Origin of the sequence: Uliginosibacterium aquaticum, from assembly GCF_012972705.2 — a bacterium.
In the GTDB taxonomy this organism is placed as follows: Bacteria; Pseudomonadota; Gammaproteobacteria; order Burkholderiales; family Rhodocyclaceae; genus Uliginosibacterium; species Uliginosibacterium aquaticum.
Genome location: NZ_JABCSC020000004.1, coordinates 227575 through 284604, shown reverse-complemented (window position 1 = coordinate 284604; position 57030 = coordinate 227575). Strand labels below are relative to the sequence as shown.

The following is a 57030-nucleotide window of genomic DNA, read 5'->3' as shown; positions in this document are numbered from 1 at the left end:
TGCTGCTCACTCATCGCCCGCTCCATCCACAAGGAATACCTGTCCATTCTCTTCGCGCACCCGCAACGCCTGCAAGCTCCGGCCGACGCAGGGTCCGGCCACGCACAGACCGCTATCCGGCACATACAGGGCGCCATGGGTGGCGCAAATCAGGTATTCACCCGAATCATCCAGCATGCGGCCCGGATTCCAGTCCAGCTCTACCGGAATGTGGGCACAACTGTTTACATAAGCGAAGGCCTGGCCGCGCCAGCGCTGCACAAAAGCCGGGCGCCGCACACCCTCCAGATCCAGCTCGAAGCGCTGCGCGTCACCCCCGTCGGGCAAGTCCGCCGCCGCACAGATCAGCCGTGGCACACCAGCCACTCGCGCAATTCAGCCATCGAATCCAGCAAGGCCCGCGGCATTTCCGCCGCAAGCTGCTCCCGAGGATGGGCGCCGTAACTCATTGCCAACGCATGCGTACCGGCATTTTTCGCCATCAGCAGGTCATGCGTTGTGTCGCCGATCATCAGCACGCGATCCGCCTCCACCAGCAGCTCATCCATGAGCTCCAGCAACATACCCGGATGCGGTTTGGAAAAACTCTCGTCCGCGCAGCGTGTGGCATCAAAGAAGGCATCCAGACCGCTGCTTGCCAGCACCCGGCTCAAGCCGCGCCGCGCCTTGCCGGTCGCCACCGCCAGTTGATAACCCTCGCTGCGCAGCCACTCCAGCAGCTCACGCGCGCCCTCAAACAACACCAGATCATGGTCTCGCAACAGGAAGTGATGCCGATAGCGCTCGGCAAGCCGCTGGCACCCCTCTTCATCGAGCCCCGGCGCCACGGCCTGCACGGCCCCCAGCAGGGAAAGGCCGATGACATGCGAGGCCTGCTCACGCGAGGGGATGGGCAGGCCGAGGTCGGCACACGCTGCCTGGATGGAATCGACGATGGTCGCGGTGGAGTCCATCAGCGTGCCATCCCAGTCAAACACGATCAGATCGAAATTGCGTTGCTTCATGTTTCAGCCGAAATCCTTGTCCTGGGTAGCGTCAACATGACGCACGAACGCCGCCAGCTCGGCCGGCAGCGGGGCTTTCAACTCCAGCATCTCGCCAGACACCGGGTGACGAAAGCGCAGCAAGGCTGCGTGCAGGAACATGCGCGCCAGCCCCTCGCCTGCCAGCGCCTTGTTGAGCGGGAAGTCACCATATTTGTCATCGCCCAGCAGGGGAAAGCCTGCGTGCTGCAAATGCACCCGGATCTGATGGGTACGGCCCGTTTTGAGTTCCACTTCAAGCAGGCTGAATTTCTGCCAGCGCTGCACAAGGCGCACCACGCTGTGGGATGGTTTTCCATCCTCACGCACCATCACGCGCCGCTCGCCATCAGCTGTCAGGTATTTGTAGAGCGGCGACTTGAGATGCTGGAGCGGATTCTGCCAGCGCCCCGCCACCATCGTAAGGTAGCGCTTCTCAAGCTCACCATTGCGCATGCCGTCCTGCACCGCATTGAGCGCCGTACGCTTCTTGCCCACGATCAGCAGACCGGAGGTTTCACGATCCAGACGATGAGCCAATTCAAGAAACTTCGCCTGAGGCCGCTGCTGACGCAGAAGCTCGATCAGGCCGAAACTCAGGCCACTGCCGCCATGCACGGCTAGCCCGGCTGGCTTGTCGATCACCAGCAGGGCTTCATCCTCAAACACCACATTGAACTCATGCCGCGCCGCAGCGGCCAGCGGTGCCGGCGCCGCTCTTTCGGCTACCCGAATGGGCGGGATACGCACCTCATCACCCACCTGCAGGCGATAGGTCTGACTGATTCGGCCTGCATTCACACGCACCTCACCACTACGCAAAACCCGGTAAATATGGCTTCGGGGCACGCCCTTGCATTCGCGCAGAAGGAAATTGTCGATGCGCTGACCGGCATCCTCTTCGCCCACCGTCACCCTACGCACGGCCGGGTTACCGCTTGCTGCACCGCCGCTGTCTTTGCCTAAAGTCATGGGTTTCAGTTATATTGCTTTCGTTTTCGCGGGCTTTGCCCCGTGGGTCGTCCGTGTTGCACGGCTTGCCCGACCAGTCTGCTTCGCCCCTCCGGCTTGTTTGCAGCGCCCCAGGCTATCAATATGCCTCGCGCGCTCCGGCCGATAGTGGTTGGCGCCGTTGAGTATTCCGGCGCGCAGATGCGGTCAGGTCGAGCTGAGCCGGCCACCCGCCCATCTGCGCGACAGGCGCCGCGAGGACATGATCGACCGGATAAAACGGTCGATGGTATCCCAAACCATTTGATTGATCGACCCATTTTGCGCGCGAACGCGAACCAGACTGGAACACTTTGAGCTCCGCACCAGCGACTCAGGGTGTCGTAAGGCAGACCCGATTCACTCCTTGCACAAGAACACATGAAGAGCAGTTTGTTGTTCCCTACAAGTTGAGTTAGCTGCTTCTTCCGCAAGGAGGAGACGGTGGTTTGCCCTGCCCGCTTTAGCGCGCGGGAGAAGAAATAAATGAAGCGAATGCTTTTCAATGCAACGCAGGCCGAGGAACTCCGCGTTGCGATTGTTGATGGTCAGAAACTGATTGACCTCGACATCGAATCGGCTGCCAAGGAACAACGCAAGAGCAATATCTACAAGGGCGTGATCACCCGCATCGAGCCCAGTCTCGAAGCCGCCTTCGTCGATTATGGCGAAGAGCGCCACGGCTTTCTGCCGTTCAAGGAAGTGTCGCGCTCCTATTTCCGCGAAGGCGCGGACCGCAACGCCTCCATCAAGGAAGCTCTGCGCGAAGGCCAGGAAATCATCATCCAGGTCGAGAAGGAAGAGCGTGGCAACAAGGGCGCAGCGCTGACCACCTACGTCTCGCTAGCCGGCCGTTACCTCGTCCTGATGCCCAACAACCCGCGTGGCGGTGGTGTTTCGCGCCGTGTGGAGGGTGACGAGCGCGCCGAGCTGCGCGAAGTCATGGATGCACTCGAAGTGCCCGGTGGCATGAGCCTGATCGCCCGCACCGCCGCCATCGGTCGCAACGCCGAAGAGCTGCAGTGGGATCTGAACTACCTGCTGCAGCTGTGGAGTGCCATCGATGGCGCCGTGAAGGACATGGACGGTGCCGGCCTGATCTATCAGGAAGGCAGCCTGGTGATCCGCGCGATCCGCGACTACTTCCAGCCGGACATCGGCGAGATCCTGATCGATACCGACGAGATCTATGAGCAGGCCCGCGCCTTCATGGGCACGGTCATGCCGTCCAACGTGAATCGCGTCAAGCGTTATCACGACGACGTGCCGCTGTTCTCGCGCTTCCAGATCGAACACCAGATCGAATCGGCCTACGGCCGTCAGGTCAACCTGCCCTCGGGCGGCGCCATCGTGATCGACCACACCGAAGCCCTCGTGTCGGTCGACGTGAACTCGGGCCGCGCCACGCGCGGTTCGGACATCGAAGACACCGCGCTGCGCACCAACCTTGAAGCCGCCGATGAAGTGGCCCGCCAGCTGCGCTTGCGCGATCTGGGCGGCCTGATCGTGATCGACTTCATCGACATGGAAAACCCGCGCAACCAGCGCGAAGTCGAGAACCGCCTGCGCGATGCGCTGCGTTTCGACCGCGCCCGCGTACAGACCGGAAAGATCAGCCGTTTCGGCCTGCTTGAGCTGTCGCGCCAGCGCCTGCGCCCGGCCCTGGCCGAGACCAGCTACATCACCTGCCCGCGCTGCACCGGCACCGGCCACATCCGCTCGACCGAGTCGGCTGCACTGCACATCCTGCGTATCCTCGAAGAGGAGTCGATGAAGGAAAACACCGGTGCCCTGCACACCCAGGTTCCGGTGGATGTCGCCACCTTCCTGCTCAATGAAAAGCGCGTCGACATCGCCAAGATCGAACTGCGCCACAAGGTGAATCTGCTGATCATCCCGAATCGTCACCTGGAAACGCCAGCCCACGAAATCGTGCGCCTGCGCCACGACCAGTTGAATCAGGAAGACAGTCACCTGCCCAGCTACAAGATGGCTTCCATGCCCGCGGACGCCACCTACACGCCGCCCTCGGCCAATACCGAAGGCAGACCGCAACGCCAGGAAGCTGCCATCAAGGGCATCACCCCTGACCAGCCCGCACCAGTCAGCAGCGAACCGCGTCCGGCCGCCACCAAAGCCGCCGAAAAGACCGAGGGCAAGGGATTCTTCCGCCGCATTCTTGACTGGCTCAATGGCGATGCCGAAGTGCCGGCTGCACCGGCACCGACCCCAAAAGGTCGCAACGAGCGCCGCGGCGATGGCCGTCGTCGTGACGAAAACCGCGGCGAACGCAGCGGTGAGCGCAAACCGCGTGGAGAAGGAGCACAGGCGGCGCGCGGCAAGAGCCGTGACGAGCAGCAAGGCGAACGCAAGGAAGGCCAACGCAGCCGGAATGAGCCGCGTGGCGAGCGTCAGGACAAGGAACGCAATCGCAACGAACGTGGCGAACGTACCGAGCGTCAGGACAAGGAGCGCAGCGAAGCCGTGCCGAAGCAGCCCCGTGAAGCCGGCGAACAGCGCGGCGAGCGCAATGAGCCGCGTCGCGAGCGCAGCCAGGAACGCCGCGAGCGCCAGCAACAGCAGCGTGAGGCAGCCCAGAGCGTCAGCGCCGAAACTGTGGTTGCCGCAGCTGCCGTCAGTACGGAAGTGACTGCGATTGAATCGGCCGCTCCGGAAGCCCAGTCTGCCGAGCAACGCGAAGGCCGCAACCGTCGCAACCGCCGTGGCCGTGGCCGTGGTGAGCGCCGCAACGACAGCGAAGCAGCCGAAGTTCAGGTTGAAGGCAACGAGCAACAAGTTCAAGCCGAGGAAGTGCTCACCGCGCCGATCGCCAGCCAGGTGGTAGTCGCAGAAGTTGCTACCGAAGTGGTGGCTGCGCCTGCAGCCCCGGTCGTGATCGAAGCGCCTGCCCTGGCAGCCGAGCCGCAGCCTGCTAACGTCGCTATCGCCGAACCCGCTCCGACCGCAACGCCTGCTGCCGTCGCGGTGGAAAAGCCCCAAGCCGAGCCAGTCATCGAAGTGCCCGTCGCCCCGGTCGCCGCTCCCGTCCGGCCGGCAGCGCCGCAAATCGACTTGAAGGCCCTGCTAGCTGCAGAAGCCGCCGAGCTGCAGATGGTGGAGACCGCAGCCGACAGCCCCCGCCCTGCCCCAGTGCAGGAGGAGCTGCCGGTCGTGGCACCGCGCCGTCGCAAGCCGCGCCAGGTAGCCGCTGACGAACCCCTGCAACAGGTCGAAACCCGGGACTAAACCGCTCGCTCAATCTGCATCAGGAACTGAAAAGGCCCCCGGAAACGGGGGCCTTTTCACTTTCAGCTGCGCCCAGATCGCTGCCACCTAACCCAAGAGGCTCATATACCTGCAAGGCGCCCGAACGGCCCACGGTCCGTGGCATGAATTGCGCTAAGATTCGGAGCCAAGTCGACAACATGGGAAAACCTCGCGTGACACACCCTGCCCGCGCTACGGCCCTGCTACTGAGCGCCCTGCTGGGCGCCTGCACTTCCACGCCGAGCGTCAAGCTGGAAACAGCGCCACACCTCTCCAGCGAAGCACAAAAAAATCGCCCTGCAGGCGATGTTCCTCCGCCCGCAGTGCGCAGCTTTGCGCTACCGGCCCCTAAGCCGACAAAGAAGCAGGAGACCTACTCGGTGGTGGTCAACAACGTGCGCGCCCAAGATTTGCTGTTTGCACTGGCGCGCGATGCCCGGGTGAACATCGACATCCATCCCGGGATCGAAGGCACGGTCACACTCAACGCACTTGACCAGACCCTGCCGCAGATTCTCACCCGCATCTCGCGCCAGATAGATATGCGTTACGAACTGGACGGCCAGAATCTGGCGGTGCTGCCGGACTCGCCTTTCCTACGCAATTACAAGATCGACTATGTGAATCTCTCGCGCGAGACCAACAGTACGGTCTCGGTAGCCTCCCAGATCGGCTCGGCCACCAGCATCGGCGGCTCGGACGACAGCACCTCCGCACAAAACAGTGGAAGTGGCAGCGGCTCCTATGCGCGTATCCAGAACATTTCGAAGAATCGATTCTGGGAATCGCTGATCCAGAACGTGAAGGATCTGCTGCGCGAAACAGACAAGCTGCTACCGGAAGGCACCATGGAGCGCAGCATCCAGGTGGACACCCAGGGCAGCACGACGCGACGTGAGGTCACCAGCACCACCAAGCCAACCGGCAATCTCGCGCGGACCGCGGGCGATACCAATACGGTCACCGCCGCCACGGAGCGAGTGGTCACCTTCCGCGAAGCCGCATCCGTCATCGCCAACGTTGAGACAGGGGTTCTCACCGTGCGCGCGACATCACGCCAGCAGGAGAAGGTTCAGGAGTTCCTCGACAAGGTCATGAACAGCGCCAAGCGCCAAGTGCTGATCGAAGCCACCATCGCCGAAGTGCAACTGACCCAGAACTACCAGCAAGGCGTCGACTGGAGCGCCCTCAACGTCTTCGACACCGGGCTAAAAGTCGTGCAGCAAGCGGTCGGCGTCTTTACCGGCGTCAATACGACGCCCACCATGGAGCTGGGCTACACCTCGTCTGGCGGTAACTTCACCAGCGCGGTGAAACTGTTGGAGACCTTCGGTACGGTCAAGGTGCTCTCCAGCCCCAAGCTCTCTGTGCTCAACAATCAGACAGCGGTGATGAAGGTCGTGGATGACAGCATCTACTGGACCTACAAGAGCGAAACCACCGACACCACCGCCACCTCCACTGGCCGCACCACCATTACCTCCACCCTGCACTCGGTACCGGTGGGGCTAGTGCTGACCATCACCCCGCTGGTGGGCGATGACGACTCGGTGACCCTGAATATCCGCCCGAGCATGTCGCGCGTGATCGGTGAAAAGACCGACCCTACGCTTCAGCTGATCAACAGCTCGATCACGGTCACCAACACCATCCCGCTGATCCGCTCACGCGAATTCGATTCAGTGATGCGCATCAACAACGGCAATATCGCCGTCATGGGTGGCCTGATGGAAGACGCACTCAACAACGATGACTCCAGCGTACCGGGCCTGGCAAACATCCCAGCAGTGGGTAATATTTTCCAGAACCGCAACGACACCTTCAAGAAAACCGAGCTGGTCATTTTCGTACGCCCCACGATCATCCGCAGCGCCAGTCTCGAAGGAGATTATCGCAATCTGGCCGCAAGCCAGCCGAACGAGCGCTTCTTCAATCAGGAGGCAGGACCGCGATTGCTGACCCTGCCGGAGTCGGGCAAGTGAGTCTGCTGATCGACGCCCTCCGCCAGGCCGAAAACGCTCAGCGCAATGCTGGCGAGCGTCTGCCGGACTCTTCTGCCGAACTGCGTCTGGAAGAGCAGACCGCCGCGCCCCCTCTCAGCGTCAGCAGACCGGTTCCGCCACGCCCGACCGGAACGCCCTCCGCCAGCGCCGGCGCACCGCCACGCGAGGCCATCAAGGATCTGTTTGAACTCAAGCAGCCCAGACCCAATCATGTGCCGCTGATTCTGGCTGGTGGCGGCCTGCTGGCGCTTGCCATCGGTGCGCTCTACCTGTGGTGGGCCACCAGCCAGCCCGGTGGCATCCAAGCCGGTCCTGGTCTGAACGCCGCCCAGCCGCCAATGATTGCACCGGTTTCAAGCGCCGCTACGTCAGTCCCGCAGCCCCCACGTGAAACGCCGCCGCCGGCCCGGGACGAATCCAGCCCGCCAGCTCTGATGGCAGTGACCAACCCACCGCCCGGCTCGCCTGCGGCACAGATGCCGACGCTGGAGTCTGGCTCGATCCGCCGTACCACACCGCCAGCGCAAGCCTCCCGCAGCCCGCTGCAGGAGGCGCACGAGGCCTACGAGCAAGGCCGTCTCACCGAGGCCTACCAGCGTTTCGGCGAAATCCTGCGTCAGGAGCCGCGCAACCTTGGCGCCCTCAATGCCCAGGCCTTGATCGCCCTACGTGCCGGGCAGCGCAATGAGGCCGAACGCCTGCTGCGCCAGGCGCTGCAGGCCGACCCCAAGGATGCTGAGGCACGTAGCCAGCTGGCCCTGCTCTATGCCGAAGGTGATCCGGTTACGGCCGAAAGCCGCCTGCGCAGCCTGGTCGCCGAACAAGCAGAGTCCGCTCCTGCGCTGTTTGCACTGGGCAGCCTGTACGCACGTCAAGGACGCTGGGTGGAAGCTCAGCAAGCCTTTTTCCAGGCCCATACGCTGGACGAGCGCAATGCTGACACGCTCTACAACCTCGCGGTCGCTCTCGATCACCTCGAACAACCGCGCCTGGCCGCCCGCTACTACGAACAGGCCGCTAATGCCGGTCGCCCCGGCATGATCGCCTTCGACCCAGCCCTGGCCCGCCAGCGTGCCCGCAGCCTGAGCGACACGGCTCAGCCTGCCACCCCCTGAGCTCCCGCATGACGACTCCGCTTCACCATCAACCGCTGGGCCAGCTGCTGATCTCGCATGGCGTGATCACCGATGATCAGCTGCGCATCGCCCTGCACGAGCAGAATCGTTCGAACCTCGCACTCGGCAAGCTGCTGGTGCAACTAGGTTTCGTCTCCGAAGCCGCACTGCGCGATGCTTTGTCCGAATCTCTCGGCAAGCAAGGGGTAGATCTTGGTCGGGCAATTGCCGACCCTGATGCGCTGGCACTGGTCCCGGAAGATCTGGCCAAACGCCACCGCCTGCTGCCGCTGCGCTGGGATCCGGAAGCCCGTCAGCTGACTATCGCGATCGCAGACGTGGATGACATCGTCGCGCTCGACAAACTGCGCGCCCTGCTGCCCGAAGAAGCACGCATCGAAACCCTGCTGGCCGGCGAGAACGAGATCGCGCATGCCATCGATCAGTATTACGGCTTTGAGCTCTCGATCGACGGCATCCTCACCGAAATCGAGACCGGCGAGATTGACTACCGCTCGCTGGCCGCCAGCGACCAGTACGACCAGCCGATCGTGCGCCTGATCGACGCGTTGATGTCGGATGCAGTCAAACGGGACGCTTCCGACATTCACTTCGAGCCAGAAGCCAGCTTCCTGCGTGTGCGTTATCGCATCGACGGCATCCTGCGCCAGATACGCGTACTGCATAAGTCCTACTGGTCAGCGATGGCTGTGCGCATCAAGGTCATGTCCGGGCTGAACATTGCCGAGACACGCGCGCCGCAGGATGGCCGTATCTCACTCAACGTGCGCGGCCGGCCAGTGGATTTTCGCGTCTCGGCGCAGCCCACGATCCACGGTGAGAACATCGTGCTGCGCATCCTCGATCGCCAGAAGGGCATCGTACCGCTGGATCGCCTGGGCCTCGGAGATCCACAGCTGGACATGCTCAAACTGATGATCGCCCGCCCGGAAGGCATCATCCTGTTCACCGGCCCCACCGGCAGCGGCAAAACCACCACCCTGTACTCGATCCTGAATCACATCAACTCCGAGGGCATCAACATCATGACCCTCGAAGACCCGGTCGAATACCCGATGGCAATGATCCGTCAAACATCGGTATCGGAAACCAGCAAGCTGGATTTTGCCAATGGCATCCGCTCGATGATGCGTCAGGATCCGGATGTCATCCTAGTCGGCGAAATCCGCGACGAGGACACCGCCGAAATGGCTTTTCGCGCCGCCATGACCGGCCACCAGGTGTATTCCACTCTGCACACCAATTCGGCTATCGGAGCGATTCCACGCCTCTTCGACATCGGCATCCTGCCGGACATCATGGCCGGCAATATCATCGGCGTGGTGGCCCAGCGCCTGGTACGCAAGCTGTGCCTGCACTGCCGCCGCGCACGTACGCCGGAGCCTTACGAACTGAAGCTCCTCGGCGCGATGGAGCGCCCAGTGCACAGCCTGTTTGAAGCCGTTGGTTGCCCGCACTGCGACTACCAGGGCTATCGCGGGCGCATGGCGGTAATGGAGTTGATGCGCATGGACGCGGATATCGACGAGCTCATCGCCCGCCGCGCCACCTTCCGTGAAATCCGCAATGCCGCGCGAGCCAAGGGCTTCCGTACGCTGGCCGAGGATGGCATCCGCCGCGTGCTCGAAGGTCTCACCACGCTCGAAGAACTCGCCCGGGTGGTCGACCTCACCGAGCGCATGTTCAGCGCCGAGCACTGAGACAGGCAAACTGCATGGCCCTCTACGCCTACAAAGCCATGAACCCCGGTGGGCGTCTGGTGCAGGGTCAGATCGAAGCCCTGAATCTGGTCGACCTCGAGATGCGCCTCAAGCGCATGGAGCTGGATCTGATTAACGGCTCGCCAGCGCGCCACAGCCTGGCCAGCGGGCTCGGACGCATGCCGGTACGCGAGCGCAGTCTGTTCTGTTTTCACCTCGAACAGCTCACCCGCGCCGGGGTGCCGCTGATCGAAGCCCTGATTGATCTGCGCGACTCCACCGACCATCCGCGCATGCGCGCAGTGATCGCCAATCTCGTCGAAAGCATCGAAGGCGGCCGCAGCCTCTCGCAGGCGCTCTCCGAACAAGGCAATGTCTTCGATCCGGTGTTCTGCTCGCTGGTCCGCGCCGGTGAAACCAGCGGCAATCTGCCAGACGTACTGCGCGAACTCAACGAAGCGCTCAAACGCGAGGACGAGCTCTCCTCCTATGTGAAGAAGCTCACCATCTACCCCGGTTTCGTGCTCTCGGTCACTCTGCTGGCGGTGTTCGTATCCATGGTTTATGTCGTACCGGAGCTCGCCAAGCTGTTCCGTTCCACCGGCGTTGCCCTGCCCCTGCAGACCCGTTTGCTGATGGGCACCTCACGCATCGTCAGTAACTGGTGGCCACTGATCCTCGCCACCCTGGCGAGCCTGGTGGTGATCCTTGCTTCCCTGATCCGCACCCGCCCGGATGCAGCCCGCCGCTGGGATGCCTTCAAGCTAGGCCTGCCCATCGTCGGCAACGTCTACCGCAAGATCATCCTCTCGCGCTTTGCCAACCTGTTTGCCATGATGTATGCATCAGGCATTTCCATCATCGACACTATCCGGGTGGCGCAGGACGTGGTCGGCAATCGCGTCTTGCGCGACGCGCTGGAGCGGGTGGAACAACTCATCGCCGAAGGGCAGAATGTCACCATGGCTTTCGCCGCCACCGGCATCTTCCCACCCTTGGTCGTGAGGATGCTGCGGGTAGGCGAGCACACTGGCTCGCTTGATCAGGCCCTGCGGAACGTGAGCTACTTCTACGAGCGCGATGTGCGTGAATCGATTGCCAATCTGCAGGCCATGCTTGAACCCTTGCTGATCCTGTTGCTGGGCGGGCTGATGATGTGGGTAGCCCTCTCGGTGCTGGGTCCGATCTACGATGTCATCACCAAGATGAAGTTCTGAGCATGCTCACCCGCTACCTCCACTACCTCGATCAGGAAGGCCTCACCAGCTACCGTAGCGCTGGCGGACGTCTGGCCTTCGTCGCCCGCCATGCAACGGGCGCCGAGGGCGTGGCAACCTTCTCGCAGTGGCTGCAGACGGCAGACAAGACCACCCACACCCTGCTTGCCAATCTGGCCGACGAAGGCTTCCAGAACGACAGTATTCCCTATGTCGCCGGGAGCGATCGCAAGGCACTCATCACCCGCAAGCTGGCCCAGCAATTCCATGCTTCCCCCTATGTCACCAGCCTCTCGCTGGGACGCGAACGGGAGGGACGGCGCGACGAGCGCATCCTTTATACCGGCATCACCCGCCCGGGCGCGCTCGATCCGTGGCTGACCGAGCTCCAAGGCCGCGAAGCGGCGCTGAACGCCCTTTACACCCCGGCGCTGCTGACTCAGGCCCTGCTTGGCCTCCTGCGCCCAGAAGTACCGCAAGGCCTGATCGTCAGCTTCTGCCGGGCCGGTATCCGCCAAACCTATTTCGAGCAAGGCAGCCTGCGCTTCTCGCGCCTCTCGCCGGCACCGGAGGGGGACTTTTCCAGCTGGGGCGAAGCCTGTCTGCGCGAAACCCAGAAGACACTTCAGTACCTCAGCGGCCAGCGCTGGATCACCCGTAACACCCGGCTGCCGGTATGGCTGCTGCTTGCTCGCCAGGACTTCGCTCCGCTGCTGGCGGCCGTCGAGCAGGCGGCCCAGCTCGAATTCCATCTCGTCAATCTGAACACCCTGTGCCAAGCCATCGGCCATCGCGAACAGCTCACCAATTCCGACAGCCAGCCGCTGCTGATGCGCCTCGCCCTGCGCGAAAGCCGCGCCCCCCAGCTGGCGCCGGAGGCCAGCCGCCGCATCCATCGCTTCCGCCAAGCCCGTCAGCTGATCTTCGCACTCGGAGTGCTGGCCGGCCTCGCACTCGGGCTCAGCGCACTCAAGCACTACATGGACGGGCGCGAACTGCAGCAGCAGCGCAGCCAGCTCCTCGCCGAGATCCAGAGCGAAAACCTGCGCTACCAGCAACTGCTTGCCAGCCTGCCGGCGCAGCCCGCACCACTCGACAGCCTGCGTAGCGTGGTCGAAGCCGAAGCTCGTCTGCACACCCGAGCAATCCCGCCGCAAGCCGCACTGCTCCCACTCTCGAAAAGCCTTGAACGCTTTCCGGACATCGAGTTACTGCAACTCGAGTGGGACGCGGGAGATGCCGCCAGCACCACAAGCCCGGCCCGCCTGGTACTGAACATCAGCGCGGCTCTTCCTGTGGCGGCCGCATCCGACCCGCGCACCGCCCTGCAGCGTATCCAGGCCTTCTTTGCCGATCTGCGCCCGCGCGTCAACGAACTCGTACTGCAAGAGCAACCTTTTGACGCGGAATCAGACAAGACCCTGCGCAGCGACGCCGAAACCCTGCGCAAACGCCCCGAGTTCAAACTGCGTCTGGCCATCAGCAAGGAGCGGCCATGAACGCCGAACTGCAGCGCCTCGCCCTGCGCCATCTGGGCGGAAGCCTCCTTGTCGCCCTCATCTGCATCACCCTCGGCGCCACCTTGTTGTGGGCTGCCCGGCATAGCCAGGCCAATGCCCGTGCCAGCCACGCCAGCACCCGCGACGAAGCACGCCAGCTGCATGAGCGTTATCTCGCAACCAGCCGCGATGAAGCCTTGCTGCGCGAAACCATCACACGCTTTGAAACCCTGCGCCAACAAGGTCTGATCGGCCCGGAGAACCGTCTCGAGTGGGCCAATGGCGTACGCTCAGCAGCCCTCGCCCTGCGTCTGCCGCCACCGGAATTCACCCTAGCGCCCCGTCGCAGCTTGGGCAAAATTGACGCCGCCGGCCTCTTCAACCTGCAGGCCAGCCAGATGAAACTGAGCCTCGAATTGCTCCACGAAGGCGATCTGCTGGCCTTTCTCGAGCGCCTCGCCACCCGGCCGGACGTACTCCTCCACCCGCAGCGCTGCTTGCTTGTGCGCAACAATATCCGTACGGGAGGGGATGGAGGCGGTCTGCACGCCGAATGCGCGCTAGACTGGATAAGCATCACACCGCCAGCCACCGTAGAACCATGAACCGCGTTCGCCCCCTCCTGCTCTCCGCCCTGCTTGCCAGCCTTGCCCTGTTCGGAACCAGGCCCGCCGACGCTGAGCCAGTGGCCACAGCGGAAAGCAGTACGCAGGAGAACGGGATCGGCCGCCTCTTCCACAGCCGCCAGCAACGCGCCATCCTGGATGAATTGCGCCGTCGCAATGCCCGCATTGGCGAAGAGCAGGAGTCAGACAGCATCACCTTGCAAGGCATCGTACGCCGCAGCGGGGGCCAGAGCACGGTATGGATCAACGGCCGCGCCCATCACGATCGCGCTCCAGTCGCCGCGCTCGGCGAGCGCTCGGCCAGCGTCTTCGTGGGCGAAGGAAAGACGCGGGAACTGAAGGTTGGTGAGCGCATCCAGCTCGTTCCGGCACCGGAGCAGATCCGGCCATGAAACAGCAGCGTGGCTACATCCTGCTTGCCATGCTCGCCCTGCTGCTCGCACTTGGAGCAGCTTGGACGGTCAGTGCCGTCAATTCCCCCTTGCAGGACTTTGCCCAACGCAGCACTAGTGATCTGCGCAGCCGTCAGCTCGAAGCGCTTGAAGAAGCCCGCATGCGTCTGATTGACCGGGCTGTGTTCGGCGGAAAAAGTCAGGCAGCCAACCCTGGCGCCATGCCCTGCCCGGACACCGACAACAACGGCATCGGTGCAGATGGCACGCCGGCGCTAGGCGGCTGGGGTAACCTGCTCTGCAGCCCCAGTGAAGCCCTGACGGCAGGCCGCTTCCCTTATAGGGATCTCCCCGTACTGAACAGCAGCCGCAGTGAAACCGCAGCCAAAGACGCGAACGATGAGTGCGTCTGGTACGCCATCAGCCCTGTATTCCGCTCGATGAATGTGACCGAGCGACTTAAAGACACCGGTGACAAAGCGCCTATCAACCCCGACACCAAGTCCGTCATACAGGTCAATGGAAAACCGGTCATGGCTCTGCTGATAGCCCCAGGCGCTCCCCTCCTGGCACAGGCCGATTCCCGCACCCCCGTTACTCCGTGCGCTAGCGGCAAGGCCAAAGCCTTTCTGGAGGGTTTGGGCGACACCAGAAATGCAGCCGGCAAGGATAGCGGCAGTATTTCCTACTATGCCGACTCAGCCAGCGTCACCGCCCTCAATACCAGCACCGGCAAATGCATGCCGCGTAGTGCCATCACGGACAGCAGCAAGATCGGTGGAGAGTGCAGCAATGATGTGATCCTTCCCGTGACACGTGCAGACATCATGAAACCGTTGCTGCGCGAAGTTTTGGAGCGGCTAGCCAATGAGACCGGCACAGATACAAGTCCAGCCCCCACTCAGATCGGCAGTTGCAGTGCTAGCAGCACAAAATCCATCGACAAGATCATCCCGGCAAGCAGCTCTGGCACACTGGCCACGCTGCGCAGCAAGAACCCGGCATGTTTTGACTTCACTGCCTTCGGCGGCATGACGCTCACTGAAACAAAAATCAAGAATGGTGTCAGCACGACCACGCTTGCCGAGGTCGATAGCGGCAGTGGCTGTTACGACAGCGACTCAACTCAGACACCACTCTGGCTCTGCGCCAACGACTGGTACCGCTTCATCAACTACGACAGCACCGGCAGCACCCCGAAGCTCTCGATCAAGCTTGATGCAAGTGATCCTGCTAGCTACCGCTGCAGCATCTCCCTGAACAGTGACTCCCCCCGAAAGGCGCTCTGCCAATGACCTCAGCCCGTTCAGCTGCAGGTTTCTCGCTAGCGGAAATGGCCATCACGCTGCTGATCATCACCCTGCTTTCAGCCGGTGCACTGCTGACGCTGCGCATCCAAACCGAACACGGCCGCTTTGCCCAGACCCAGGCAGCCCTGCTCGAAGCCAAACAGGCTCTGCTGGCTTACGCGGCAGCCCAGGGGGCCCTGCCCTGCCCGGCAGATCCAGCCCAGATGGGCGGCGCGAGCTTCGGCGCGGCCCGTAGCACTTGCAGCGGCGACCTGCGCCGTGGCCTGCTGCCCTGGCGCACCCTGGGTGTTCAGGGGCTGGACGCGTGGGATCAGTACCTGAGCTACGAAGTCTCAAACAACTTCACCGTGACGCCGGGCAAGACCAGTGTGGGCAATATCACTGTTGTGCTCGACAGCAACGACCCCGCCACCGATGCGGTGGCCTTTGCCCTGTGGTCACACGGCGCCAACGGCAATGGCGCCATCAGCGTGCAAAACACCCTGCGCAGCACGCCCACCGATACCAACGAGATCAGCAACCGCTCGGCCGGCTTCAGCACCCCGCTGCGCGTGGTACTGCGAACCCAGTCAGATAGTTTTGACGATCAGGGGCTCTACGTGTCACGTTACGTCGTACTCAAGCAGCTGATGGACGCCGGTTTCAGCCTCAGCGACAGCACTTCGAGCAGCGCCAGCAGTGCGGCCAACTCCAGCGCGTCACCCTGAGCAAGACTGGTCACAGGCAAGTCTGCGAGAATAGCGCCCTGATGAGTTCTGCCAGCCTCCTCCACCGCCTTCGCACCGCCGGTATCGACCCGGGGGATAGCGACGAGCTGCGCCTGCAGAAGGGTTTGCTGGCGCTGGTGAGCGGTCTGGTCAGTCTGGCGTCCGGCCTGTGGCTCCTGATTTACTGGCTGCTCGGCCCGCAGCTGCCTTCGAGCCTGCCTTTCGGCCTGCAACTGGTGATCGCGGCCAACATGCTGATCTACGCGCGCTGGAGCAACTTCGAAGTTTTCCGCACCGTTCTGCTCAGCGTGCTGCTGTTTTTCCCCTTCATGGCCCAATGGGCCCTGGGTGACTCTGTCGCCGCCTCCGGCCTGATCCTGTGGGGCGTGCTGGCGCCGGTCTGCGCCCTGCTCTGCGTGGGTGCGCGTGAGTCGCTGCCCTGGTTTGCCGCTTACGTCATTTTCACCCTGCTCACCGGCGCTGCCGATTACGTGCTGGCAGATCTGGGGGGGCCCGCCAGCGGTGTTCCACGCAAGGTCTCTGTTCTGTTTTTTGCGCTCAACTTCGCCACGCTCTCCAGCATGGTTTATCTGTGCCTGCGCTTTGCCATCACCGAGCGCCGCAAGACTCAGGGCCAGCTCGAAGAGGCCCATGCCCGCCTGGCTGTGGAGCAGGCCCGCTCCGAGCGCCTGCTGCTGAATATCCTGCCGGCGCCAATCGCGCTGCGCCTGAAGAACTCCGAAGAGACGATTGCCGATGGCTGCGCCGAGGTGTCGGTAATGTTTGCCGACATCGTGAATTTCACCGAGCTCGCCGCCGGCCTGCCGCCGGACGAGGTGTTCAAGGTGCTCAACCACGTGTTCAGCAAGTTCGACGAACTGGCCGAGGCGCGCGGCCTCGAAAAGATCAAGACCATCGGGGATGCCTATATGGTGGCCGGCGGCCTCAACGCCAGCCTTGCCGATCCCTGCGGCGCGATCGCTGAACTGGCTCTGGACATGCGTGACTGGCTAGCCGAAGACTCCGCCCTGCAAGGCCGCAATCTGCAGATCCGGGTCGGCATCGGCACCGGCCCGGTAGTCGCCGGAGTAGTTGGGCGCAAGAAATTCATCTACGACCTGTGGGGCGACACGGTGAATCTCGCCAGCCGCATCACGGGCGAGAGTCACCCGAGCATGATCCAGTGCGATTCCACCACCTTCGCCCGCCTCAAGTACCGCTTCATCTTCGAAGACCCGGTCACCCTGCGCCTCAAAGGCAAGGGCATGGTCAGCGTATGGCGCCTGCTCGGTCGCGGCAGCGACAAGGGCAAATCGCCCCGCACATCGCGCTTTGAAACCCTCGATATCGACGTCAGCGGCGTGGATTGAGGCAGACCTGCCCCGCCATCGGCCGCGCAGGTAAAATCCCGCCTTCCCTTTCCCCTCTCCGAGTTCCAAGCACCATGCATATCGGCACGCCCCTCTCCCCCTCAGCTACTCGTGTCATGCTTCTCGGCTCGGGTGAGCTGGGCAAGGAAGTCATCATCGCCCTGCAGCGTTTCGGCTGCGAGGTGATCGCCGTGGATCGCTACCCGCACGCCCCCGGCCACCAGGTGGCCCACCGCTGGCACAGCATCGACATGACCGATGCCCAGGCCCTGCGCGCGCTGGTTGAACTCGAACGCCCGCACATCATCGTGCCTGAGATCGAAGCCATCGCTACCGACGAGCTGGCGCGCATCGAAGCTGATGGCCTCGCGGTGGTGGTGCCCACCGCACGCGCCACCCAGCTCACCATGAACCGTGAAGGCATCCGTCGCCTGGCGGCCGAGGAACTTCAGCTCGCCACCTCGCCCTACGCGTTCGCCGATACGATCGATGAGTTGCGCGCCGCGATCCGCCAGGTTGGCTATCCCTGCGTGGTGAAGCCAGTGATGTCCTCCTCCGGCAAGGGTCAGTCCGTAATCCGCAGCGAAGCGGATGTAGACGCGGCCTGGGAATATGCAGCCACCGGCGGGCGCGTGAAGGGCGGGCGGGTGATCGTTGAAGGCTTCATCGATTTCGATTACGAGATCACGCTCCTCACCGTGCGCGCCAGCAATGCCAGGGGCGAAATCGAAACCAGCTACTGCGCACCGGTCGGCCATGTGCAGGTACGGGGCGATTATGTCGAGAGCTGGCAGCCGCAAGCCATGCGGCCCGTTGCTCTGCACCGCTCGCGCGAGATCGCTGACAAGGTCACCACCGCGCTGGGCGGCCGTGGCCTCTTCGGCGTGGAACTCTTCGTCAAGGGCGAACAGGTGTGGTTCTCCGAAGTCAGCCCGCGCCCGCATGACACGGGTCTGGTCACGCTGGCCTCACAACGCTTCTCCGAGTTCGAGTTGCATGCCCGCGCAATCCTTGGCCTACCGGTGGACACCAGCCTGCACCGCCCGGCCGCCAGCGCCGTGATCTACGGCAACATGGACGCCACCGGGATCGTCTTCGAAGATATCGATGCGGCCCTGCAGGTGCCGGAATCGGATCTGCGCCTGTTCGGCAAGCCCGAAGCCTTCGAGCGCCGCCGCATGGGGGTGGCCGTGGCCAGCGCCGATGATGTTGAAACGGCGCGCGCACGCGCCACCGCCTGTGCCAACAAGGTCAAGCCCTGCGCGGCAGACTGAAGCATGCTGCAGATCCGGCCCGAAACTGCGGCAGATGTTGACGCCATTGGCCGGATCACGCAGCAGGCCTTCAATGGCCAGCCCCACAGCCAGCAGACCGAGCACTTGCTGATTGCAGCCCTGCGCACAGCTGGTGCGCTGAGCGTCTCGCTGGTTGCTGAAGAGCGCGGCGAAATCATTGGTCACATTGGCTTCTCAGAAGTGCTGATCGGCGGCGAAGAGCGCGCCTGGTTCGGCCTCGCGCCACTGTCGGTAGCACCTGCCCGCCAGCGCAGCGGCATCGGTCAGGCGCTGATCGCGGCGGGTCTGGCCCGCCTCGACGAGCTCGGGGCCCAGGGCTGTGTCGTGCTCGGCGACCCGGCCTATTACCGACGCTTCGGTTTTCGCCCACAGCCAGGCCTGGTCCTTGCCGGCGTACCGGCCGACTACTTCATGATTCACACAACCTGCGTGCCCTGCCCCCAGGGCAGCGTCAGCTTTCACCCTGCTTTTGCCCTCTGCGGCTAAGCTCTCCGGAGACCCTCATGCGCTTCAAAAACCTCGTCTGCTACCTTCTGCTTGCCGCCACAAGCAGCCTCACCCATGCCGGCCTGCTGGACGCCTTCTCCGACAAGGACGCCACGGGCGGCATGCGCGAAGCCCTGGCCCAGGGCGCAAGCCTGGCCGTGAAACAGCTCGGGCGTGAAGATGGCTTCCTCGGCAACCCCAAGGTGCGCATCGAACTGCCCGCCAACCTGCAGAAAGCCGAGACTGCGCTGCGCATGATGGGCCAGGGCCAGACCATCGATGAACTAGAGACCAGCATGAACCGTGCGGCCGAGCAAGCCGTCCCGGAAGCGCAGGCATTACTGCTCGCCGCCGTGAAGCAGATGAGCGTGCAGGACGTGAAGAACGTCCTCAGCGGTGGTGAAGACTCTGCCACACGCTACTTCCGCGAGAAGACCAGTGCCGAACTCAGCAAGCGTTTCCAGCCCATCGTCAGCCGGATCACCGGCAAGCTGGCGATCACCCAGCAATACAACTCACTGGCGGGCAAGGCCGCCGGCTTCGGCCTGCTCAAACCGGAAGATGCCAGCGTGGAGCAGTACGTGACGAAGAAGGCCCTCGACGGCCTCTACCTGATGATCGCTGAACAGGAACGTGCCATTCGCGAGAATCCCGCCCAGGCCGCTGGCTCACTGGCGAAGAAGGTCTTCGGAGCGCTGGGGAACTGACTCAGCCCAGCGCCTCGATCACGGTCAGCACCACCGGCGTGGTGACCGCCGCCAGCAAGGTGGACAGCACCATGCCGGCCGCCGTAGGTGCCTCGAAAACCTTGAACTGGCGGGACATCAGATAGACGTTCACGCCCATCGCCATCGACGAGAGCAGCACCACCACCTGCGTTTCCATTTTCGGCAGGCCCAGCCCCCAGGCCAGCAGGCCCACCACCAGCGGCAGCACGATGAGCTTCATCAGGCAGACCGTGAGGCTCTGCGTCAGGCCTTCGCGCACGCTGTATTCAGCCAGGCCCATGCCCAGCACCACCAGTGCCATAGGCGTGGCAGCAGCGCCGACCATGGCCAGCGGCTGGGCCACCAGATGCGGCAGCGGCAGGCCGGTGAGGCCATACAGGGTGCCGGAGACGATGGCGGCCACGATCGGATTGGTGATCACGCTGCGCGCCGTCTTGGCAAAGCCTTTGACCGAGAACTCGCCATGCTGCGCCCACTCGATCGACACGGTGACCAGGGTCCACAGGGTCAGCGCATTGAATACCAGCACCAGTGCCACGCTGGGCAGAGCCGCGTCCCCCAGTGTGGCCTTGGCCAGTGGCAGGCCCAGCATCACGTTGTTAGAGAAGATGCAGCCGAGCGCAAAGATCGAGCCGGAGACTCCGTCCAGATGAAAAATCCGGGCCGCCATGACACGCCCGAGCACAAAGACGATCAGCGCCCCGCCAAAGAAGGCGATCAGCAGACGTGCATCCACCGCCGGCAACTTGGAGAAGTCGCTCATCGTGTGGAACAGCAATGCCGGCAGGGCCAGGCCAAACACGAAACGGGTCAGCGCATCGGCCACGCTGCGCGGCCAGCCCCCCCAGCGCACGATGGCGTAGCCGGCGAAGATCAGCACAAAGAGAGGAGACGCGGCGGCGAGACGATCGAGGAAGAGCTGCATGGGAGCGACCAGAGAGGCGAACCTGATTTTACGCCGTCAGCAGCGCTCAGGCCCGGGTACGTCTTCCCCACAGGCGCAGCAGCGCCAGCCCCAGCAAGGCACCAACGAGATCCGCCAGCCAGTCATCCAGGCCAGCAAAGCGCCCGGGCAGTCCCGCCTGATGGAATTCGTCTGCCGCACCGATGCCCAGAGCGATCAGCAGCGCCAGCCACGCGGGCAGGCCCAGGCCACCCCGCAGCAGCAGGGCCAGCACGGCGAACAGGGTGAGATGGGCCAGCTTGTCCCACGGCGCCGGAATCAGGCCGGCGGCCTCAGGCTGGGCTCCGCCGGCAAACAGCGCCAGCAGCATCAGACCAAGAAGCAGCGCAGCCAGCACCTGGCGCGGGGAAACTTTCACTGGATCAGGCAAACCACAGGCGGATGCTGTCGATCAGGCGGCGCCACCAGCTCCCCTGCTCCACGGCCTGCAAGGCGGTGAGCGGATATTCGGCAAGGGCCTGGCCATCGAGCATGAGGCGCACGCTGCCAATCTGCTGGCCGGCAGCCACCGGGGCGATCAGGCGTTTTTCGAGCGTGATTTCCTGCTTGATCTCGGCAGCCTTGCCGCGTGGCAGGGAGATGTAGCGGTCCGCCGCAAAACCGGCCAGCACATGCTGGTTCGCCCCCTTGAAGACTTCCACCGTGCCGAGCGACTGACCGATGCTGAAGAGTTTGGGGGTATCAAAGTTCAGCAAGGCCCAGTCAAGCAGCTTGGCCGACTCACGCGCACGCTCTTCCATACCGGTGGTGCCGGTAACGACCGAGATCACCCGGCGTCCGCCACGCTTGCTGGAGGCCACCAGGTTGTAGCCGGCCGAGGCGGTGTGACCGGTCTTGAGGCCATCAACATCCGGATCGCGGTAGAGCAGAAGATTGCGGTTGTCCTGCTTGATCTTGTTGTAGAAGAACTGCTTGATCGAATAGATCGGATAGAACTCGGGGAAGTCGTGAATGATGGCTTCGGAGAGCTTCACCAGATCGGCCGCGGTGGTGTACTGGTTGGCTGCGGTGAGGCCATTGCTGTCCATGTAATGGGTGTTGACCAGGCCAAGGCGCTGCGCCTCGCGGTTCATCATGGCAACGAAAGCCTCTTCGCTGCCGGCAATCGCTTCGGCCAGCACCACGCAGGCATCGTTGCCGGACTGCACGATCATGCCCTTGAGCAGATCATCCACGCTCACCGGCACCTTGATGTCGACGAACATCCGCGAGCCTTCCTGCTTCCAGGCCTTGATCGACGGCGTGAGCAGCTGGTCGAGCTTCAGGCGCCCTTCCTTGACGGCCTTGAAGCTGAGGTAGGCCGTCATCAGCTTGGTCAGCGAGGCCGGCTCGATGCGCATGTCAGCCTGATTGCCACCCAGCATCTGGCCACTTTGCATGTCGTAGATGGCATAGCTGCGCGCGGCGACTTCAGGCGGCTGCGGCAGAGCGGCGAAACTGGCAAGAGGAAGGCTGAGGCTGGCTGCGAGCAGCAGACGACGGAACATGGGTTCTCCGGAAAACAGGAATGAATTGAGGGGCGGGCCCGGGGCGCCGCGATTTTACTCCCGGTGGGATAGCCTGAGCCGTGAGGAGTTCCGCGTCGCAGCAATAAAAAAGCCGGCGCAAGGCCGGCTTTTCGCGAAAGAGACAGAACTCAGATGCGGGTCGTCATCAGCTTCACGAGCAGATCGCGCGTCGCCGGATTGTCCATGTAAGGGCGATAGACCACCGCCACACGCGAGAGCAGCACGCTGCTGTCACCGTATTCGACGAACTTCACGCCTTCCTTTTCAAGGCGGGTACGGGCCTTGGCCAGACGCTGGTTCCAGATGTCGCGATCGAACTTGGCCGACTCCTGCCCGGCTGCGCGCACAGCCTCGCGCTGGGCGGCCGGCAGGCGATCCCACCACACCTTGGACACCACCAGAGCCTCGAACTGAACGATGTGGTTATTGTTCAGGTAGAAGTAACGGGCACGCTTGTAGTGGCCTTCGGATTCGTACTGCAGCAGATCGTTTTCGGCGGCATCGATCTTGCGCTCGTCAAAAGCACTGTTGACCTCCTTGTACTCCAGCTGCAGCGGGGTACCCCCCAGAGAGCTGACCAGATTGGTCAGATCCTTACGCGCCGGCACACGGATCTTCACCTGTTTCAGCGCAGCAGGAGAATCGAGCTTTTCACGCGAATAGATGGCACGGCTGCCACCGTCGTACCAGCCGAGAAGAACCATGCCGTTGGCGGCCAGACGCTTTTCCATATCCTGCCCCAGCTCACCCTCGAGCAGGCTGAACATCTGGCGCGAATTCTTCAGGATGAAGGGCAGGCGCATCACTTCAGCCATCGGGGCCACCCGGCCCACCGCACCACCGCTCAGCACAGCCACGCCGACGTCACCCTTGCGCACCGACTCAAGCAGCTTGGCCTGATCCTTACCCGCCGAGATCGGCAGGATTTGCGGCGCGGGCTGGCCAGTAATGGTCTGCACACTGTCAAGGAAGCGCTGCAGCGCAACCGTGCTGGGATGATCCTCGACCTGCGGCGACCAGGCGCCAGGCGCGGCTGCGGCAAAGGCACTGCTCAACAGCAGGGAGCAGGCAAGGGACAAACGGGCGATCGATTTGGACATCTGGCAATCCTTCCACGGCAAAGCTGTGACTTAGTGCGCGAAGTATGCCAAACACTAGGGGTTAACCCCAAGCCCTTTCCCGATGAACGGACGCCGCCCTTGATCCCGAACAAATCCTTTTCAAACAATCACTTGGGGAGTCACCCAAGCGCTTGAAGATTGCTTCAAACAGCCTGCAAAGCCTTGCCCATGGCGGCATTCCGGGCATTCACCCGGAATAAATGCAGAATCGGTAAAGATTCGTTACGGCACCCGCCTCAAGAGGCCAGCAGATGGTGAGCCAACTGCACCCAATAGCTCGCGCCGAGGGGCAAATTGTCATCGTTGAAGTCGTAATGCGGGTTGTGCAGGGTACAACCGCCCTCGCCCGGGCCATTGCCAAGCCATACGTAGCAACCGGGGCGATGCTCGAGGAAGCAGGAAAAATCTTCTGCCCCCATGCTCGGGCGCAGCCCCCAGTCCACATTGTCCGCGCCGACCAGAGCGGTCGCCACCGCCCGGCAATGCTCCGCTTCAAGCGGGGTATTCACGGTCGGTGGATAGCCCCCCTCGTTGAGCTTGGCCTCGATCTTCACGCCATACGCTGCGGAGATCCCGTCACACAGGCGCAGCAAGTGCTGCCAGGTAGCCTCGCGCACCTCGCGCCGCAGGGCCCGGGTTGTGCCACACAGGCGGGCCTGGTGCGGAATCACGTTGTAGGCATCGCCCGCTTGAAAGCGTGTCACTGACACCACTGCGCCATCGAGCGGATCGGTGTTGCGTGCCACCACGGTCTGCAGCGCCCCCACCAATGCCGCGCCAGCCACCAGGGGGTCCGCCGCCAGATTAGGCATCGCGGCATGGCCACCATGGCCAGTAATCAGAATGTCGAAACGGTCCGCACTAGCCATCACCGGCCCCGGCGTGATGCCAAAGCGGCCGACCGGCATGCCGGGCCAGTTATGCAGGCCATAGATGGACTGCACCGGAAAACGCTCGAAAAACCCGTCCGCAATCATTGCGTTGGCACCGCCACGCCCCTCCTCAGCCGGCTGGAACACGAAGACCAGGCAGCCATCGAAGTTGCGGTGCTGAGCAAGATATTCCGCAGCGCCGAGCAACATGGCGGTATGCCCGTCATGGCCACAGGCATGCATGCAGCCGGTGTGCTGCGAGCGGTGGGCGAAAGCATTGGCTTCGGCGATCGGCAGCGCATCCATGTCAGCACGCAGGCCGATGCAGCGCTCGGATGTGCCAGCACGCAAAACGCCGACCACGCCGGTCTGGCCTACACCGCGATGCACTTCGAGGCCCCAGCGCTCAAGCAGGCTGGCCACCAGATCGGCGGTGCGGGTTTCTTCAAAGCCGAGTTCGGGGTGGGCGTGGATATCGCGCCGGATCTCGATCAGTGCGGCGTGGCGTGCAGCGATTTCAGGAAGGATCTGCATGATGGAGCGTCCTGGCTTCTGTCTTCAGCCGCGGGGAATTGCGCTGCGGCATGGATTTGTAGTGCCCCGAATCTTACACTCGCGGCTCGCCATGAAGCCCGCGCCCACCCCTTCCGCCCCACCCTCACCGCCCCCGTCCGGGCGCCTGCGCTGGTCTTTTGCCTGGCTCATGGCCTGCCTGCTCACCAGCGGCATGCTTGTTCTGCTGGCCGGGATGAATAGCCCGCAAGTACTTCGCAAGGCAGCGGACGCACTGCAGGTGAGCTTGCTCACGGAGCCCACACCGCCGCCCTCCGCCCGACAGCCTCTTGCCACCCCCACCACGGCCTCCGCCGGACAGACACCCGCCCCAATACTGACCGCTCCAGTTGCAAAGACTGCTGCGCAACGCCCCGCCGCCGGATCCGACTCGGCAGAGGTGGGCTCTGCTGCGCTCAGCGAAGCAGAGCCCACCGCACCTGCCAACGCCGCCTCGGCAGCCACCACCAGGGAAGCGCTCGCCACAGCCCGTAGTCTGGCGCAACGCTGTCCGCACCAGGTAAAGCCGGTTTTCCCGCCTCTGGCCCTGGAGGATGGCGTGGAGACCGGCCGCGTCACCGTGCGCCTGCATCTGGACAGCGAGGGCCGGGTGCGTGAAGTCAGTCTCGTGGAGGCCAGCCCGCGAGGCTATTTCGAAGCCGCCACACGCCGCGCGGCCTTGCAATGGCACTGCCTGCCTCCGGCCGAGGCGGGCGAAACGCTGCGGGTGCCCTTCGAGTTCGGCAGCTCTGCGCCCTGAGACGAGCGGCGCGGCGCTCCGGAGAAAAGCACGCATCCGCACGCGATTTGATCCCGGATCAACCCCGTTTCAGCGCCCTGTCCGTTTCAGACTCACAACCCTCACCGGAGTCTGACCATGAAACCACGCCTTGCATCCGCTCTCCTCGTCACCCTCCTTGTAGCCTGCGTCAGCACCCAATCCGAAAACCCGCCAGCGTCACGCGCCGCAACAAACACCCAGGCCCCTCAGCCGGTCCGTGAGCCGGCGCCCAGGCCTGTCGCTCCGCCCGCCCCCGCAGCCACCAAAGTGGCCGAGGTGCGCTCAGTCAGCGCCGACATGGCCCGCATGATCGCCATGCCGGCGCCCATCCCGATGCAGGCGCCAGCACCGGATCGCGAACGCTATGGCCCGCTCACCGACAACCCGGTGAAGCGGGTGGCGGAAGCGCCGGTATCCACCTTCTCGATCGACGTGGACACCGGCAGCTACAGCAATGTGCGCCGCATGCTGAACGCCGGGCGCCTGCCGCCTGCGGACGCCGTGCGGGTCGAAGAGCTGATCAACTACTTCCCATATGACTACGCTCAGCCACAGGATGGCCGCCCGTTTGCGGTGCACACCGAACTCGCGCCAGCTCCGTGGAATTCCGAGCGGGTGCTGCTGCGGATCGGCATCAAGGGCGTGGATGTAGCCAAGGCCAGCCTGCCGCCCGCCAACCTGGTGTTTCTGGTCGATGTTTCCGGCTCGATGAACAGTGCGGACAAGCTGCCGCTGCTCAAGTCTTCACTGAAGCTGCTGGTGAATGAACTGCGCCCGCAGGACCGCATTTCTCTCGTCACCTACGCCTCGGGCACTCAGGTGGTGTTGCCCCCTACTGCTGGCAGCGACAAGGCCACGCTCATTGCCGCCATCGATGGCCTGCGTGCCGGCGGCAGCACGGCGGGCGCCTCAGGCATCCAGCTCGCTTACACGGCTGCGCAGCAGAGCTTCATCAAGGGAGGCATCAACCGCATCCTGCTGGCCACCGATGGCGACTTCAACGTCGGCATCAACGACACGCGCCAGCTCAAGAGCCTGATCGAAGAAAAGCGCAAGAGCGGCATCTCGCTCTCCACGCTCGGCTTCGGCACAGGCAACTACAACGAAGCGATGATGGAGCAGATTGCCGATGTGGGCGACGGTGCCTACTCCTACATCGACAGCCTGATGGAAGGCCACAAGGTGCTGGTGAACGAGATGACGTCCACACTCGCCACCATCGCCCGCGATGTGAAAGTGCAGATCGAATTCAACCCGGCCGTGGTGCGCGAGTACCGCCAGATTGGCTACGAAAACCGCCAGCTGGCACGCGAGGATTTCAACAATGACAAGGTCGATGCCGGCGACATTGGCGCGGGGCATACGGTCACAGCACTGTATGAACTCACCCTGGTCGAGGGCAAGCCCAGTGTGGATGACCTGCGCTACGCACCGCAGCCGCCACGCGAAGGCCCACTCGCCAATGAACTGGGGCATCTCAAGCTGCGCTACAAGCTGCCCGCAGCCTCCAGCAGCCAACTGATTGATTTCGCCCTCCAGCGCAGCGCGATCAAGCCGCTCGCCGCCGCCAGCAGCGAGTTCCGCTTTGCCACCGCCGTGGCCGGTGTCGGCCAACTTCTGCGCGGCGGCAAGTACACCGGTGACTGGGGCTACGCGCAAGCGCGCGAGCTGGCCGTCATGAATCTGGGCCAGGACCGCTTCGGCTACCGTGGCGAATTCCTGCGCCTGCTGGATCTGGCGACGGCACTGGGGACGAGACCGGTGCAGTAAGCGTGCGGCCTTGGGGCGCGAGCCGATGCCGGAGCGAGCAATCCATCGACCAGCGCAGGGCAGGCTTCCAGTCGCGCGCAGCCAGAGGCCGCGCCTACAAGAGGAAAGGCGCGGTCTATACTCGCGCCATGAGCACCGCCGCCCCCGCCGATCTCGCCGCCCTGCCCGATGAAGACCTGATGCTGCTGGTGGCCAGCGGCATCATCGAAGCACCGGCCACCGAGCTGTTCCGCCGCCACAACCGCGCCCTGTTCAACTTCATTGCCTGGCAATGCCAGGGCAATCTCGCTGAGGCGGAAGACATCGCCCAACGCAGCTGGGAGAAGCTCATGACGCGCTGTGCCGACTACCGCCCACAGGCCGCCTTCCGCACCTTCCTGTTCCAGATCGCCCGCAACCTGTGGCTGGACCTGCGCCGCTCAGCGGGCGAGAGCCTGCGCGAAGAACTCGACGAGCAGCAGCCCGACATTCCCGCCGACTACCTCGATCCGGAGGCTGAACTGGCCCTGCATCAGGATCTGGGGCGGGTGCATGAAGCCCTGCTGGCCCTGCCCGCCAATCAACGCGAAGTGGTGGTGCTGCGCTTCTTTGCCGAAATGAGTCTGGAAGAAGTTGCGCATACCGTCGGTGAAGGTTTCGAGACCGTGAAGAGCCGCCTGCGCTATGCCTTCGCCCGCCTGCGCCGTGAGCTGGAGGGTGCCACGTGAGCGAGGCCTGCGAAGACTTCCTGCGCGGTCAAGGCCGCCTCGCCGGCCTGCTCTGGGAGCTGCCGCCCTATGAGCCGCCGGCCAGCCTGGAAGCCCGCTTCCTCGCCGCCGCCCGGGCGGCTCAGGCTTCTGCAGGCGCGGCCTCTGGCCGCTCCTCCGCAAACCAGATGCCCCCCGCCGCATTTGAAGCCCCGCCGCAGATGGCTGCCCGTTTCGGTCAGCTCGCCGCTGCGCTGGAGGCCGCCCAGGCGCCACGCCGCGAGGCCGTACTGACCCAGATTGCCCAAGGCGAAGCGCCACAGGACGTGCTCGGTGCGCCGATCCAGCCTGTCACCGCAGCCTGGCTCCAGGCGCAGGCTGCCAGCAAAGCCCCGGCGCGAGCGGCCAAGCCTGCCCGCAAACCGGTGCTCTGGGGCTTTTCCTGGTTCGATCTGCGCCTGGCCGCACTGGCTACCGTGCTGGCGGCCGTCGGCACCCAGTGGCTGCAGCAGCATGCGCCCTCCTCGGTCGAGCTGGCCCTGCTCGAAGCCTTTCAGCGAACCCGCCAGCCTCTCGCTGAAGCTCAGCCGGACCAACCGCAGAACCCGCTCAGCGCGGCTCGCGAAAAATCGATCAGAGCGCCTGCCGCCCTGCCCGCTGCCCCGCCACCGCCGGCCCCCGAGCTGGCCCGCGAAGAGATCGGCCCGCCTGCACATCTGGTGACACCGGTCGAACTGGCCAACCCGTCCACGGCAGAACCCATCCATGCCCAGCAGGCGGAGAACCGGGCTGCCGCCCCAGTCATTAGCAGCGAGCAGCTCCGCGAGCACAGCCCGCTCGCCGATGCACAACCCGCCCCGCTGATGGCGGCAAGGAAAGCAGCGGCCCCCGCCCCGCGCCTGGAGGAAGCCAGCCCACCGCCACCCGCCTTGGCAGCGGCTGAAAAGCAGCTCGCTGAACCGAAGCCTATGGCCTCAAGATCCGCGCCACTCGTCGCCGCTCCGCCCCCGGCCAAACCTGCAGCCCCTATGCCGGCAGCCGCCCCATCCGCCAGCAGCGCCGGCCCGGAGCGTATCGAGGCCTCCCTCCAGGACGATCCCGCCCTCGTTGCCGCCCGCCTGCCGTTCCGCCCCAGCAGCCGCAGTTGGCTGGTCTTCAGCGCCACACCCGCCGCGCCCGAAGTGCAGGCCTGGCTGAGCAAGCTGCGCGCCGCCCTGTCCGCCAGCCCGGCCCTGTTCGAGCCGCGCCTCGACCCACGCCTGCCGCCCGGCCAGTTACGCATCGTAGTGCCGGCCGAGGCTCCCTGACGCGCTGCGCGAGATTGCGCCGCATCAGGGGGCTGCAGATCTTGATCGGTCTTTTAAGGCCACAACACCTTTTAACGTTTCTGAATCGGAAAATACGCGCCCGTGTCACCCTGAACGCGCGCAATGAGAAGCAGATTGTCCGGCCCCGCCAGCGGCCTGAAATACACGCAATGGACCGCCGCAACCCTGCTCGGGCTGAGTGCCTGCGCCCAGGATCCATCTCTGGTGCGCGGCCCCACGGCCAACCGGCCGCAAGCCCAGATGGCCAGCGTGGAACACACCGTGAACCCGGGCTCGATTTTCCAGCCGGGCAACCCGAACGGCATGGTGATGTTTCAGGAAGAGAGCAAGCCGCGCCGCATCGGTGACAGCCTGAAGATCGACATTTCCGAATCGCTCAGCGCCAGCAACAAGAGCAGCACCACCACCAGCCGCGCCAACAAGGTCGCCACCAAAGGGCCGGGCGGGGCGGACACCATGAGCAGCCTGATCAACCAGATCATCAACGCGGATCTCAGCGCCAGCGGCAGCGATTCCTACCAGGGCTCGGGCAAAGCCGAAAACACCAGCAAGCTGCAGGGCAAACTGGCCGCTTCGGTGGTCAATGTGCTGCCCAATGGCAATCTGGTCGTAGCCGGCGAAAAAAGCATCGCCATGAATGGTTCAGTCAGCACCCTGCGCTTTTCCGGCGTGGTCGATCCGGCCGACATCAAGGCCGGCCGCACGGTCAGCTCCAGCGATGTGATCGATGCCCGCCTGGAGCAGCTCGGCTCCGGTCAGCTCAAGGATACGGAAGGCCGCAGCGGTCTGCAGCGCCTGCTCACCGACTCCCTCACCATCTGGTAAGCAGGGCTGACAATGCAAAAGCCCGCGAGCGCCGCACAAGCGGCAACTCACGGGCTCAGAAGTGGCAAGCGTCGGGCGCGCGCCGGATCACACCTTGCAGTCGACGACGCTGCCAAGCGTCCGCCCGCCGCCCGCTTCCGCCGGGCTGGGGCTTGCCGGCGCGATCATCGCGGCGGCCGAAGAGGTCGCGGTCTTGCCAGCAGCGGCCACATTGGTGGCGGCGGCCGGACTGGCGCCGGCGGACGGCGCGGCGGCCGCCTTCGGGCCTTCGGTCGTGCGGGCCGCACGCGGCATGCTGCTCACTGGGTCGCGGAAAGCAGCGCTGACAGAACTGATGGACGTCATGGTTTCTCCTTTTGCTGGTTGGAAAACGCGGTCTGCACCGAGCCGGCGCTGGGCGCTGAGGGCCGGCTGGATGAAGTCTGGTGAGGTTCGCTGAGCCCGTTGGCAATGGCCTTCACCGAGGGCGCCAGCTTCTCGCGTGTACTGGCCCATTTATCCAGTCCCATCATGCCCAGGCGATAGCTCGCAGCGGCCAGCACCCGGCCCTGCTGGCGCAGCTCGACGCGGGCAGCACTCATGTAAGGCTGGTACTCGCTGGAAAACAGGGCCTTACCCCATTCGAGCTGGGCCATGTAGTGAATCGAGTGGCGACAGGTCTCGGGCAGTACGGTTTCATACACCCGGCTGCGGACCCCGTTCTTCTCCAGCTCGGCCTGCAGGGCCGGCACAAAGTCCGCCAGCGCCACCGCGCGGTTCAGTTCGATGCAGGCTCCGTCAAAGCGCTCATAAGCATGGATCACCGGGCTGTCGGGCCCGCCAGGCAGCAGCACGGATGCATTGCTCACGGTGAGCGTTGCCAGTTCCAGCGCCTTGAGCGCCGGGCTCGGCGTCATCACCACACAGGCATTCAACAACAGGGCCGGAATCAAACAGCACGCACGCACTTTCAGGGCTCCCTAAACAGTCATTGGCAAGGTTTGTTGAGCCGATCTTAGCGGTCAGGCAGGCCCTTCCCGAACGGGTTTTGCGCCGTTTTACGCCTTTCAGAAATAGCGGCAAAGCCTGCCGCAGCAAGGCGGCAAGGGCTGCCGGAAAATCCAGAAAACAGGCAAATATGTTGTCCCCCAGCGCAAGCCAGACAAGATTTTCAGGACAAGCCCGACACGCATCCGCTACCCTGCGCCCCTATCCAAGGAAAATGACCATGCATCCGATCTTCGACGCCGACGCCCTACTGCTCCTGGCCCTTGTGCCCGCCTCCAAGCGGCGCCCCGCCACGCTTGAGGAGATCGTCATCGCGCTGGCTTCGGTGCGCCCCGAGCTCCCCGGCGCCGCCCGCCTGCGCGACGCCTTCGCGCGCCTCTCGGCCCACGGCCTGCTGCTGGCTCAAGATGGCGGCTACACCCTGAGCACTGGCGCTCAGGCGCTGCTCGCCAAAGTGTCCAAGAAAGGCGATGCGGGCGAGCGCGTGTTCTCACTCAAGCAAGCCCTCACGGATTTCGATTCGCCGGCCGATCAGCCAAAGATCGAACTCAGCGCAGCCGAAGTCGGCGAAGCCGTGAAGGTCTGGCAAGCCAGCTTGCCGCCGCCGACCAAGTCCGAGAAATTCACCGCCCGCACCGGCATCAAGAAAGGCCCGGCCGCCGCACGCTCGGGCTCCTTCAAGCCGCCGCGCAAGCGCGACTTCGAGTAAGCGCGATGGCCAGCTTCAGCGAACTCGGCCTCGCCCCCGAGCAATTAGCCGTCCTGCAGCAGCTCGAATACTTCGAGATGACGCCGATCCAGGCCGCCAGCCTGCCGCTGGCCTTGGCGGGTCACGACCTCATCGCCCAGGCCAAGACTGGTAGCGGCAAGACCGCCGCCTTCGCCCTGCCCCTGCTCGCCCGCCTCAACCCGCGACACTTCGGCGTGCAGGCCATGGTGCTGTGCCCGACGCGCGAGCTGGCCGAACAAGTCGCGCAGGAAATCCGCCGCCTCGCCCGCGCGCAGGACAACATCAAGGTGCTCACGCTCTGCGGCGGCGCGCCGATGCGCGCACAGATCACCAGTCTGGAACACGGTGCGCACATCGTGGTCGGCACCCCCGGCCGGCTGATGGATCACATCCAGCGCGAAAGCCTCAAGCTCGACGGCCTCAAGAGCCTGGTGCTGGACGAAGCCGACCGCATGCTGGACATGGGCTTCTTCGACGACATCAGCTGGGTCGCCAGCCACTGCCCGCCCGGCCGCCAGACTCTGCTCTTCTCCGCCACCTATCCGGATGGCATCGCCAGGCTGGCCGCGCAGTTCCTGCGTCATCCGCAGGAAGTGAAACTCGCCGAGACACACGAGCCCGAGAAGATCCGCCAGCGCTTCTATGAAGTCGTGCATGACGATCGCCTGAAGGCCGTCGGCCAGCTCCTGCGCCACTACCGCCCGACCAGCACCCTGGCCTTTTGCAACACGCGCCAGCAGTGCAAGGCGCTGTTCGAGCAGCTGCGCAGCGAAGGCTTCCATGTGCTGACCCTGCACGGCGAGCTGGAGCAGCACGAGCGCGATCAGGTGCTGATCCGCTTCGCCAACCGCAGTTGCTCGGTGCTCGTCGCCACCGACGTGGCCGCACGCGGGCTGGACATCGACCAGCTCGAATGCGTGATCAACGTCGACATCACGCCGGACCCCGAAGTACACGTACATCGCGTCGGCCGCACCGGCCGCGCCGATCAGAACGGCTGGGCGCTGAGCCTGTCGAGCGAGCCGGACAAGCGCCGTGTTGGCGACATCGCCCGCATGAGTGGCTTCGTGCCCGAATGGCATACGCTGGAGTCACTGGTGGTCACCGATGAAGCGCCGCTGCTGCCGCCGATGAGCACGCTGCAGATCCTCGGTGGCAAGAAAGACAAGATCCGCCCCGGCGATGTGATGGGCGCGCTGGCGGCCGAAGCAGGTTTGACGCGCGAGCAGGTCGGCAAGATCAACGTCACCGACCAGACCACCTATGTGGCGGTGGAGCGCAGCCTCGCGGGGGATGCCGCCCGCAAACTCGGCGCCGGCCGCATCAAGGGCAAGGCGGTGAAGGTGCGCAGGCTCTGAGCCTCATGCTCAAGGTTACGTTTTCGCCAGGGCGACTTCATTCGCTTCCCCCACGCGTGGCATGCGACTGAAGTCGCACCTACGCCAGCCCTCCTCTTCCTGCAGGACTCCCCCATGCCCATGAGCTACGAGCAATACCTCGACGAAGTCACCACCCTGATCGTTGAAAAATACGGCACCGCTGACGCGACCGCGATCAAACAGGTCATGGACGCACAGGAAGCGGGCTTCTTCGTCACCCATGATGATGACGAGCGCCTGCGCAACCTCGATCAGGCCCACAAGGACGCGGCCACCATCGGCAAGCCGCGCAAGCCGGGCCGCACGCCCAAGCACTGAGCCCCACCCGGATGCCGGCGCGACTCAGACCGGGCCTGCTCAGAAACGGAAACCCGCCTTGGCGCTATAGCTGTTGGCGTGCCCGGTACGATCAATCTCGAGCGCAAGATTGAACAGCCCCAGATTCAGATTCGCGCCAGCGAAGAATTTCCGCTGCCACTGCGAAACCTCAGCCAGCCCGCTGACAAGAGGCGTGCTCGTGCCATGGACCAGCCCAGCTCCCACATAAGGCTTGAAGAACAGGAAGCCCTTGGAGACCACGATTTCGGCATTGGCGGCATGGAAATCAAGCTGCTCGGAGCCACTCAACACGGTGTAAGCCCCGCGCAATGAAAGCGCCGGCAACACCAGGCTCCCCTCCATGGGCGACCAGCGCAGCTCGGCGCCGTAGAGTGAAGCGTCCATCCCCGGCACCGGAGCATAGAAAGCACCGACATCCAGCGCCAGGGGCAGGCCCTTGTGCACATGCAGCCTCGGCAGCCCGAACAACTGATAGCCCTGGCCGCCCGCCGCCTTCATGACATCCGGATTTGAGAGGCGGGTAGCGGTCGCCTCCAGCGCTACATCAAACCCCAGCAGACCCAGCGGATCGCCCGGTGAAATGGCTTTGTAGCTGAGCGCGGAAACAAGGTCGCCGGAGAGTTGCTCAAACTCCGTCTGGCTGAGTTGGCCAAGATTTTCGAGACCCGCGGCAGAAGACGCGGCAGAGAATGCGGCCAGCAAGGCCGCCATGAGTTTCGACATGGTGATTCGTTCAGTGACATCAGGATTGAAAACCCGCCCTTGGCGGAGCCTGGTAACTTAACGCCACCCGAAAGAGCATCTGCAGCCCTGAAAAGTTAAAGAATCATCAAGACAGTTCAAGCCAACTCTGGCTGCGGCGGCACGACACAGACACGCCTACAAGCAGGCCCCGGCGATAAGATGCATGTTTTCCGACCGGCCCTTCGCCATGAGCCCCCTTTCTTCCGCCACGAATCTCCGCCCATGGCTGCGCAAGGCCGCAGTGCTGCTGCTGGCAATCGGCCTGCTTTACGTTGCCCTCATCGCCGTGATGCTGACGCGCCAGGAGAGCCTGCTGTTCTACCCGGTAAAGCTGCCTGCAGATTTCCGCTTCGACAAACCGGATGTGTTCGAGCGCAAGCTGGAAGTGCCCGGCGCCACACTGTCTGCCCTGCACTTGCGGCAGGCAAACGCCAAGGGCCTGATCTTTTTCCTGCATGGCAATGCCGGCAATCTGGATATCTGGTTGCCCAGCACCGAGTTCTACCGCCGCGCCGGGTATGACCTGTTCATGATGGATTACCGTGGTTTCGGCAAAAGCACCGGCCACATCGAGAGTGAAGCTCAACTGCATGCCGATGTGCGCGCGGCCTGGGACACCGTGGCGCCGGAATACGCTGGCCGCCCCATCGTGATCTATGGCCGCTCACTCGGCAGCGGCCTCGCCACCAAGCTCGCCAGCGAAGTGGAGGCGGCCCAGCTGATCCTCGTCTCGCCCTACAGCAGCTTCGTGCAGCTGGGGAAAGACCACTTCCCCTGGGTGCCCTCGTTCGCCACGCGCTATCCGATGCGCACAGATGAGTGGCTGACCAGGGTCAGCGAGCCGGTGCTGCTGATTCACGGCGCGCAGGACACGCTGGTCAGCGTGAAGCATTCCGAAGCACTCAAGGCCGGGCATCCCGCGGCGGATCTGATCGTGTTGCCACAAGCCGGCCACGAGGATGTGCACACTTTCCCTGCCTACACCTACAGCCTGCTGCTGAAGCTGGCGGATCTGGCAGCCGCGCATTGACGACCCGCGCTTCGCCTACTCCAGTGCCGCGAAGCTGAACTCCAGGCGCCAGCGGGACTTCACCGGCTGACCGTCGAACATCCCCGGCGCCAGCCTGAGTGCATCGAGGCGCTGCACGAAACGGCGAGTGCCGCGCGGACTGAGTTCACTGCTTTCAACGACCACCCCGTCCACCTCACCGCCCTCGCTGATCAGCACCTGCAGCACGATGCGCCCGACCTCGTGCTCATCCAGCGAGGCCGGCACATATTCACGCATATCCATCAGAAAGCGCGGCCGGCTCGTGAGCTGCTCGACCGGGGTGTAATCGCTCAAGTCCGGTGGGGCGACGCGGCCTGCCGGGTGGTGCGCGGCGCCGCCCTCCTCGGCAGGCCGGGGTGCAGATCCGGCTTGCGCGGCGGCGCTGGCAGCGGGCTTCACTCCGGCCATGGGCAGCGCCAGTTCAGGAGAGGCTACCTGCGGCGCTGCGGCGAAGCTGCGCAGGCGGGCACTCACACTTGCTACGCCCACTCGCCCGCCCGGCTGCGGCCATAGCCAGAATAGGGCCAGATGCGCGAGCAGCGAAGTCAGCGCGCACACGCCCAGCACCCATTGCTGCTCACGGCGGGCCTGGCGGGCGAAGTCTGTGCGAAGAGGTGGCAGAGCATCGGACATGGCGGCGAGTTTAACGCAGGCTCACCCTTGCCAATCAGGCTCATAGCCCTTGCCCGGCTTCGGAAAAGAGGGCTTTTGTGATAGTTTCGCGGGTCCGCCGTTCCGGGCGGATCGCCCCGCAACTCCAGCCCCAAGATCATGAATACCAAGGTTTTTGCCTACGACACCACCCTGCGCGACGGAAGTCAGGCGCAAGGAATCTCCTTCTCGGTGGAAGACAAGCTCAAGATCGTGCGCAAGCTCGACGAGCTGGGCATTGCCTATATTGAGGCCGGCAATCCGGGCTCCAACCCGAAGGATCTGGAGTTCTTCCGCCGCTTGGGCGAGCTGAACCTGAAGCACGCCAAGATCACCGGCTTCGGCAGCACCTGCAAGGTCGGCGCCAATCCGGCCGAAGACGCCCAGCTCGCATCCTTGCTTGGCGCCAACACGCCCGCCGTGGCGATCTTCGGCAAGACCTGGGACTACCACGCGACCGCCATCCTGCGCACCACGCTGGATGAGAACCTGCGCATGATCCGCGAGACCATCGCCTTCCTGAAGGGCAAGGGCAAAGAGGTCATCTTCGACGCCGAACACTTCTTCGACGGTTACAAGAGCAATCCTGACTACGCCCTGCAAGCGCTCGCCGCTGCAGTCGAAGGCGGCGCCGACAACCTCGCCCTGTGCGACACCAATGGCGGCAGCTTCCCGGACGAGATCTTCGCGATCACCCGCACCGTGGTCGAGCGCTTCCCCGGCGTATCGGTGGGCATCCACTGCCACAACGACTGCGAGCTGGCGGTGGCCAACTCCGTGCGCGCGGTGCAGGCCGGCGCTACCCAGGTGCAAGGCACCATCAACGGCATCGGCGAGCGCTGCGGCAACGCCAACCTGTGCGCGATCATCCCGAACCTGCAGTTGAAACTCGGCTTCGACGTGATCCCCGCCGCCAACATGGCCACCCTCACGCCCGTGGCGCGCTTCGTCTCCGAAGTGGCCAACATGGAGCACAACGACAAGGCCGCCTACGTGGGCGGCGATGCTTTCGCGCACAAGGGCGGCATGCACGTCGATGCGGTCAACAAAAACCCGGTGAGCTATGAACACGTTACCCCGGACACCGTGGGCAATGCGCGCAAGATCCTGATGAGCGAAGTGGCCGGCCGCGCCACCATCCTCGGCAAGATCAACGAGGTGGATCCGGCGCTGACCAAGGATTCGGCCGAGACTAAAGCCATCATCGAACGCCTCAAGGAACTCGAGCACGAGGGCTACCAGTTCGAGAGCGCGGAATCGAGCTTCGAGCTCTTGGTGCGCAAGATGCTGGGCAAGTTCACGCCCTCCTTCGAACTCAAGGAGTTCAAGGTGATGGTCAATGAGCCGAGCCTGAACGGCGTGAACTCCTCGGCCATGATCAAGATTCATGTCGGCGGCGAAGACGAAATCACCGCCGCCGAGGGCGATGGCCCGGTCAATGCGCTGGACCGGGCACTGCGCCGCGCACTGGACCGCTTCTACCCGGAGCTGCGCGAGATGAAGCTCACCGACTACAAGGTGCGCGTGCTCGATTCGACGCAGGCTTCGGCCGCCAAGGTACGCGTGCTGATCGAATCGGCCGATGCCGGTAGCTCCTGGACCACCATCGGCGTCTCCACCGACGTGATCGACGCCTCCTGGCGCGCGCTGGTGGATGCAGTGGAATACAAGCTGGCGCGCAGCCGCCAGGGCTAGGGCCTGAAGGGTCGGCCAGCTTGAGTACGGCCCAGCCCTGAACCATAGTCGGGGAGCCGTCTTCCAAAGCTCCCTGCCATGCCAGTCCTGCAAGGTTTTGTGCTCACCCTCATCACTTGCTTGGCGATGCACTGCGCCCCTGCCAGCGCCGAGGCGCTGAAGCTCGTCACCCTGGCCTACCCGCCTTACATCAACGAAGTAGGCGGGGTACCGGATGGCCCGGTCGTCGAAATCGTCAAGGAAGCCTTCCGACGCAGTGGCCAGGAAGTATCCATCAGCTTCTACCCCTGGACGCGCGGGCTGAACATGGTTCAAACCGGGCAAGCCGACGGCCTGTTCACGATCAAGAAAACCCCCGAGCGTGAGCGGTTTCTCCTCTTCCCGGAGGAGCCGCTACTGAGCCAGGACTATGTGTTTTTCGTGCGCAAGGACTCCCGCATCCGCTTCACGGGGGATTACGCCTCACTCGCCCCGGTGCGTATCGGCATCGTTCGCAACACTTCCTATGGTGCGCGTTTCGATGAAGCGGTCCAGCAAGGCGTTTTCAGCCGCCTGGAAGCGGCCAACGATTACCTGCACATTTTCCGCATGCTGCTGGCAGGGCGTGTCGACGCAGTGATCTGCAGCCACCTGGTCGGCCTGAGCTATCTGCGCGAGCTCAAAGCCCTGAACCAGGTCAGCGTCAGCGGCCCGCCCTCCGAAACGGCCTACAGCTACCTGGTTTTCACCCGCGAGCAGGATCACAGCGCCACAGCGAGCGCCTTCGACAAAGCCATGAGCGGCATGAAGAAAGACGCTACGCTGAGCCGCCTCCTCGCTCCCATCCGCTGACGCCTGCCAAGCCTCCGCCGCGCTACACTCCGGTTTCCACAAACCGCATCGTCACCGCGCCATGTTCGCTCGCGTCATCCAGGCCTGCCTGCGTTACTTCGACCGCACCTTCCTCGATCTCGGTCGCCAGATGCGCTGGAGCTATCTGCCGCCGCTGATGGTGTACATGGCCTACGGCGTGTCCGGCATCACAGGCATCGTCGGCACCTTCTACGTCAAGGAATACCTCAGCCTGTCGGCGCAGGATCTGGCCGCACTGGGCTTCTGGGCCATGTTGCCCTGGGCCATCAAGCTGCCGATCGGCCATGCGGTGGATCTCTTGTGGCGCTGGAAAGCCTGGCTGGTGTGGGCCGGCGCCCTGCTGGTGTTCGCGAGCTTCTCGATCATGGTCGGCCTAATCGGCGAGCGCGCCGCGATGGAGGCCATCATGTCCGCCAACAGCTGGTACCAACTCTCGGTGCTGATCGCCCCGCTCGGTTTCGTGCTGCAGGATGTAGTGGCGGATGCAATGACAGTCGAAGCCGTGCCGCATTTCGATGCGCAAGGCAGCCCGATAGACCCCGCCGCACGTCGGGCCATGAACACCACCATGCAGACCCTCGGCCGCGTCGCCATCATCGGCGGCCTCGCCGCTGTGGCGCTGGCCAATGTGGCGATGTTCGAGGGGGTGGAGAAACTCGATGCCGCCGCCAAACAGGCCATTTACCTGAAGATCTACAGCGTGGCCCTGTGCGTACCGCTGCTGTCGGTGGCCGGCGTGCTGCTCGCCAGCTGGATGCGTCTGCGCGAAGAAAAACGCCTCGCCGCACTGGGCATCGATGCCGACGCCATGCGCCACGGCCTGCCGGATGAAGGCGACGAAGGCATCACCCGGCCAAACTGGCTGATCCTTGGCGGCTCCATCGCCTTCGCCGGCATCTCGATCGGTCTCGGCATGGCGCGCGTGAAGTACGGTCAGGAGCTGATCTTCGTGCTCTCGGCTACGGTGATCCTGTTCCTGATGTGGCGTCTGGCGCGCGAGATGACGCCTGAAATGGGTGCCACCCTGATCGGCACCAGCCTGATCACCTTCGCCTTCCGCGCCACGCCCAGCACCGGCGCCGGCGTAGGCTGGTGGCAGATCGACGTGCTCGGTTTCGACCAGCAGTTCCTCTCCATCCTCGACCTGATCGCCTACGGCCTGACACTGGCCGGCCTCTTCGGCTTCCGCCGGCTGATGGCCGAAAAATCAATAGCCTGGAACGTGATCATGCTCAGCCTGGTCGGCACTGCGCTGTCGCTACCGACGCTCGCCATGGCCTTCAACCTGCATCACTGGACCGCCGCCATGACCGGCGGCGTAGTCGATGCGCGCTTCATCGCCGTGTTCAACACTGCGCTGGAATCGCCACTCGGCCAGATCGCCATGGTGCAGGGCCTGGCCTGGATCGCCATCACCGCCCCGCCGCGCCTGAAGGCCACCTACTTCGCCGTGATGGCCTCCTTCTCCAACCTCGCCCTGTCGGCCGGCCAGCTCGGCACCAAGTACCTCAACCAGATCTTCGTGCTGACCCGCGAAGTGAAAGACGCCAACGGCCTCGTTACCACCCCGGCCAACTACAACGATCTGCAGGCCTTGCTGATCACCGCCATCCTGCTCGGCCTGATCCTGCCGATCGGCGCCGTGGGTCTTGCGAAGCTGCGCCGCTGGCAGAGCGGCTGAGCGCCCCTCGGCAAGGAGGCCTGCGCCTTAGCGCAGCCACATCGGGGCCTCGAAAAGCTTGTGCGGGGGCCGCCCATGGCCGCGATGCCCCCACGCGGCCCACGTGATCGACTCAGCATCCCGGCATGGATCAGGCCTCATGTGCCGCCTGAAGCCGCACCAGCTGGTACACGACGAATTTCCGTAGCGGCGACTTCAGCCGCCTGTCGCGCCCCTGCAGCCCAAACCATGCAGAACATCAGCACTGTTTGTAGGTAAAACAGGAAGCCGACAGCATCCCTGTTGCAGCCATGCAACAGCCCCCCGGGCAGTCAGCCCCTCTTGCGACATTTGTCACACCTTCGCAATACCTCCACGTATCGAGCCTCCAAGCCCCGCCATATCTGGCTTACGTGTGACCGGAACCAAAACTCCCTGCTTTACACCTGTGTGTTTTTGCAAATTTTTTTTAATGGCGCACATGAAATCTGTGCAAACGAGTTCGCGCTTGTCAGAAAAACTCCTATAAAGTCGCGCCACAAACCGGACAAATAACCGGATTTAATAAATTTATCGCTTTTAACGGGTAAGAGGAGCAAACATGTCAGCATCACGCAGTATCAATCTAGCTGCGCTCGTTGCAGCCGTCAGCGTTCTGAGCGCTTGCGGTGGCGGCGGTGGCGGCACGGGTAGCACCACTTCGGCAAGCAACAGCTCAACGGCAGCCTCCAGTACGGCAGTAGCAGCTTCGTCTGCAGCGACGGCCTCGTCAGCTACTGCAGTGAGCTCTGCTGCAGCAAGCTCCCAAGCGACCACCTCAACAGCCGCTACTTCTTCGACTGCTGCAACCTCCTCAGCAGCCGCTTCGTCTGCTGTGATTTCGTCAGTAGCCAGTTCAGCGGCCTCATCAGCCACAGCCTCCTCAACCAATGGCGGCATCATCGACGCCCTCACACTAACCAGTACTTCAAGCGAGCCACTGAATGGCTGGTCAGGCTGGAGCAAGATGGGCGCACGTTCGTATCTGGCAGCTAGTGATCCGGTGAACACGGCCAATCACGTCTCGACAGCGACTCCTGCTCCTGGCACACCGACGGCATACCCGAGCATTTCCAGCGATCCCAGTGGCGGCGAATTCACCATCGAACGAGAAACAGCCCCGCTGGATGGCTGGCATAGCTACTACCGCGCAGGCGGCACGCTGGGCAACCACCAGCAGGTGCGCGTAACTGGTGGCTCATCGGCCACCGCCAACCGGATTTATACCTGTGGCACCAAAAAGTGCATCTTCGACGCTTTGAAGGAAGCCAAGAACGAACCCAAGATCATTCGGGTGTACGGCAACATCGACATGAGAATTGATGACGATGGCGTATTCCGTGATTTTACAAGCTGGGATGATCAGAAAGCTTCGTCAATCGTCATTCCATCAAATACCACCTTTATCGGCATCAACGACGCCAGCGGCAATCCGGCGCGCCTGATCTCAGCCCAAATCGAAATCGGCAAGGAGTTTGCCAGTACGGTCAACAGCGATCTTGCGGACTACGAATACTGGATCAAAACGCTTGGCAAGAGCCAGGAAAGCTATCCGGGCTGGACACGTAACGTGATCGTGCGCAACCTTTGGATCCAGACGAACTTCGATGTACAGCCTGAAGGCAGCTCGGACGCCTACTACGACGGTATGGTCGTAGCCATGGCGCAAAACGTGTGGATCGACCACGTCACAGTTACTGACGGGCAGTACAAGGACAAGGATCTGTCCGGCACGCGTCACGACGGCGCGCTCGACATCGTGCGCGGCTCGGACTACATCACCGTTTCCAACAGCGCTTTCATCGAGCACGGCAAGACGACCCTAGTCGGAAACGCCGATTCGCGCGACTGGAGTGACCTTAACCGCCTGCATGTCACCTTCAAGGCCAACTATTACGCTGACGTCGCGAGCCGCCTACCGCGCGTGCGCTTTGGCCAAGTTCACGTCTTCAACAACTACATCGAGGGCGACCGCGAGTCTTCCACCGCAACCAAGTTCGAGAACGGCATCGGCATGGCCATCAAGGGCGATGTGCTTATCGAAAGTACGCTGTGGGAAATTCAGCCAACCAAGGAGTCCGAAGCCTGCAAAAAAGTGGTAACAGACCACGGCAGCAGCCTGGCCTTCCGCCAGAACCGAAGCTGGATTAAGAGCAGCAAGTATCTGCCGGCCGGCGCGGACGTATCAAACATGCTGACGGGCTGCGGTTATGCAAGCACTAAAAACTGGACACCGCCATACGCCTATCAGGTTGAGTCCGCGCCGCTGAACCTGGCCTGCATCGTCAAGAACGGCGCGGGGGCCGGCAAGGTTGGCCTGAACAACACCAGCACGGCAGGAGCCTGTAACACCGCGCCGGTAGCCGGTTCAGGTGAAAACCACTCCAGCAGCGCGACAAGCAGCTCGGCTGCATCCTCCTCGGAAGCCAGCAGTTCGGCTTCGTCCGCAACGAGCTCAAGCACGGCAGCGAGTAGCTCCACAGCCTCCAGCTCGGCCAGTGGGGGTAGCGCTACGACGATCACCTATCCGTGGTCGGACGACTTCTCACTGGCTACTACGGCAACTCTGTTCACGACTGGTTATGCCAAGTTCACCAATGACGCCGGAACAGAAGTGTCGATGTATGCAAAGACAGGTGGAAGCCCGACAGTTTCCGGTGGCGTAATTACCCTGGCTGGCGCTCGTTTCACAATCGGGGCTCTGGGCACAGGAACAACGACGGGGCCCACAGGCTCGCCGGCTAACTACACTCCAGGCGGTATTTTCAACATCATCGGCAAGACCTGCACCCTGACGATCAACGCAAGCCAGGCAGGTACCGGCAGCACCTTCCAGGTATACGTTGATAACAACACGACGAGCACCGGGAACTCACCGCATGCTACGTCCACGCTCTCAAGCACCGGGACAACGACCACGAAAAACACCTCGGTGGTTGTTTCTGTTGCGGCAACGAGCATCGTGGCTGGAGACAACACCTTCACCTGGAAGCTCGACAACGCAAGCTACACGGGCGGTTCCTTCCTGCAGATCCGCACCGACTCTTCCTCAGCGGTCTACATCAACAGCATCAGCCTGAGCTGCCTCTGATCTTCCAATCAGCACTCACCTGAAACGGCAACGGCAACCGTAAGGTCGCCGTTGCTTCATAAGCTCCATTCCCCGATTTCGAACCGGCACAGGCTCCGACTATAGAAGCCCAAGTCACCCAAGCAATCTTCATCCGTTCCCGCAATACAAGCCGACCACAGAGCCGGTTTTTCAGACGTTCGTCAATACACAATCAGGAGGAGTCAAGATGTCTGTTTTACGTAGCATGAATCAGGTCGCCATCGTCGCTGCCATAAGCACACTCACGGCCTGTGGTGGTGGTGGCGGCACCACTTCGGCAGGCAGCAGCACGGCAGCAGCAACCTCATCTGCCGCCACCTCTACCGCAGCTTCGTCGGCAGCAACAACATCCACCGCGACGTCTTCGACTACGACGGCCAGCTCCACCGCTGCAGCAAGCTCAAGCGCAGCCTCTTCAACGGCAGCAGCATCCTCCGTAGCCGCCAGCAGCGTAGGTGCAGCACCACCTACTGCGGCTTCATCCTCCTCTACAAACTCAAGCATTGCCTCAAGCTCCGCAACTTCGTCCGCCATGGCGTCCTCGGCCACCAGCTCCTCGGCAAGCAGCGGCAACTTCATCGACGCACAGGTCGGCTATTCGACCGAGAATGGTGGCACCACGGGCGGCGCTGGCGGTGCGGAAGTCATCGTGACCACGGGTACCGAATTCAACGCAGCCCTGTGCAATCGCACCACCAAGACCACCCCGATCATCATCAAGGTCAACGGCACGATCAATCACGGCAACACCACCAAGCAAAGCGGTCAATGCGACACAGTGGCAGACGCCATCCAGCTCAAGGGAGTGCAGAACGTTTCCATCATAGGTGTGGGCAGCAATGCGGTCTTCGATCAGATCGGCATCCACATTCGCGATGCGAAGAACATCATCATCCGCAATGTGCACGTGAAGAACGTGAAGAAATCCGGCTCGCCCACCTCCAATGGAGGTGATGCAATTGGCATGGAAACGAATGTTTCTAACGTGTGGGTTGACCATTGCACACTCGAAGCCTCAGGTGGAGAGTCGGACGGTTACGACGCATTGTTCGACATGAAGGACACCACCAAGTACGTCACCCTCTCCTGGACCATTCTCACAGGCTCCGACCGCGGTGGCCTGGTCGGTTACAGTGACAGTGACGACCAGAACGGGCCGGTCACTTACCATCACAATTACTACAAGAACCTCCATTCACGCATGCCGCTGCTGCGCTGGGCGACCGCGCACTCGTTCAACAACTACTACGACGGCATCATCGAATCGGGTATGAATCCGCGCATGAACGGCAAAATCAAGGCGGAGAACAACTACTTCACCAACGCCAAGAACCCCATCGGCACCTTCTACACCGACGTGATGGGCTACTGGGACGTGGCTGGCAACATCTTCGGGGCGAATGTGACCTGGTTGGCCGATGCCACCAACAAGGAGTACCCGGCCGGCCCGGATGTGAAGTCGACCACCTCCATCACGATCCCCTACGCCTACACACTGGATGATGCGGCGAACGTTCCGGATCTCATCAAGAATGGCGCTGGTGCGGGCAAGATGCCGGATGGCTCCTCTTCGAGCAGTGCCTCCAGCGGTGGTGCTGCTTCATCGGTGGCCACCAGCTCTGCCGCTGCCAGCAGTTCGGCCGCTTCGTCGGCTGCTTCGAGCAGCACCGCAGCCTCCAGCTCGGCCAGTGGGGGTAGCGCTACGACGATCACCTATCCGTGGTCGGACGACTTCTCACTGGCTACTACGGCAACTCTGTTCACGACTGGTTATGCCAAGTTCACCAATGACGCCGGAACAGAAGTGTCGATGTATGCAAAGACAGGTGGAAGCCCGACAGTTTCCGGTGGCGTAATTACCCTGGCTGGCGCTCGTTTCACAATCGGGGCTCTGGGCACAGGAACAACGACGGGGCCCACAGGCTCGCCGGCCAACTACACTCCAGGCGGTATTTTCAACATCATCGGCAAGACCTGCACCCTGACGATCAACGCAAGCCAGGCAGGTACCGGCAGCACCTTCCAGGTATACGTTGATAACAACACGACGAGCACCGGGAACTCACCGCATGCTACGTCCACGCTCTCAAGCACCGGGACAACGACCACGAAAAACACCTCGGTGGTTGTTTCTGTTGCGGCAACGAGCATCGTGGCTGGAGACAACACCTTCACCTGGAAGCTCGACAACGCAAGCTACACGGGCGGTTCCTTCCTGCAGATCCGCACCGACTCTTCCTCAGCGGTCTACATCAACAGCATCAGCCTGAGCTGCCTCTGATCTACCGATCAGCACTCACCTGAAACAGCAACGGCGACCATAAGGTCGCCGTTTTTCATTGCACCACCAGGCCTGCTAGACCGGCACCACCCGCCGCGTGAAACAGGCTTCATCAAGCAGGCGCGAGCTGCTGGCCGAGCTGCGGATCAGGCCGCTCACTTCACGCAGATGCAGGCCCCAGTGATCGAGCGCGTCCCACAACAAGATGGATTCCGCGCGGACCAGACGATGGTCGCTGCTGAAGATGTCAAACAGCAGGGCCGCTACTTCGCGCTGCAAGGCCGGGGCCTGGATCTCGTCGAGCATGGCGCGAATCTGGGAGCGCCCGAGGGATCTGAACCCGCGCCGGTCCGTCGGGGTGCTTTGGCGTAAATCCGCACACAATGCGTCCATCACATCATCAAAATCGTCGCGGCTAAGCCTCAGGGCCTGCAGCACACCGCGCTGCTCCAGCGTGCGCAGCTCGACATCGGACGGCACGCCATCAATGGTCACCGCCAGCGCCAGCAGGCGCGCCACAGCATGCGGGCTATCAATCAGATAAGGGTTCATTGTTGTTCTCCTGTGTTTCCTCGCCTTAGGGGAGCGAAGTGCGCAACGCACCCCGCGCGGCAGTGCGCTACGCCGGCGCTCTCAGCCAACGATGGCCGGCACCTGCAGCATCTCGCGCATTTCCGGATGGCGGCGACTGCGGCGCTCGATGCGGCGCGCCGCCAGATGGCTCGCCACGCTGAATGCGCGATTGATCGCGGCATAGGAATCATCGCTAGTCTCAGCCACCACCAACGCCGGCTCGCCGACCAGCCTCACCTGGATCTGGCAGCACTTGTCTATCCCGCCACGCGGGCCATTGAGGTCGATCAGCCCCACCTGGACCTGCTGCACATGCAGCTTCAGGCGCGCCAGCGCGAACTCGGCACGGCGCTCGATATGGGCGATGACGGCATGATCAAGCGGAGTGCCGCTGATTTTCTTGATGGCCAGTTTCATGATGCATCTCCTTGGTGGCTTGGCTTGTATCGCTGTTCGCATCAGCGATGGAGCCACTTTAGGGGCGCCAAACCATCCTGTATATTCGAATATTCATGCCTTTATATTCGGTTTTACCGAACATTCAAGGAGCCAATATCCGCATGAACTACAAGCATCTGCACTACTTCTGGAAGGTGGCCAGCTGCGGTGGGGTACTGCGCGCAGCCGAGGCGCTGAACACCACGCCGCAGACCGTCAGCGGGCAGATCAAGCTGCTCGAAGAGCGTCTGGGTAAGGCCCTGTTCCGCAAGGACGGGCGCAAGCTGGCGCTCACCGAGGCCGGTCGGATGGCGCTGGGTTATGCGGAAGAGATCTTTTCGCTCGGCTCAGAACTGCAGGAGCAGCTCGCCAGCGAGGCTGCAGAAGGCATGCCGATGGAGTTCCGGGTGGGCATTTCGGATGCCATCCCCAATGCCGTTGCCGAGCGCCTGCTGGAGCCGGTGCTGGCCATGGATGTACCGGTGCGCACGATCTGCCGCGAATGGCGAATCGATCGCCTGCTCTCCGAGCTGGCCCTGCACCGGCTGGATCTGGTACTGGCCGATACCCCGGTACCGCAGGGCTTGAGCGTAAAAGCCTGGAGCCACCGCCTGGGCGCCTCGAAGATGGGTTTTTTCGCTCGCCCGGAACTTGCCGAACGCTGCCGCGAAAAGCCTTTCCCGCAACGCTTGCATGCCATGCCGCTCCTGCTGCTGGGGGAGGATTCCGCCGTCAGCAGTCAGTTCCGTCAGTGGGCCAGCATGCACAAGATCCGTCCTCGCATCGTCGCCGAGTTTGACGACGCAGGCATGCTGGCCGCTTTCGGCGGGAAGGGGCGCGGCATTTTTCCGGCCCCGATGGTGCTCAAGGACATGCTCTGTCAGCAACTCGGGGTGGAGTTGATTGGCATGGCAGAGGGCATCGAGCAGGCCTGCTACGCCATCACGGTACAAAAGCGGATCACCCATCCTTGTGCCGAGGCCATCGTGCGCACAGCCCGCGAGGGGCTGTATCCGCTGGATTGAAAGCTTTGCGCCGCAAAGCAGCTTCCTGCCGGGCAAGCGGATGAAATCATGACAGCGGGTCAGAAGCGGCCAGAGGCCGCCCCCATGAGGCCATGCTTCAATCCCGGCCCGGCCAATGCTGCACGCTCAGGCTGGCACACCCGCGGACTGGATCGGCGAATAGTCGCCATAGCCATCCGGCCAGGGCGTGAGCACTTCGAAGCCATCATCAGTCACCGCCACCATGTGCTCCCACTGCGCAGAAAGGGAGCGGTCTTTGGTCACCACCGTCCAGCCATCGGGCAGCAGCGTGGTGGCCGCCTTGCCGGCGTTGATCATCGGCTCAATGGTGAACACCATGCCGGACTGAAGCACCAGACCTTCGCCGGGGCGGCCGTAATGCAGCACCTGAGGCTCATCGTGATAGATATCGCCGATACCGTGGCCACAGTATTCGCGCACCACGCTGAACCCCTCGCGATGGGCCACACTCTGGATTGCATAGCCCACATCGCCCAGGGTCGCGCCGGGACGCACACGCTGGATGCCGGCGCGCATCGCCTCGTAAGTGGTGCGGACCAGACGCCGGGCCAGGATAGAAGGCTCGCCCACGTAGTACATGCGGCTGGTGTCGCCGAACCAGCCGTCCTTGATGATGGCCACATCGATATTCACGATATCGCCGTTCTTCAGCACCTTGTCGGACGGGATGCCGTGGCAGATCACGTGATTCACCGAAGCGCAGATGGTCTTGGTGTAGCCGTGGTAGCCGACATTGGCCGGAATCGCCTTCTGCACATCGACGATGTAGTCGTGGCAGAGGCGGTCCAGCTCATCGGTGGTAACGCCTGCCCGCACATGTTCGCCGATCATCTGCAGGACATCGGCGGCCAGCTTCCCGGCCTCACGTGCCAGAGCGATCTCGGCAGGCGTCCGGATAGTCACAAATTTCGAAGCTTTCATGCTGCCCTCGCCGGAACGGCTGCCAGCAGCTCACTCACGCTTTGCTGCTCAGCCTGGATCAGGAGCTGACAGATCTCTGCGTAAGCCAGATTCGGATTCAGCTCCGCCAGCATGCCCACCCGCAACCAGTGCTCGGCCTGGGCATTGATGGAGCGGCTCAGGGCCCCACTGGTAAGACGCAGATTCTCATGCATCTGCTCCGAGATTTTGACGATTCCCACTAGCGGCTCCGGATATATGTTTTATATACAAACCGTATATTACCAGATCGTTCGGGCCTTGCCGACAGGACGGCCGGCGGACCTCAGAAGCTATTCACGATCTGGAGCGAGAGGCCGTCAGCAGAGGCGAGGCTGGGGAAGCGCAGGAACCGGAGTTTATGTTGACAAATGAGGAGGCCGAGCAACGCATGAGCCCTGATCACGCCTCGCAGCCAGATCGTGAGCAGCTTCTCAGAACTGTGCGCTCTTGTTCACCGCATCCAGTTCCGCCAGCACTTTGGCAATGCCTTCAGTCCCCAGTGCAGCCTCGACCAGAATCGAAGAGACCTCCCCGGCCGATTGCTCCTGCTCGACGATCGAACTGGAAATCCCGGCCGCCAGCTCCGACACCTTGCTCATGATCTCGCTGATGCCGGACATCGACCCCACCACCAGCTGAGTGCTCTCCTGCACATTACCGACCATCGCACGGATGCTGGCCGAGGAGGTCACGGTGTTCATCGCCAGGGTCTTCACCTCCTGCGCCACCACGGCGAAACCACGCCCGGCCTCTCCCGCCCGAGCGGCTTCAATGGCTGCGTTGAGCGAGAGCAGATTGGTCTGCTCGGCAATCTCGGTGATCAGGCCAAGGATCTTGGTGATTTCGCCGGACTGCGCGCGCAGGGTCGCCATGTCGCGATTGGCCGCGGCGGTCAGATCCACTGCCTTGCGGATCACATCCATCACCTCGCGGATATGCTGGGCGATGCCATGCATGGCGCTGGCCACGCCTTCCATGGCATCCGAGCCGCCCTGCACGCTGTGATTGATCTCCTCGGAATTCACCGACACTGCGGCCACTTTCTCCTCAAGCATGCCCAGGGTGCTCGACAGCGTCTGGCGCAACAAGGCGCCAAACATTGAGCTGGAAAGCTGGATCTTGATGGCTTCATAAACACCACCATCACGCGGGCCCACACCGAACACGGCAAGGCCGATCTGGGTATCGGTGAAATGCAGCGGCATCACCATCAGCGCGAGGCGCTCATTGCTGCCCGCCAGCAACTCTGGCAACAGGGCTTCGCAGGCCAGGGTGGTCTTGCTGCCCTCAAAGCGTTTGCCGAACTTGCCAAAAGAGGTCAGCACCTTGAGCTGAGAGGGAATGCTCTTGCGGTCCCAGCCAGGCCCACCTTCATACACGGCGAGGCAGAAGGCAGGGATGCCCAGCTTGGGAATATCCTGCTCAAGCAGTTTGACGATGGCCGGAATCTCGTGAGTCGTGACCAGCTTGGCCCCCAGCTGGCTGATCGCCCGCTCTTGAGCCACGGCACGCAGATTGGCGGCGGCGCGGATGCGGGTTGCCGCTTCACTCAGCGCAACCCGCCCCTGACTCCAGATATCCTCGGCGCGAATCATGCGCCCGCGCCACCACAGGCTCGGCAGGCGGCGACTGCGCAAGGCGGAGATGCAGTTGTGCAGATCTTCGATCTGCAGCTTGTTGTCGGCAAAAGCCTTGGCCGCCACATTCAGGGCCTTGATGAAAGCGCCACGGTGGCGACTCCAGGCAAACTCCTTGGCGAAGGCCTCCACCAGCGCTTCAGCCTGCTGGCGGACTACCTCCTTGCGAGCCTCCGAGGCTTCCGGCCCCAGATCCACGGCAGCGCACATAGCCTCGACCGCACTCGCCTGGCTGAAGAAGCCGAACATGCGCAGCAGCGCCTTCGCCCGCGCCAGCATTCCGAAGGGCTGACCGGCCGCACTGAGGCCGGAGAGTGCAGTCTGCACATTGTGCGAGGAGCAGCCGCAGGACTGCGCCAGCACCAGCCGCGCCGGCAGCTTGGCCTCGTTCCCGGCACGCCCGCCGGAGGCCAGCTCATTGACCAGATCCAGTGCCTTGGCGATCTGCGCATCCCCCGGCAGAGCCACTGTGCTCACCGGCGGTGTCACCGTGCGGGCCTCGAAAGCATCGTTGCAGCCGGTGACCGCTACATCCTCCGGCACCCGGATGCCGCGCGCCTGGAGCGCTTCGATCGCACCGATGGCGATGTTGTCATTCACGCAGACCAGCACATCCCAGTCCGCCCCAGGGCGTTGCTTGCGCTCGTCGATCAGCAGACGCACCACGATCTCGCCCTGATCCTTGCCCCAGGTCAGGCAGGGCGACACCAGTTGCGGATCTGCCGAGAGCCCCGTCTCGCGCAGCACATCCTGATAGGCCTGATAACGCTCGCGCGCGTAGGGGTGGCTCTCAGGGCCGCGTGCAAAGGCCAGGCGACGCTTGCCGTGATGCTGGATCATGTGATCGAGCATCAGGCGCATGCCGGCATAGCTGTCGATCGTCACCACCGGGCGCGCGGGCACTGGCAGGGTCAGGGTCACCACCGGCAGTTTCCCGTAGCGCTCGTAATAGCAGCTGGTGATCTTGTCGGCATCCGACGAGGCCCAGGAAATCACGCCTTGATAGGCCGGGCCGATCAGATCGTAGATCGCCGCGCCAGCATCCTTGCCAAGATAGCCGCCACGGAATACGGCCAGATGCTGGCCCTGTTTCTCGGTGGCGTTCAGGATGCCGTCCAGCAATTGGTCAGGCATGCCCCCGCCGCCCATCTCGCGGGCGAGATAGGCCACCGGTTTCTTGTTCGTCACCATGTTCAAAGTCCTGTATTCAAGCCGGCCGCCCGCCCCTGCTGGTGACCGTGGCACGCGTGCCACACGCCTGTCACATAGCAGGCCGGGCAGCACAGCACCCCACTCTGGAAATAACGGACGCAGCCGGCACGAACTTGAACCGCCTTGCAGCGCCCCAGGCACTCAGGAAGACCTGACCTCACAAGCAAAAGCCCCGCGCCACCTTGCGGTGGCGCGGGGCTCAGATGAGCAGATGCTGCGGGCTCAGGGCACGGCAGGTGTCACGCCGGAGTAAGTCAAGCCGCTGGAGTTCGCGATCGCCCAGGGGGTGGTGGCCGTGCCCCAGTTGGTGATCGTCACGTTCGTGAAGCGACTGTCCTTGAGGCGGCTGATGCTCATCGGCAGGGCATTGGTGATCTTCACCGTGTCGAACAGGATGTTCTCCTGGAAGGTCTCCGCATAGCCCAGCGTGGCGTCGGTCCCGTCATAGCCATCAACCTTGATCATGGCGCCACCGCTGCTGGTGCTGACGTTATCCACCGTCACATTACGGATCGTGATGTCACGGAACTGCGCCGAGGCACTGGCCTTGTCGAACACATTGCTGCCCGCCGAGTAAGCCAGGGTGAAGATGAAGGGATTGCCGTTGGTATTGTTGCTGAGCGTGCGGCCACTGATCGTCACCGAATTCTTGGTGCCAACGTTGCGCATGGCGTTGTCGCGGAACACCACCCGACGCGCGCCGCCTCCGGTAGCCGGCGTGCTCTTCATGCGCAGGCCGTTGTCAGTGAGGAACATCACGTTGTCTTCGGCCAGGATGTCCTGGATCCAGGCACCGGTATGGCTACCCGCCACCACCCCGCCATGCCCTTCGCGCAGATAGTTGTTGAAGATCCAGGCATTCTGCTGCGGCGTGACACCCTCGTAGTTCTTGCCCTGGCCGGCCGCGAAGTTGATGTTGTCATCTCCGCTATCGACGAAATTGTTGAACACGAAGGCGTTGTCGCTATTGCCGAACTCGACACCATCAGCATTGTTGATGTCGAAGGTCTGGGTCACGGTATTAGCGAACACCATGTTCTCGCTCTCCAGGAACATGACGCCGTGATAGGCCGGATTAGTCAGCTTCAGCTCGCCCAGATAGATGTTGCGCACTCCGCGGAAGGTGGCGAGGCTGGAGCGACGATTGCTGTAGTAGTTATCGTGCGCCGTGCTGCCTACCGTCGCCCCGGTAGCCGCCAGCTGGCTCTTGGCAAGGATGCCCAGGCTGGCCACCTTGCTGGCACTGCCACCGGCGAAATTGGCAAGACCATTGCCCAGCTCATCGGTGGTGTCGGTGGCAGAGCGTGTCCAGCCATTGCCATCTAGCGTGCCCTTGCCGGTGATACGGATGTTCTGGAACACGCCGCGCGTTTCGTCGTAACCATTGTGGTCGACAAGTGCTGCAGTACCGTTCATGTGCGCAGGACTCAAGGCATTGAGCAGCGACGGAGGACGACGATCATCAGTGCTGTTGGTGAAATAGCTGTAGAGCTGATAGCCCTTGGCCAGCGGGTAATCCACCGAGTCCGCCGACCCCTTGAGGGTGGCGCCTTCTGCGATCTCCAGCGTCATGTTGCTCTTGAGGAACAAGGCCCCGGTCAGGAAGACCTTGCCGCTGGCCGCATCCGCCGGAATCAGCACCTTGCAGCCGTAAGCGGAGCTAGAGCCGGCGGCGCAGGTATCGATGGCATCCTGGATGACACTGGTGTTGAGCGTCGTGCCATCACCCATCGCACCGAGTTTGGAGACGTCATAAATCCGCGTATAGGCGGGTGCCGTGCGCACCGTGAGCGGCTGACTGTCGGCTGACTCCTTGCCCGCCGCATCCACCGCGCGCACGGTGAAAGTGTAGGCCGTGTCCGGTGCAAGGCCCGTAACCTTGAAGTTGTGGAACAGTACCTTGACGTGAAAACCCGCCGTATCGGCCGCGTAGAACTGGTCGATATAGGGCTTGGCCGGCGAGTTGAGCGTGTTGTTGGCAGCGGCGCTACCCAGCTTGCTGCCATTCATGTAGACGTTGAAATCAGCCAGGGCGCTGTAGTCCGCCGGCTTCTTCCACACCAGGGTCAGACTGCTGTCGTCATAGGCCAGCGGCGGCACCTGCAGACTCAGATTCTCACCGCTCGCACCGCTGCTCACGGCTGCGGACGAAGCCGCCACGCTCGCCGCAGAGGAAGCCGACTGGCTGCTCGCCCCCGACGCTACGGCACTGCTGCTCGTGCTGCTGACTGCCGCCCCTGAGGAAGCCCCCGCTGCGCTGCTATTCGTGCCGGCGCTGGAACCGCCAGCATCTGAACCACCGCCCCCGCAAGCGCCCAATACCAACGCACAGATGAGTGCTGCGGCCCCTGCCGGCATCCCTTTGTTTTTCATGTCTCACTCCCGATTGCAGCCAGGAGCCGCCTGAGCACAGGCTTTCGGAACACCGAAAAACTGCCGCCGCAAGAACCCCTGATACGCCTCCAAATCGCGCGATACAAGCCTTGCGCGACTCCCCCGAAAACCAGCCAATAATTAGTTGAAAGGCTACATTAAACAACGGGGGACGATAGTCCGTATTTCTGCTTATCCGGCTTGAGATCTTTCAGCGCCGCGCCTTGGCAAAGGCGGCCGCCAGCGCATTGTTCGCAGGCGCCTTTTCCTGCCGGGCCGCCTGCTGCGGCCTGCCACGTGGTGCATCGCGGCCAGGCTGCTCACCCGCCGGCTTGCGCACAACTTCGTCCGACAGGCGCATGGTCAGCGCGATGCGCTTGCGTTGCAGGTCGACCTCGACCACCTTCACCTTGACGATGTCACCGGCCTTCACGACCTCGGACGGATCCTTCACAAAGCGGTTCGACAGCGCGGAAATATGCACCAAGCCATCCTGATGCACGCCGATGTCGACAAAGGCGCCGAAGGCGGTGACGTTGGTCACCACGCCTTCGAGCAGCATGCCCGCCTCCAGATCCTTGAGGGCTTCCACGCCTTCGCGGAATGAAGCCGTCTTGAACTCGGGGCGCGGGTCGCGGCCGGGCTTGTCCAGCTCGCGCAGGATGTCCTGCACCGTGGGCAGGCCGAAGCGCTCGTCGGTGTATTTGCGCGCATCCAGGTTCTTCAGCGTGACCGAATCCCCGATCAGCTCGCGTGCTTTCTTCTGCACGTCGGCGAGGATCTTCTCGACCACCGGATAGGCTTCCGGGTGCACCGCCGAGGCATCGAGCGGGTTGCTGCCATCGGTCACGCGCAGGAAGCCCGCGCACTGCTCGAAGGTCTTGTCGCCGAGGCGCGGCACTTTCTTCAGCGCGGCACGGCTGGCAAAGGCGCCGTTGGCATCGCGATGCGCGACGATGTTCTGCGCCAGCGTGGAGTTCAGGCCCGAGATGCGCGTCAGCAGCGCGGCGGAGGCGGTGTTCACATCTACGCCAACGGCATTCACACAGTCTTCCACCACCGCGTCGAGCGACTTCGCGAGCTTGGATTGATTCAAGTCGTGCTGGTACTGGCCGACGCCGATGGCCTTGGGCTCGATCTTCACCAGCTCGGCGAGCGGATCCTGCAGGCGGCGGGCGATGGACACCGCGCCGCGCAGGCTCACGTCCAGCTCAGGGAATTCCTTGGCCGCCAGTTCGGAAGCCGAATACACCGAGGCGCCGGCCTCCGACACAACGATGCTCGTTACTTTGGCCGGGGCCACCCGCTTGATGACTTCGCCCGCGAGCTTGTCGGTCTCGCGGCTGGCGGTGCCGTTGCCAATCGCGATCAGCTGCACGCCGTGTTTCTCGACCAGCTTTGCCAGCGTATGCAGGGAGCCGTCCCAGTCGCGGCGCGGCTCGTGCGGGTAGACCGTGGCGGTTTCCAGCAGCTTGCCAGTGGCATCCACCACCGCCACTTTCACGCCGGTGCGGATGCCGGGATCGAGGCCCATGGTGGTCTTGGCTCCAGCGGGTGCGGCGAGCAGCAAGGCCTTCAGATTCTGGGCGAAGACGCGGATCGCCTCTTCCTCGGCGCGCTCGCGCAGCTTGCCCATCAGGTCCAGATCCATGGAGAGCGCCAGCTTCACGCTCCAGGTCCAGCGTGCGGTATCAACCAGCCACTTGTCAGCGGCGCGGCCCTGATCTTTTATGCCAGCGGCAACCATGATCTTGCGCTCGCAAGGGTTCGGCTCGGACGAGCGCGAACCGTCCTCCGGATCGGTATCCAGCGCCAGCTTCACGCGCAGGAAATCTTCATTGCGGCCACGGAACAGCGCTAGCGCGCGGTGCGAAGGGATGTTGCCGAGCTTCTCGCTGTAACTGAAATAGTCGCGGAACTTGGCCGCCTCGCTGTCGTTCTCCTTGCCCTCGGCCACTTCAACGCGCACCACGCCATGCTCGCTCACATACTCGCGCAGGCTGCCGACCAGCTCGGCGTTTTCGGCGAAGCGTTCCATCAGGATCTGGCGTGCGCCATCGAGCACGGCCTTGGCGTCGGCAAAGCCGGCGTCCACATTCAGGTACTGCACGGCGACTTCTTCCGGCTTCTGGGTCGGATCTGCGAGCAGCGCGTCCGCCAGCGGCTCGATGCCGGCTTCGCGGGCGATCTGGGCCTTGGTGCGGCGCTTCTGCTTGTAGGGCAGATACAAGTCTTCGAGGCGCTGCTTGGATTCGGCGTTCTCCACGTCGGCGCGCAGTTGCGGCGTCAGCTTGCCCTGCTCCTCGATGCTCGCCAACACCGCGCCACGCCGCTCTTCGAGCTCGCGCAGATAGCCCAGGCGCTCTTCCAGCGTGCGCAGCTGGGTGTCGTCCAGCCCGCCGGTGACTTCCTTGCGGTAGCGCGCGATGAAGGGCACGGTAGCCCCACCGTCGAGCAGCTCGATGGCGGCGATGACCTGACGCGGCTGAGCAGCGAGTTCGGAGGCAATACGGAGTTCGATCGAGGGCAGCATGATGCAGACGCGCTTGAAACCAAGGGAGGCGCGACTATGCCCAAGCCAGCGCCGGTGGGCAAGCCGGGCGGGTATTCCTCGGCCCGGCGGCCACATCCTCGCGGGAGCGACGCAGACGTCGCCCCCAGCCTCAGGCCTTACTGCAGCACGCTTTCGGCAGCCGTATATGGCAGCACCAGCGCGTCAGCCACTTCCTTGCAGGTCAGCTTGCCTTCGCACACGTTCAGGCCGTGACGCAGATGGATATCGTCCTTCAAGGCCTGCTTCCAGCCCTTGCCAGCCAATGCAATGGCAAAAGGCAGGGTCGCAGCATTCAGCGCGTAGGTGGAAGTGCGGGCCACCGCGCCAGGCATGTTGGCCACGCAGTAGTGCACCACGTCATTCACCACATAGGTCGGTTCGGCATGTGTGGTCGCATGCGAGGTCTCGCAGCAGCCGCCCTGGTCGATGGCCACATCGACAATCACCGAGCCCGGCTGCATGCGGCTGAGCAGCTCGCGGCTGATCAGACGCGGCGCCGCAGCGCCCGGCACCAGCACCGCACCGATCACCAGATCGGCCGCGCAGACTGCCGCCTCCAGTGCCTCGCGCGTCGAATGCA

Annotated in this window: 52 protein-coding genes (2 of these 52 cut by a window edge); 29 read left to right on the top strand and 23 right to left on the bottom strand. The window is 63.1% G+C overall.

From position 1 onward, the window contains the following. The 4 genes in view from HJ583_RS16525 to HJ583_RS16510 are tightly spaced (at most 3 nt apart) and all read right to left on the bottom strand, a layout consistent with a single transcriptional unit that may run on beyond the window. Positions 1 to 14, bottom strand: partial view of a S49 family peptidase gene (locus HJ583_RS16525; protein WP_170022948.1) — the start only. It extends 931 nt beyond the left edge of the window; only the first 14 of its 945 coding nucleotides appear in the window; its start codon is at positions 12 to 14; its stop codon lies beyond the left edge, outside the window. Continuing rightward, positions 7 to 357 carry a Rieske (2Fe-2S) protein gene (locus HJ583_RS16520; protein WP_328824929.1) on the bottom strand — a complete coding sequence of 117 codons (351 nt, stop codon included), beginning with the start codon at positions 355 to 357 and terminating at the stop codon, positions 7 to 9. Before HJ583_RS16520 ends, HJ583_RS16525 begins: the two co-directional genes overlap by 8 nt. Continuing rightward, on the bottom strand, positions 345 to 1004 hold the full coding sequence (locus HJ583_RS16515; protein WP_170022946.1) for an HAD-IA family hydrolase: 660 nt from the start codon (positions 1002 to 1004) through the stop codon (positions 345 to 347). The genes HJ583_RS16520 and HJ583_RS16515 overlap by 13 nt, the downstream gene beginning before the upstream one ends. Before the next feature lie 3 nt (positions 1005 to 1007). After that, the gene (locus tag HJ583_RS16510) at positions 1008 to 1994 is read right to left on the bottom strand and encodes an RluA family pseudouridine synthase (RefSeq protein ID WP_170022945.1); all 987 of its coding nucleotides are present in this window, start codon (positions 1992 to 1994) and stop codon (positions 1008 to 1010) included. Positions 1995 to 2498: 504 nt separating this feature from the next. Between HJ583_RS16510 and HJ583_RS16505 the strand changes: the two genes are divergently transcribed. The 14 genes from HJ583_RS16505 (at position 2499) to HJ583_RS16440 (ending at position 19727) form a co-directional block, all read left to right on the top strand. Beyond that, entirely contained in the window at positions 2499 to 5258 is a 2760-nt protein-coding gene (locus HJ583_RS16505) for an Rne/Rng family ribonuclease (RefSeq protein ID WP_170022944.1), read from the top strand. A gap of 194 nt (positions 5259 to 5452) precedes the next feature. Continuing rightward, a complete protein-coding gene (locus HJ583_RS16500; protein ID WP_328824928.1) occupies positions 5453 to 7261 on the top strand; it encodes a secretin N-terminal domain-containing protein in 1809 nt (602 codons plus the stop codon). Further along, complete coding sequence (locus tag HJ583_RS16495) at positions 7258 to 8397, top strand: tetratricopeptide repeat protein (protein WP_170022942.1); 1140 nt, start codon at positions 7258 to 7260, stop codon at positions 8395 to 8397. Before HJ583_RS16500 ends, HJ583_RS16495 begins: the two co-directional genes overlap by 4 nt. 8 nt (positions 8398 to 8405) lie before the next feature. Beyond that, positions 8406 to 10118: a GspE/PulE family protein gene (locus tag HJ583_RS16490; protein ID WP_101944111.1), complete on the top strand. Its 1713-nt coding sequence runs from the start codon at positions 8406 to 8408 to the stop codon at positions 10116 to 10118. A gap of 14 nt (positions 10119 to 10132) precedes the next feature. After that, the gene (locus HJ583_RS16485) at positions 10133 to 11335 is read left to right on the top strand and encodes a type II secretion system F family protein (protein WP_170022941.1); all 1203 of its coding nucleotides are present in this window, start codon (positions 10133 to 10135) and stop codon (positions 11333 to 11335) included. A gap of 2 nt (positions 11336 to 11337) precedes the next feature. Beyond that, positions 11338 to 12834 (top strand): hypothetical protein, encoded by a 1497-nt coding sequence (locus HJ583_RS16480; RefSeq protein ID WP_170022940.1) that lies wholly within the window; start codon positions 11338 to 11340, stop codon positions 12832 to 12834. After that, on the top strand, positions 12831 to 13439 hold the full coding sequence (locus HJ583_RS16475) for a hypothetical protein (RefSeq protein ID WP_170022939.1): 609 nt from the start codon (positions 12831 to 12833) through the stop codon (positions 13437 to 13439). Before HJ583_RS16480 ends, HJ583_RS16475 begins: the two co-directional genes overlap by 4 nt. Continuing rightward, positions 13436 to 13852: a hypothetical protein gene (locus HJ583_RS16470; RefSeq protein ID WP_170022938.1), complete on the top strand. Its 417-nt coding sequence runs from the start codon at positions 13436 to 13438 to the stop codon at positions 13850 to 13852. Before HJ583_RS16475 ends, HJ583_RS16470 begins: the two co-directional genes overlap by 4 nt. Further along, a complete protein-coding gene (locus HJ583_RS16465) occupies positions 13849 to 15147 on the top strand; it encodes a hypothetical protein (protein ID WP_170022937.1) in 1299 nt (432 codons plus the stop codon). Before HJ583_RS16470 ends, HJ583_RS16465 begins: the two co-directional genes overlap by 4 nt. Then, on the top strand, positions 15144 to 15869 hold the full coding sequence (locus tag HJ583_RS16460) for a prepilin-type cleavage/methylation domain-containing protein (protein WP_170022936.1): 726 nt from the start codon (positions 15144 to 15146) through the stop codon (positions 15867 to 15869). Before HJ583_RS16465 ends, HJ583_RS16460 begins: the two co-directional genes overlap by 4 nt. Positions 15870 to 15910: 41 nt before the next feature. Beyond that, a complete protein-coding gene (locus HJ583_RS16455; protein ID WP_170022935.1) occupies positions 15911 to 17239 on the top strand; it encodes an adenylate/guanylate cyclase domain-containing protein in 1329 nt (442 codons plus the stop codon). Positions 17240 to 17313: 74 nt separating this feature from the next. Beyond that, a complete protein-coding gene (gene purT, locus HJ583_RS16450; protein WP_170022934.1) occupies positions 17314 to 18513 on the top strand; it encodes a formate-dependent phosphoribosylglycinamide formyltransferase in 1200 nt (399 codons plus the stop codon). Positions 18514 to 18516: 3 nt separating this feature from the next. After that, positions 18517 to 19020: a GNAT family N-acetyltransferase gene (locus HJ583_RS16445; protein WP_170022933.1), complete on the top strand. Its 504-nt coding sequence runs from the start codon at positions 18517 to 18519 to the stop codon at positions 19018 to 19020. 17 nt (positions 19021 to 19037) lie between these two features. Then, on the top strand, positions 19038 to 19727 hold the full coding sequence (locus HJ583_RS16440) for a DUF4197 domain-containing protein (protein ID WP_170022932.1): 690 nt from the start codon (positions 19038 to 19040) through the stop codon (positions 19725 to 19727). Position 19728: 1 nt separating this feature from the next. Here the strand turns inward: HJ583_RS16440 and HJ583_RS16435 are convergent, their stop codons facing one another. The 5 genes from HJ583_RS16435 to HJ583_RS16415 all read right to left on the bottom strand — a co-directional run bounded on the left by HJ583_RS16435 (position 19729) and on the right by HJ583_RS16415 (position 24747). Then, positions 19729 to 20673 carry an AEC family transporter gene (locus tag HJ583_RS16435; RefSeq protein WP_170022931.1) on the bottom strand — a complete coding sequence of 315 codons (945 nt, stop codon included), beginning with the start codon at positions 20671 to 20673 and terminating at the stop codon, positions 19729 to 19731. Between the two features lie 46 nt (positions 20674 to 20719). Beyond that, positions 20720 to 21070 (bottom strand): VanZ family protein, encoded by a 351-nt coding sequence (locus HJ583_RS16430; protein WP_217423469.1) that lies wholly within the window; start codon positions 21068 to 21070, stop codon positions 20720 to 20722. 4 nt (positions 21071 to 21074) lie between these two features. Beyond that, a complete protein-coding gene (locus tag HJ583_RS16425) occupies positions 21075 to 22199 on the bottom strand; it encodes a D-alanyl-D-alanine carboxypeptidase family protein (protein WP_170022930.1) in 1125 nt (374 codons plus the stop codon). Positions 22200 to 22348: 149 nt separating this feature from the next. Next, entirely contained in the window at positions 22349 to 23320 is a 972-nt protein-coding gene (gene dctP / locus HJ583_RS16420; protein ID WP_170022929.1) for a TRAP transporter substrate-binding protein DctP, read from the bottom strand. Between the two features lie 257 nt (positions 23321 to 23577). Further along, positions 23578 to 24747, bottom strand: a complete 1170-nt coding sequence (locus tag HJ583_RS16415; protein ID WP_170022928.1) for a M20 aminoacylase family protein — start codon at positions 24745 to 24747, stop codon at positions 23578 to 23580. A 91-nt stretch (positions 24748 to 24838) separates the two neighbouring features. Between HJ583_RS16415 and HJ583_RS16410 the strand changes: the two genes are divergently transcribed. The 5 genes from HJ583_RS16410 to HJ583_RS16390 all read left to right on the top strand — a co-directional run bounded on the left by HJ583_RS16410 (position 24839) and on the right by HJ583_RS16390 (position 30155). Then, the gene (locus tag HJ583_RS16410; RefSeq protein WP_170022927.1) at positions 24839 to 25525 is read left to right on the top strand and encodes an energy transducer TonB; all 687 of its coding nucleotides are present in this window, start codon (positions 24839 to 24841) and stop codon (positions 25523 to 25525) included. A 117-nt stretch (positions 25526 to 25642) separates the two neighbouring features. Beyond that, a complete protein-coding gene (locus HJ583_RS16405) occupies positions 25643 to 27316 on the top strand; it encodes a vWA domain-containing protein (RefSeq protein WP_170022926.1) in 1674 nt (557 codons plus the stop codon). Positions 27317 to 27444: 128 nt separating this feature from the next. Then, positions 27445 to 28023: a sigma-70 family RNA polymerase sigma factor gene (locus HJ583_RS16400; RefSeq protein WP_101944135.1), complete on the top strand. Its 579-nt coding sequence runs from the start codon at positions 27445 to 27447 to the stop codon at positions 28021 to 28023. Beyond that, a complete protein-coding gene (locus HJ583_RS16395) occupies positions 28020 to 29309 on the top strand; it encodes a hypothetical protein (RefSeq protein WP_170022925.1) in 1290 nt (429 codons plus the stop codon). The genes HJ583_RS16400 and HJ583_RS16395 overlap by 4 nt, the downstream gene beginning before the upstream one ends. Before the next feature lie 123 nt (positions 29310 to 29432). Then, entirely contained in the window at positions 29433 to 30155 is a 723-nt protein-coding gene (locus HJ583_RS16390) for a flagellar basal body L-ring protein FlgH (protein WP_170022924.1), read from the top strand. 87 nt (positions 30156 to 30242) lie between these two features. On the opposite strand, the gene HJ583_RS16385 is transcribed toward HJ583_RS16390, so the two are convergent. Further along, positions 30243 to 30500 carry a hypothetical protein gene (locus tag HJ583_RS16385; RefSeq protein WP_170022923.1) on the bottom strand — a complete coding sequence of 86 codons (258 nt, stop codon included), beginning with the start codon at positions 30498 to 30500 and terminating at the stop codon, positions 30243 to 30245. Beyond that, positions 30497 to 31102 carry a cell division protein FtsI gene (locus HJ583_RS16380; RefSeq protein ID WP_170022922.1) on the bottom strand — a complete coding sequence of 202 codons (606 nt, stop codon included), beginning with the start codon at positions 31100 to 31102 and terminating at the stop codon, positions 30497 to 30499. The genes HJ583_RS16385 and HJ583_RS16380 overlap by 4 nt, the downstream gene beginning before the upstream one ends. Positions 31103 to 31362: 260 nt before the next feature. Between HJ583_RS16380 and HJ583_RS16375 the strand changes: the two genes are divergently transcribed. From HJ583_RS16375 to HJ583_RS16365, 3 genes are all read left to right on the top strand, one after another. Beyond that, positions 31363 to 31851 (top strand): hypothetical protein, encoded by a 489-nt coding sequence (locus HJ583_RS16375; RefSeq protein ID WP_170022921.1) that lies wholly within the window; start codon positions 31363 to 31365, stop codon positions 31849 to 31851. 5 nt (positions 31852 to 31856) lie between these two features. Beyond that, positions 31857 to 33230 carry an ATP-dependent RNA helicase DbpA gene (gene dbpA / locus HJ583_RS16370; RefSeq protein ID WP_170022920.1) on the top strand — a complete coding sequence of 458 codons (1374 nt, stop codon included), beginning with the start codon at positions 31857 to 31859 and terminating at the stop codon, positions 33228 to 33230. Between the two features lie 114 nt (positions 33231 to 33344). Beyond that, positions 33345 to 33569 (top strand): hypothetical protein, encoded by a 225-nt coding sequence (locus HJ583_RS16365; protein WP_235943889.1) that lies wholly within the window; start codon positions 33345 to 33347, stop codon positions 33567 to 33569. A gap of 39 nt (positions 33570 to 33608) precedes the next feature. Here the strand turns inward: HJ583_RS16365 and HJ583_RS16360 are convergent, their stop codons facing one another. Next, entirely contained in the window at positions 33609 to 34313 is a 705-nt protein-coding gene (locus tag HJ583_RS16360; protein WP_170022919.1) for a DUF6588 family protein, read from the bottom strand. Between the two features lie 208 nt (positions 34314 to 34521). Between HJ583_RS16360 and HJ583_RS16355 the strand changes: the two genes are divergently transcribed. Next, positions 34522 to 35364, top strand: a complete 843-nt coding sequence (locus HJ583_RS16355; protein WP_235943888.1) for an alpha/beta hydrolase — start codon at positions 34522 to 34524, stop codon at positions 35362 to 35364. A 15-nt stretch (positions 35365 to 35379) separates the two neighbouring features. Here the strand turns inward: HJ583_RS16355 and HJ583_RS16350 are convergent, their stop codons facing one another. Then, complete coding sequence (locus HJ583_RS16350) at positions 35380 to 36018, bottom strand: energy transducer TonB (RefSeq protein ID WP_170022917.1); 639 nt, start codon at positions 36016 to 36018, stop codon at positions 35380 to 35382. Between the two features lie 138 nt (positions 36019 to 36156). Between HJ583_RS16350 and cimA the strand changes: the two genes are divergently transcribed. From cimA to HJ583_RS16335, 3 genes are all read left to right on the top strand, one after another. Next, positions 36157 to 37731, top strand: a complete 1575-nt coding sequence (gene cimA, locus HJ583_RS16345) for a citramalate synthase (RefSeq protein WP_170022916.1) — start codon at positions 36157 to 36159, stop codon at positions 37729 to 37731. Positions 37732 to 37809: 78 nt separating this feature from the next. Then, a complete protein-coding gene (locus HJ583_RS16340) occupies positions 37810 to 38562 on the top strand; it encodes a substrate-binding periplasmic protein (protein WP_170022915.1) in 753 nt (250 codons plus the stop codon). Between the two features lie 61 nt (positions 38563 to 38623). Continuing rightward, positions 38624 to 40264, top strand: a complete 1641-nt coding sequence (locus HJ583_RS16335) for an MFS transporter (RefSeq protein ID WP_170022914.1) — start codon at positions 38624 to 38626, stop codon at positions 40262 to 40264. Between the two features lie 558 nt (positions 40265 to 40822). Here HJ583_RS16335 and HJ583_RS16330 read toward each other — a convergent pair. Next, positions 40823 to 41185, bottom strand: coding sequence for a hypothetical protein (locus HJ583_RS16330; protein ID WP_170022913.1), 363 nt, complete (start codon positions 41183 to 41185; stop codon positions 40823 to 40825). A 64-nt stretch (positions 41186 to 41249) separates the two neighbouring features. On the opposite strand from HJ583_RS16330, the gene HJ583_RS16325 reads away from it, so the two are divergent. Beyond that, complete coding sequence (locus HJ583_RS16325) at positions 41250 to 43373, top strand: pectate lyase family protein (RefSeq protein ID WP_170022912.1); 2124 nt, start codon at positions 41250 to 41252, stop codon at positions 43371 to 43373. Between the two features lie 231 nt (positions 43374 to 43604). Here HJ583_RS16325 and HJ583_RS16320 read toward each other — a convergent pair whose 3' ends face one another. Next, complete coding sequence (locus HJ583_RS16320; RefSeq protein WP_170022911.1) at positions 43605 to 43973, bottom strand: hypothetical protein; 369 nt, start codon at positions 43971 to 43973, stop codon at positions 43605 to 43607. Between HJ583_RS16320 and HJ583_RS16315 the strand changes: the two genes are divergently transcribed. Then, entirely contained in the window at positions 43927 to 45675 is a 1749-nt protein-coding gene (locus HJ583_RS16315; RefSeq protein ID WP_170022910.1) for a pectate lyase family protein, read from the top strand. The two genes, HJ583_RS16320 and HJ583_RS16315, sit on opposite strands and share 47 nt — an antisense overlap. A gap of 75 nt (positions 45676 to 45750) precedes the next feature. Here HJ583_RS16315 and HJ583_RS16310 read toward each other — a convergent pair whose 3' ends face one another. Beyond that, positions 45751 to 46227: a hypothetical protein gene (locus HJ583_RS16310; protein WP_170022909.1), complete on the bottom strand. Its 477-nt coding sequence runs from the start codon at positions 46225 to 46227 to the stop codon at positions 45751 to 45753. Positions 46228 to 46308: 81 nt separating this feature from the next. Beyond that, positions 46309 to 46665 (bottom strand): HPF/RaiA family ribosome-associated protein, encoded by a 357-nt coding sequence (locus tag HJ583_RS16305; protein WP_170022908.1) that lies wholly within the window; start codon positions 46663 to 46665, stop codon positions 46309 to 46311. Between the two features lie 143 nt (positions 46666 to 46808). On the opposite strand from HJ583_RS16305, the gene HJ583_RS16300 reads away from it, so the two are divergent. Further along, on the top strand, positions 46809 to 47711 hold the full coding sequence (locus HJ583_RS16300; RefSeq protein WP_170022907.1) for a LysR family transcriptional regulator: 903 nt from the start codon (positions 46809 to 46811) through the stop codon (positions 47709 to 47711). Positions 47712 to 47837: 126 nt separating this feature from the next. Here HJ583_RS16300 and map read toward each other — a convergent pair whose 3' ends face one another. The 6 genes from map to ald form a co-directional block, all read right to left on the bottom strand. Further along, entirely contained in the window at positions 47838 to 48653 is an 816-nt protein-coding gene (gene map, locus HJ583_RS16295; protein WP_170022906.1) for a type I methionyl aminopeptidase, read from the bottom strand. Further along, positions 48650 to 48874: a ParD-like family protein gene (locus HJ583_RS16290; protein ID WP_170022905.1), complete on the bottom strand. Its 225-nt coding sequence runs from the start codon at positions 48872 to 48874 to the stop codon at positions 48650 to 48652. Before HJ583_RS16290 ends, map begins: the two co-directional genes overlap by 4 nt. A 231-nt stretch (positions 48875 to 49105) precedes the next feature. After that, positions 49106 to 51502, bottom strand: coding sequence for a methyl-accepting chemotaxis protein (locus HJ583_RS19370; protein ID WP_170022904.1), 2397 nt, complete (start codon positions 51500 to 51502; stop codon positions 49106 to 49108). A 243-nt stretch (positions 51503 to 51745) separates the two neighbouring features. After that, entirely contained in the window at positions 51746 to 53896 is a 2151-nt protein-coding gene (locus HJ583_RS19365) for a glycosyl hydrolase family 28 protein (RefSeq protein WP_170022903.1), read from the bottom strand. Between the two features lie 211 nt (positions 53897 to 54107). Then, the gene (locus HJ583_RS16275) at positions 54108 to 56429 is read right to left on the bottom strand and encodes a Tex family protein (protein WP_170022902.1); all 2322 of its coding nucleotides are present in this window, start codon (positions 56427 to 56429) and stop codon (positions 54108 to 54110) included. Between the two features lie 137 nt (positions 56430 to 56566). Next, positions 56567 to 57030, bottom strand: the end of a protein-coding gene (gene ald / locus HJ583_RS16270) for an alanine dehydrogenase (protein ID WP_170022901.1). The gene runs 652 nt beyond the window's last position; only the last 464 of its 1116 coding nucleotides appear in the window; its start codon lies off the right edge, out of view; the stop codon is at positions 56567 to 56569.

What these genes read in the sequence shown, in the direction of transcription:
- HJ583_RS16460 (WP_170022936.1), top strand. Translation starts at nt 15,144, where the DNA reads ATGACCTCAGCCCGTTCAGCTGCAGGTTTCTCGCTAGCGGAAATGGCC.
- HJ583_RS16335 (WP_170022914.1), top strand. Translation starts at nt 38,624, where the DNA reads ATGTTCGCTCGCGTCATCCAGGCCTGCCTGCGTTACTTCGACCGCACC.
- HJ583_RS16325 (WP_170022912.1), top strand. Translation starts at nt 41,250, where the DNA reads ATGGGCGCACGTTCGTATCTGGCAGCTAGTGATCCGGTGAACACGGCC.
- HJ583_RS16330 (WP_170022913.1), bottom strand. Translation starts at nt 41,185, where the DNA reads ATGATGCCGCCATTGGTTGAGGAGGCTGTGGCTGATGAGGCCGCTGAA.
- HJ583_RS16425 (WP_170022930.1), bottom strand. Translation starts at nt 22,199, where the DNA reads ATGTTCCGTCGTCTGCTGCTCGCAGCCAGCCTCAGCCTTCCTCTTGCC.
- dbpA (WP_170022920.1), top strand. Translation starts at nt 31,857, where the DNA reads ATGGCCAGCTTCAGCGAACTCGGCCTCGCCCCCGAGCAATTAGCCGTC.
- HJ583_RS16465 (WP_170022937.1), top strand. Translation starts at nt 13,849, where the DNA reads ATGAAACAGCAGCGTGGCTACATCCTGCTTGCCATGCTCGCCCTGCTG.
- HJ583_RS16485 (WP_170022941.1), top strand. Translation starts at nt 10,133, where the DNA reads ATGGCCCTCTACGCCTACAAAGCCATGAACCCCGGTGGGCGTCTGGTG.
- map (WP_170022906.1), bottom strand. Translation starts at nt 48,653, where the DNA reads ATGAAAGCTTCGAAATTTGTGACTATCCGGACGCCTGCCGAGATCGCT.
- HJ583_RS19365 (WP_170022903.1), bottom strand. Translation starts at nt 53,896, where the DNA reads ATGAAAAACAAAGGGATGCCGGCAGGGGCCGCAGCACTCATCTGTGCG.
- HJ583_RS16445 (WP_170022933.1), top strand. Translation starts at nt 18,517, where the DNA reads ATGCTGCAGATCCGGCCCGAAACTGCGGCAGATGTTGACGCCATTGGC.
- HJ583_RS16510 (WP_170022945.1), bottom strand. Translation starts at nt 1,994, where the DNA reads ATGACTTTAGGCAAAGACAGCGGCGGTGCAGCAAGCGGTAACCCGGCC.
- HJ583_RS16435 (WP_170022931.1), bottom strand. Translation starts at nt 20,673, where the DNA reads ATGCAGCTCTTCCTCGATCGTCTCGCCGCCGCGTCTCCTCTCTTTGTG.
- HJ583_RS16300 (WP_170022907.1), top strand. Translation starts at nt 46,809, where the DNA reads ATGAACTACAAGCATCTGCACTACTTCTGGAAGGTGGCCAGCTGCGGT.
- cimA (WP_170022916.1), top strand. Translation starts at nt 36,157, where the DNA reads ATGAATACCAAGGTTTTTGCCTACGACACCACCCTGCGCGACGGAAGT.
- HJ583_RS16505 (WP_170022944.1), top strand. Translation starts at nt 2,499, where the DNA reads ATGAAGCGAATGCTTTTCAATGCAACGCAGGCCGAGGAACTCCGCGTT.
- HJ583_RS16365 (WP_235943889.1), top strand. Translation starts at nt 33,345, where the DNA reads ATGCCCATGAGCTACGAGCAATACCTCGACGAAGTCACCACCCTGATC.
- HJ583_RS19370 (WP_170022904.1), bottom strand. Translation starts at nt 51,502, where the DNA reads ATGGTGACGAACAAGAAACCGGTGGCCTATCTCGCCCGCGAGATGGGC.
- HJ583_RS16400 (WP_101944135.1), top strand. Translation starts at nt 27,445, where the DNA reads ATGAGCACCGCCGCCCCCGCCGATCTCGCCGCCCTGCCCGATGAAGAC.
- purT (WP_170022934.1), top strand. Translation starts at nt 17,314, where the DNA reads ATGCATATCGGCACGCCCCTCTCCCCCTCAGCTACTCGTGTCATGCTT.
- HJ583_RS16455 (WP_170022935.1), top strand. Translation starts at nt 15,911, where the DNA reads ATGAGTTCTGCCAGCCTCCTCCACCGCCTTCGCACCGCCGGTATCGAC.
- HJ583_RS16275 (WP_170022902.1), bottom strand. Translation starts at nt 56,429, where the DNA reads ATGCTGCCCTCGATCGAACTCCGTATTGCCTCCGAACTCGCTGCTCAG.
- HJ583_RS16340 (WP_170022915.1), top strand. Translation starts at nt 37,810, where the DNA reads ATGCCAGTCCTGCAAGGTTTTGTGCTCACCCTCATCACTTGCTTGGCG.
- HJ583_RS16385 (WP_170022923.1), bottom strand. Translation starts at nt 30,500, where the DNA reads ATGACGTCCATCAGTTCTGTCAGCGCTGCTTTCCGCGACCCAGTGAGC.
- HJ583_RS16480 (WP_170022940.1), top strand. Translation starts at nt 11,338, where the DNA reads ATGCTCACCCGCTACCTCCACTACCTCGATCAGGAAGGCCTCACCAGC.
- HJ583_RS16475 (WP_170022939.1), top strand. Translation starts at nt 12,831, where the DNA reads ATGAACGCCGAACTGCAGCGCCTCGCCCTGCGCCATCTGGGCGGAAGC.
- HJ583_RS16490 (WP_101944111.1), top strand. Translation starts at nt 8,406, where the DNA reads ATGACGACTCCGCTTCACCATCAACCGCTGGGCCAGCTGCTGATCTCG.
- HJ583_RS16320 (WP_170022911.1), bottom strand. Translation starts at nt 43,973, where the DNA reads ATGAAGTTGCCGCTGCTTGCCGAGGAGCTGGTGGCCGAGGACGCCATG.
- HJ583_RS16390 (WP_170022924.1), top strand. Translation starts at nt 29,433, where the DNA reads ATGAGAAGCAGATTGTCCGGCCCCGCCAGCGGCCTGAAATACACGCAA.
- dctP (WP_170022929.1), bottom strand. Translation starts at nt 23,320, where the DNA reads ATGTCCAAATCGATCGCCCGTTTGTCCCTTGCCTGCTCCCTGCTGTTG.
- HJ583_RS16410 (WP_170022927.1), top strand. Translation starts at nt 24,839, where the DNA reads ATGAAGCCCGCGCCCACCCCTTCCGCCCCACCCTCACCGCCCCCGTCC.
- HJ583_RS16375 (WP_170022921.1), top strand. Translation starts at nt 31,363, where the DNA reads ATGCATCCGATCTTCGACGCCGACGCCCTACTGCTCCTGGCCCTTGTG.
- HJ583_RS16310 (WP_170022909.1), bottom strand. Translation starts at nt 46,227, where the DNA reads ATGAACCCTTATCTGATTGATAGCCCGCATGCTGTGGCGCGCCTGCTG.
- HJ583_RS16405 (WP_170022926.1), top strand. Translation starts at nt 25,643, where the DNA reads ATGAAACCACGCCTTGCATCCGCTCTCCTCGTCACCCTCCTTGTAGCC.
- HJ583_RS16350 (WP_170022917.1), bottom strand. Translation starts at nt 36,018, where the DNA reads ATGTCCGATGCTCTGCCACCTCTTCGCACAGACTTCGCCCGCCAGGCC.
- HJ583_RS16360 (WP_170022919.1), bottom strand. Translation starts at nt 34,313, where the DNA reads ATGTCGAAACTCATGGCGGCCTTGCTGGCCGCATTCTCTGCCGCGTCT.
- HJ583_RS16315 (WP_170022910.1), top strand. Translation starts at nt 43,927, where the DNA reads ATGGCGTCCTCGGCCACCAGCTCCTCGGCAAGCAGCGGCAACTTCATC.
- HJ583_RS16470 (WP_170022938.1), top strand. Translation starts at nt 13,436, where the DNA reads ATGAACCGCGTTCGCCCCCTCCTGCTCTCCGCCCTGCTTGCCAGCCTT.
- HJ583_RS16440 (WP_170022932.1), top strand. Translation starts at nt 19,038, where the DNA reads ATGCGCTTCAAAAACCTCGTCTGCTACCTTCTGCTTGCCGCCACAAGC.
- HJ583_RS16305 (WP_170022908.1), bottom strand. Translation starts at nt 46,665, where the DNA reads ATGAAACTGGCCATCAAGAAAATCAGCGGCACTCCGCTTGATCATGCC.
- HJ583_RS16355 (WP_235943888.1), top strand. Translation starts at nt 34,522, where the DNA reads ATGAGCCCCCTTTCTTCCGCCACGAATCTCCGCCCATGGCTGCGCAAG.
- HJ583_RS16415 (WP_170022928.1), bottom strand. Translation starts at nt 24,747, where the DNA reads ATGCAGATCCTTCCTGAAATCGCTGCACGCCACGCCGCACTGATCGAG.
- HJ583_RS16515 (WP_170022946.1), bottom strand. Translation starts at nt 1,004, where the DNA reads ATGAAGCAACGCAATTTCGATCTGATCGTGTTTGACTGGGATGGCACG.